General features: G+C 37.9%; 55 protein-coding genes, 1 CRISPR repeat array and 1 riboswitch (1 of these 57 running past the window's edge). Of the genes, 40 read left to right on the top strand and 15 right to left on the bottom strand.

Going from position 1 to position 57,671, the window contains the following annotated elements:
* Positions 1-1,453, bottom strand: partial view of a ferrous iron transport protein B gene (feoB, locus tag R8923_RS12385; protein ID WP_485873064.1) — the 5' portion only. 536 nt of this gene lie to the left of the window's left edge; the window shows 1,453 of its 1,989 coding nt (coding positions 1-1,453); it begins with the start codon at positions 1,451-1,453; its stop codon lies beyond the left edge, outside the window.
* Positions 1,446-1,676 carry a FeoA family protein gene (locus tag R8923_RS12380; protein WP_485873063.1) on the bottom strand — a complete coding sequence of 77 codons (231 nt, stop codon included), beginning with the start codon at positions 1,674-1,676 and terminating at the stop codon, positions 1,446-1,448. The genes feoB and R8923_RS12380 overlap by 8 nt, the downstream gene beginning before the upstream one ends.
* A gap of 428 nt (positions 1,677-2,104) precedes the next feature.
* Here R8923_RS12380 and pta point away from each other — a divergent pair, with 428 nt between their 5' ends.
* Positions 2,105-3,082, top strand: coding sequence for a phosphate acetyltransferase (gene pta, locus R8923_RS12375; protein WP_485873062.1), 978 nt, complete (start codon positions 2,105-2,107; stop codon positions 3,080-3,082).
* A 71-nt stretch (positions 3,083-3,153) separates the two neighbouring features.
* On the opposite strand, the gene R8923_RS12370 is transcribed toward pta, so the two are convergent.
* On the bottom strand, positions 3,154-4,629 hold the full coding sequence (locus R8923_RS12370; RefSeq protein WP_485873061.1) for an LM6179_1298 family efflux MFS transporter: 1,476 nt from the start codon (positions 4,627-4,629) through the stop codon (positions 3,154-3,156).
* Positions 4,630-4,758: 129 nt separating this feature from the next.
* Between R8923_RS12370 and R8923_RS12365 the strand changes: the two genes are divergently transcribed.
* From R8923_RS12365 to R8923_RS12325, 9 genes are all read left to right on the top strand, one after another.
* Positions 4,759-5,811, top strand: coding sequence for a M42 family metallopeptidase (locus R8923_RS12365; RefSeq protein ID WP_485873082.1), 1,053 nt, complete (start codon positions 4,759-4,761; stop codon positions 5,809-5,811).
* Between the two features lie 17 nt (positions 5,812-5,828).
* Complete coding sequence (locus tag R8923_RS12360) at positions 5,829-6,302, top strand: glutathione peroxidase (protein ID WP_485873060.1); 474 nt, start codon at positions 5,829-5,831, stop codon at positions 6,300-6,302.
* 210 nt (positions 6,303-6,512) lie between these two features.
* Positions 6,513-6,983, top strand: coding sequence for a hypothetical protein (locus R8923_RS12355; RefSeq protein ID WP_485873059.1), 471 nt, complete (start codon positions 6,513-6,515; stop codon positions 6,981-6,983).
* A gap of 2 nt (positions 6,984-6,985) precedes the next feature.
* Positions 6,986-7,306, top strand: a complete 321-nt coding sequence (locus R8923_RS12350; RefSeq protein ID WP_485873058.1) for a hypothetical protein — start codon at positions 6,986-6,988, stop codon at positions 7,304-7,306.
* Between the two features lie 5 nt (positions 7,307-7,311).
* A complete protein-coding gene (locus R8923_RS12345) occupies positions 7,312-7,566 on the top strand; it encodes a hypothetical protein (protein ID WP_485873057.1) in 255 nt (84 codons plus the stop codon).
* A gap of 146 nt (positions 7,567-7,712) precedes the next feature.
* Complete coding sequence (locus tag R8923_RS12340; protein WP_485873056.1) at positions 7,713-9,281, top strand: peptide chain release factor 3; 1,569 nt, start codon at positions 7,713-7,715, stop codon at positions 9,279-9,281.
* A 170-nt stretch (positions 9,282-9,451) separates the two neighbouring features.
* Positions 9,452-9,547, top strand: a riboswitch (yybP-ykoY riboswitch).
* Between the two features lie 86 nt (positions 9,548-9,633).
* A complete protein-coding gene (locus R8923_RS12335) occupies positions 9,634-10,401 on the top strand; it encodes a TerC family protein (protein ID WP_485873055.1) in 768 nt (255 codons plus the stop codon).
* 99 nt (positions 10,402-10,500) lie between these two features.
* Positions 10,501-11,280 carry a TerC family protein gene (locus tag R8923_RS12330; protein ID WP_485873054.1) on the top strand — a complete coding sequence of 260 codons (780 nt, stop codon included), beginning with the start codon at positions 10,501-10,503 and terminating at the stop codon, positions 11,278-11,280.
* A gap of 43 nt (positions 11,281-11,323) precedes the next feature.
* On the top strand, positions 11,324-12,649 hold the full coding sequence (locus R8923_RS12325; protein WP_485873081.1) for a TrkH family potassium uptake protein: 1,326 nt from the start codon (positions 11,324-11,326) through the stop codon (positions 12,647-12,649).
* Between the two features lie 115 nt (positions 12,650-12,764).
* On the opposite strand, the gene R8923_RS12320 is transcribed toward R8923_RS12325, so the two are convergent.
* Entirely contained in the window at positions 12,765-13,934 is a 1,170-nt protein-coding gene (locus R8923_RS12320) for an AIPR family protein (RefSeq protein WP_485873053.1), read from the bottom strand.
* Positions 13,935-14,052: 118 nt separating this feature from the next.
* Between R8923_RS12320 and R8923_RS12315 the strand changes: the two genes are divergently transcribed.
* Complete coding sequence (locus tag R8923_RS12315; RefSeq protein ID WP_485873052.1) at positions 14,053-14,328, top strand: hypothetical protein; 276 nt, start codon at positions 14,053-14,055, stop codon at positions 14,326-14,328.
* A gap of 59 nt (positions 14,329-14,387) precedes the next feature.
* Here R8923_RS12315 and R8923_RS12310 read toward each other — a convergent pair whose 3' ends face one another.
* The 3 genes from R8923_RS12310 to R8923_RS12300 all read right to left on the bottom strand — a co-directional run bounded on the left by R8923_RS12310 (position 14,388) and on the right by R8923_RS12300 (position 17,072).
* Entirely contained in the window at positions 14,388-15,533 is a 1,146-nt protein-coding gene (locus R8923_RS12310) for a VanZ family protein (RefSeq protein ID WP_485873051.1), read from the bottom strand.
* 86 nt (positions 15,534-15,619) lie between these two features.
* Positions 15,620-15,994 (bottom strand): DUF4064 domain-containing protein, encoded by a 375-nt coding sequence (locus R8923_RS12305; RefSeq protein WP_485873050.1) that lies wholly within the window; start codon positions 15,992-15,994, stop codon positions 15,620-15,622.
* Positions 15,995-16,022: 28 nt separating this feature from the next.
* Complete coding sequence (locus R8923_RS12300) at positions 16,023-17,072, bottom strand: acyltransferase family protein (RefSeq protein WP_485873049.1); 1,050 nt, start codon at positions 17,070-17,072, stop codon at positions 16,023-16,025.
* A gap of 123 nt (positions 17,073-17,195) precedes the next feature.
* On the opposite strand from R8923_RS12300, the gene R8923_RS12295 reads away from it, so the two are divergent.
* Entirely contained in the window at positions 17,196-17,678 is a 483-nt protein-coding gene (locus tag R8923_RS12295; protein WP_485873048.1) for a methylated-DNA--[protein]-cysteine S-methyltransferase, read from the top strand.
* Positions 17,679-17,724: 46 nt separating this feature from the next.
* Here the strand turns inward: R8923_RS12295 and R8923_RS12290 are convergent, their stop codons facing one another.
* Positions 17,725-19,878: an ATP-dependent Clp protease ATP-binding subunit gene (locus tag R8923_RS12290; protein ID WP_485873047.1), complete on the bottom strand. Its 2,154-nt coding sequence runs from the start codon at positions 19,876-19,878 to the stop codon at positions 17,725-17,727.
* A gap of 435 nt (positions 19,879-20,313) precedes the next feature.
* Positions 20,314-20,925, bottom strand: a complete 612-nt coding sequence (locus tag R8923_RS12285; protein ID WP_485873046.1) for a CPBP family intramembrane glutamic endopeptidase — start codon at positions 20,923-20,925, stop codon at positions 20,314-20,316.
* Between the two features lie 152 nt (positions 20,926-21,077).
* On the opposite strand from R8923_RS12285, the gene R8923_RS12280 reads away from it, so the two are divergent.
* Positions 21,078-21,875, top strand: coding sequence for a DUF422 domain-containing protein (locus R8923_RS12280; RefSeq protein ID WP_485873045.1), 798 nt, complete (start codon positions 21,078-21,080; stop codon positions 21,873-21,875).
* 2 nt (positions 21,876-21,877) lie between these two features.
* Here the strand turns inward: R8923_RS12280 and R8923_RS12275 are convergent, their stop codons facing one another.
* Both R8923_RS12275 and R8923_RS12270 read right to left on the bottom strand, forming a co-directional pair.
* Positions 21,878-23,356, bottom strand: coding sequence for a phytoene desaturase family protein (locus R8923_RS12275; protein WP_485873044.1), 1,479 nt, complete (start codon positions 23,354-23,356; stop codon positions 21,878-21,880).
* A gap of 75 nt (positions 23,357-23,431) precedes the next feature.
* Complete coding sequence (locus tag R8923_RS12270) at positions 23,432-23,638, bottom strand: YkvS family protein (protein ID WP_485873080.1); 207 nt, start codon at positions 23,636-23,638, stop codon at positions 23,432-23,434.
* A gap of 377 nt (positions 23,639-24,015) precedes the next feature.
* Between R8923_RS12270 and R8923_RS12265 the strand changes: the two genes are divergently transcribed.
* From R8923_RS12265 to R8923_RS12255, 3 genes are all read left to right on the top strand, one after another.
* Entirely contained in the window at positions 24,016-24,282 is a 267-nt protein-coding gene (locus R8923_RS12265; RefSeq protein WP_007472257.1) for a phosphocarrier protein HPr, read from the top strand.
* On the top strand, positions 24,282-26,000 hold the full coding sequence (gene ptsP / locus R8923_RS12260; RefSeq protein ID WP_485873043.1) for a phosphoenolpyruvate--protein phosphotransferase: 1,719 nt from the start codon (positions 24,282-24,284) through the stop codon (positions 25,998-26,000). The genes R8923_RS12265 and ptsP overlap by 1 nt, the downstream gene beginning before the upstream one ends.
* Positions 26,001-26,087: 87 nt before the next feature.
* Entirely contained in the window at positions 26,088-26,894 is an 807-nt protein-coding gene (locus R8923_RS12255; RefSeq protein WP_485873042.1) for a sunset domain-containing protein, read from the top strand.
* 460 nt (positions 26,895-27,354) lie between these two features.
* On the opposite strand, the gene R8923_RS12250 is transcribed toward R8923_RS12255, so the two are convergent.
* Complete coding sequence (locus R8923_RS12250; protein ID WP_485873041.1) at positions 27,355-28,062, bottom strand: DNA alkylation repair protein; 708 nt, start codon at positions 28,060-28,062, stop codon at positions 27,355-27,357.
* Positions 28,063-28,208: 146 nt separating this feature from the next.
* Here R8923_RS12250 and R8923_RS12245 point away from each other — a divergent pair, with 146 nt between their 5' ends.
* The 10 genes from R8923_RS12245 (at position 28,209) to R8923_RS12200 (ending at position 41,470) form a co-directional block, all read left to right on the top strand.
* Entirely contained in the window at positions 28,209-29,240 is a 1,032-nt protein-coding gene (locus R8923_RS12245; RefSeq protein ID WP_485873040.1) for a YdcF family protein, read from the top strand.
* A gap of 525 nt (positions 29,241-29,765) precedes the next feature.
* A complete protein-coding gene (cas6, locus tag R8923_RS12240) occupies positions 29,766-30,485 on the top strand; it encodes a CRISPR-associated endoribonuclease Cas6 (protein ID WP_485873039.1) in 720 nt (239 codons plus the stop codon).
* Between the two features lie 21 nt (positions 30,486-30,506).
* The gene (cas8a1, locus tag R8923_RS12235) at positions 30,507-32,177 is read left to right on the top strand and encodes a type I-B CRISPR-associated protein Cas8b1/Cst1 (RefSeq protein ID WP_485873038.1); all 1,671 of its coding nucleotides are present in this window, start codon (positions 30,507-30,509) and stop codon (positions 32,175-32,177) included.
* Positions 32,174-33,034, top strand: a complete 861-nt coding sequence (cas7i, locus tag R8923_RS12230; RefSeq protein WP_485873037.1) for a type I-B CRISPR-associated protein Cas7/Cst2/DevR — start codon at positions 32,174-32,176, stop codon at positions 33,032-33,034. Before cas8a1 ends, cas7i begins: the two co-directional genes overlap by 4 nt.
* Complete coding sequence (gene cas5 / locus R8923_RS12225; protein WP_485873036.1) at positions 33,021-33,767, top strand: CRISPR-associated protein Cas5; 747 nt, start codon at positions 33,021-33,023, stop codon at positions 33,765-33,767. Before cas7i ends, cas5 begins: the two co-directional genes overlap by 14 nt.
* Before the next feature lie 52 nt (positions 33,768-33,819).
* Complete coding sequence (cas3, locus tag R8923_RS12220) at positions 33,820-35,976, top strand: CRISPR-associated helicase Cas3' (RefSeq protein ID WP_485873035.1); 2,157 nt, start codon at positions 33,820-33,822, stop codon at positions 35,974-35,976.
* A 9-nt stretch (positions 35,977-35,985) separates the two neighbouring features.
* Positions 35,986-36,474 carry a CRISPR-associated protein Cas4 gene (gene cas4 / locus R8923_RS12215; protein ID WP_485873034.1) on the top strand — a complete coding sequence of 163 codons (489 nt, stop codon included), beginning with the start codon at positions 35,986-35,988 and terminating at the stop codon, positions 36,472-36,474.
* Between the two features lie 8 nt (positions 36,475-36,482).
* Entirely contained in the window at positions 36,483-37,472 is a 990-nt protein-coding gene (gene cas1b, locus R8923_RS12210) for a type I-B CRISPR-associated endonuclease Cas1b (protein WP_485873033.1), read from the top strand.
* Positions 37,473-37,475: 3 nt separating this feature from the next.
* Entirely contained in the window at positions 37,476-37,754 is a 279-nt protein-coding gene (gene cas2, locus R8923_RS12205; protein ID WP_485873032.1) for a CRISPR-associated endonuclease Cas2, read from the top strand.
* Positions 37,755-37,943: 189 nt separating this feature from the next.
* Positions 37,944-39,678: a CRISPR direct-repeat array (repeat unit 30 nt; unit sequence GTTTTAATCTATGTATTATGAAATGTAAAT).
* 928 nt (positions 39,679-40,606) lie between these two features.
* Positions 40,607-41,470: an NAD(P)-dependent oxidoreductase gene (locus R8923_RS12200; protein ID WP_485873031.1), complete on the top strand. Its 864-nt coding sequence runs from the start codon at positions 40,607-40,609 to the stop codon at positions 41,468-41,470.
* A 54-nt stretch (positions 41,471-41,524) separates the two neighbouring features.
* Here the strand turns inward: R8923_RS12200 and R8923_RS12195 are convergent, their stop codons facing one another.
* The gene (locus tag R8923_RS12195; protein ID WP_485873030.1) at positions 41,525-42,682 is read right to left on the bottom strand and encodes an aminotransferase class I/II-fold pyridoxal phosphate-dependent enzyme; all 1,158 of its coding nucleotides are present in this window, start codon (positions 42,680-42,682) and stop codon (positions 41,525-41,527) included.
* Positions 42,683-42,720: 38 nt separating this feature from the next.
* Positions 42,721-43,131, bottom strand: a complete 411-nt coding sequence (locus R8923_RS12190; RefSeq protein WP_485873029.1) for a YkyB family protein — start codon at positions 43,129-43,131, stop codon at positions 42,721-42,723.
* Positions 43,132-43,340: 209 nt separating this feature from the next.
* On the opposite strand from R8923_RS12190, the gene R8923_RS12185 reads away from it, so the two are divergent.
* The 11 genes from R8923_RS12185 (at position 43,341) to R8923_RS12135 (ending at position 52,737) form a co-directional block, all read left to right on the top strand.
* Positions 43,341-43,562, top strand: coding sequence for a hypothetical protein (locus tag R8923_RS12185; RefSeq protein WP_485873028.1), 222 nt, complete (start codon positions 43,341-43,343; stop codon positions 43,560-43,562).
* Positions 43,563-43,788: 226 nt separating this feature from the next.
* Positions 43,789-44,019 (top strand): YkuJ family protein, encoded by a 231-nt coding sequence (locus R8923_RS12180; protein ID WP_088809490.1) that lies wholly within the window; start codon positions 43,789-43,791, stop codon positions 44,017-44,019.
* 396 nt (positions 44,020-44,415) lie between these two features.
* Positions 44,416-44,868 (top strand): cyclic-di-AMP-binding protein CbpB, encoded by a 453-nt coding sequence (gene cbpB, locus R8923_RS12175; RefSeq protein ID WP_485873027.1) that lies wholly within the window; start codon positions 44,416-44,418, stop codon positions 44,866-44,868.
* Positions 44,865-45,746 carry a transcriptional regulator CcpC gene (ccpC, locus tag R8923_RS12170; RefSeq protein ID WP_485873026.1) on the top strand — a complete coding sequence of 294 codons (882 nt, stop codon included), beginning with the start codon at positions 44,865-44,867 and terminating at the stop codon, positions 45,744-45,746. Before cbpB ends, ccpC begins: the two co-directional genes overlap by 4 nt.
* 38 nt (positions 45,747-45,784) lie before the next feature.
* Positions 45,785-46,495, top strand: a complete 711-nt coding sequence (dapD, locus tag R8923_RS12165) for a 2,3,4,5-tetrahydropyridine-2,6-dicarboxylate N-acetyltransferase (protein ID WP_485873025.1) — start codon at positions 45,785-45,787, stop codon at positions 46,493-46,495.
* Between the two features lie 5 nt (positions 46,496-46,500).
* Positions 46,501-47,673, top strand: coding sequence for an N-acetyldiaminopimelate deacetylase (locus R8923_RS12160; protein ID WP_485873024.1), 1,173 nt, complete (start codon positions 46,501-46,503; stop codon positions 47,671-47,673).
* A gap of 12 nt (positions 47,674-47,685) precedes the next feature.
* Entirely contained in the window at positions 47,686-48,333 is a 648-nt protein-coding gene (locus tag R8923_RS12155) for a response regulator (RefSeq protein WP_485873023.1), read from the top strand.
* Positions 48,330-49,448, top strand: coding sequence for a sensor histidine kinase (locus R8923_RS12150; protein WP_485873022.1), 1,119 nt, complete (start codon positions 48,330-48,332; stop codon positions 49,446-49,448). The genes R8923_RS12155 and R8923_RS12150 overlap by 4 nt, the downstream gene beginning before the upstream one ends.
* A gap of 82 nt (positions 49,449-49,530) precedes the next feature.
* On the top strand, positions 49,531-50,469 hold the full coding sequence (locus tag R8923_RS12145) for an ABC transporter ATP-binding protein (protein WP_485873021.1): 939 nt from the start codon (positions 49,531-49,533) through the stop codon (positions 50,467-50,469).
* A gap of 14 nt (positions 50,470-50,483) precedes the next feature.
* Positions 50,484-51,590 carry an ABC transporter permease gene (locus R8923_RS12140; protein WP_485873020.1) on the top strand — a complete coding sequence of 369 codons (1,107 nt, stop codon included), beginning with the start codon at positions 50,484-50,486 and terminating at the stop codon, positions 51,588-51,590.
* Position 51,591: 1 nt separating this feature from the next.
* Positions 51,592-52,737 (top strand): ABC transporter permease, encoded by a 1,146-nt coding sequence (locus tag R8923_RS12135; protein ID WP_485873019.1) that lies wholly within the window; start codon positions 51,592-51,594, stop codon positions 52,735-52,737.
* A gap of 743 nt (positions 52,738-53,480) precedes the next feature.
* Here R8923_RS12135 and R8923_RS12130 read toward each other — a convergent pair.
* Positions 53,481-55,193: an Rqc2 family fibronectin-binding protein gene (locus tag R8923_RS12130; RefSeq protein WP_485873018.1), complete on the bottom strand. Its 1,713-nt coding sequence runs from the start codon at positions 55,191-55,193 to the stop codon at positions 53,481-53,483.
* 123 nt (positions 55,194-55,316) lie between these two features.
* On the opposite strand from R8923_RS12130, the gene R8923_RS12125 reads away from it, so the two are divergent.
* The 3 genes from R8923_RS12125 to rpoZ are packed head-to-tail and all read left to right on the top strand — an operon-like array spanning position 55,317 to position 57,037.
* Positions 55,317-56,192 carry a YicC/YloC family endoribonuclease gene (locus R8923_RS12125; protein WP_485873017.1) on the top strand — a complete coding sequence of 292 codons (876 nt, stop codon included), beginning with the start codon at positions 55,317-55,319 and terminating at the stop codon, positions 56,190-56,192.
* Between the two features lie 21 nt (positions 56,193-56,213).
* Positions 56,214-56,828: a guanylate kinase gene (gene gmk, locus R8923_RS12120; RefSeq protein WP_485873016.1), complete on the top strand. Its 615-nt coding sequence runs from the start codon at positions 56,214-56,216 to the stop codon at positions 56,826-56,828.
* A gap of 5 nt (positions 56,829-56,833) precedes the next feature.
* Positions 56,834-57,037 (top strand): DNA-directed RNA polymerase subunit omega, encoded by a 204-nt coding sequence (gene rpoZ / locus R8923_RS12115; protein ID WP_485873079.1) that lies wholly within the window; start codon positions 56,834-56,836, stop codon positions 57,035-57,037.
* Positions 57,038-57,671 lie beyond the last annotated feature (634 nt).

Below are 57,671 nucleotides of genomic sequence, written 5' to 3'. Positions count from 1 at the left end.
CGACGACAAAAACAGAATTATCATTTTTAAGCAGTGTTTTGGATAAAATTTTAGTAGCAAGAAGTGCCATCACAATTCCAATAATATAGAGTGATAAAACGACAAGTGCTTGGTACTTTGCAAAGAAGACACCAACAAATAGCGCATAGACAGGGAGTCTTGCAGAACATGACATAAAAGGTGTAATCAAAATGGTCAGTGTCCGTTCTTTGGATTCTTCAATAGAACGAGCAGCCATAATGCCCGGAACATTACAACCAAATCCAATAATCATGGGGATAAATGCTTTACCGTTTAAACCAAACATTTCCATAATCCGGTCCATCACAACCGCAATCCGCGCCATATAACCGGAGTCTTCAAGCAGAGAAATAAAGAAGAAAATCACTAAAATTTGTGGAACAAACACTAATACGCCACCAACGCCCGCAATTATTCCATTTGTGATTAAATCAATTAAAAAATGACTTGTGCCAAGAGAAACTAAAATTTGTGTCGTGAAATTTGTTAGCGGTCCACTAAAAAATGCATCAAGTAAATCAGAAAGCGGCACACCAACCCAAGTAAATGTAATTTGGAAAATCAGCCACATGATGCCAAGAAAAATAGGAATTCCAAAAAAGCGATGGGTCACAATTTGGTCAAGTTTATCTGAGAGGGGGATGTCATTTTTTGTATAGCTGACGGTTTCGATACAAATATCTTGGATGAAAGCCCGCCTAGTTTCGTGTATTTCACTTTCAATGCTGCGTGTAAGCTCTAACGATGCCTCCTCACGAATCTTCACTGCCGCAGAATAAAATGGTTCATTTTGTATGTATTCTTCGGTCACAGGATTGGCACTTAGAAATTGAAGCGCAAAAAAGCGCAAGTGCTTACGTGGTACCATGTTTTCCAAAAGACCAGAAAGCGCCAGAACTGCTTTTTCAATTGGATTGGAGTAAGGGAGTTTTAAAGGGCGATTTCGCGTCGTTTTTTCATCAGTGAGTGTGGCAAGGACTTCCTCAGTCCCTTTCCCAGCGCGTGCTATGACGGGTAAAACGGGTATTTTAAGCGCTCGAGTTAATTTTGCAATGTCAATTTTGATCCCACGACCGAGTGCTACATCGACCATATTCAGCCCCATTACAACAGGTGCACCAAATTCAAGCAATTCAATGGTCAAATTTAAATTTCGTTCAATTTGTGCGGCATCTACAATATTTAACATTGAATCAAATTTTTCCTCTAATAAAAAACGCGTTACAACAGTTTCGTCACGCGAAATAGGATTAACATCATATATTCCTGGTAAATCAATAAGTTTTCCCTTTTCTGCCTTTAATGTACCAACTTTCTTTTCAACGGTCACGCCGCTCCAATTGCCAACGTATTCATAGGAGCCCGTCAGCGCATTAAAAAGCGACGTTTTACCAGTATTAGGGTTTCCAAGTAAACAATATGTATTAGTCATTTTGCTCCACCACAATCTTACAAGCATCAGAACAACGAATGCTAATATATTGACCTCTTGTTTCAATTGTACATGGCCCACCTAGAAAGCCTTTTTGCTTCATACAAAGTTCGCAACCTTCTGCGCAACCAAGAGCCATTAGACGTCTTTTGAGCATAGAATTTGAAATATTTAAAGCAGAAATTTTACCACGTTCACCCGCTGCAAGTTCATTTAGTTGCATCTATTGTTCCTCCCATATTTTAAAATGAGTTTGAGAATCATTATCAATTAAGTTCATTTTATCACAATATCTCAAAAAGTAAATAATTATTTATGTTAAATATGAAGAAATATTTATAATGACAAAAATAGCCAAACACTCATACAGTTTTTAAATAGATATAGTACAGTTTCGCTTTAAGAGAAACAGTTGTCCGCATCATTTGATTCACCGCCTTAATACATAATAACACCTAGAATATCAGGCTAAACAGTCGCCAAATTCACATGGAATATATTTAGTTTTACAGTTATTTAAAAATTTTTGGTAGTTAGATTGAAAAGGTGTAATAGAGGATTTTTCTAACACTTTTCTTGTTAACTACTTTCATTTTATAGTATGATAGAAGCGGACGATGAATTTGTTTGAAATTGGAGGAATAAGAGTCAATGAGTGATTTATTTACAAATATTAAAAAGCAAGTAGCCGGAAAAAAAGTTCGTATTGTTTTACCCGAGGGTGGAGATGAACGGATTGCTGGTGCCGCAGCACGCCTAGCTGAAGAAGGGGCTGTAACGCCCATTTTGTTAGGGACAGTGGAAGAAATTAAAGCTGCTGCACAAAAAGCAGGAGTTTCAATTGAGGGAATCGAAGTGAAGACGCCTGAAACCGATCCATTGTTTGATGAACTTGTCGCTAAATTTGTTGAACGTCGTAAAGGGAAAGCAACAGAGGAAGACGCACGTAAATTGCTAAAAGATCCTAATTATTTTGGGACAATGCTTGTTTATACTGGAAAAGCAGATGGTTTAGTAAGTGGTGCAGTTCACTCTACAGGTGACACAGTTCGCCCAGCGTTACAAATCATTAAAACGAAACCTGGTTTTTCAAAAGTAGCCGGTGCTATGATTATGGTTCGTGGCGATGAGCGCTATGTTTTCAGTGATGTAGCGATTAATATTGCCCCAGATGCGTCTGATTTGGCAGAGAATGCAATTGCTAGTGCAGAAACTGCTCGTATCTTTGGTATCGAACCGCGTGTTGCCATGCTTAGTTTTTCAACAAAAGGTTCTGCAAAATCTGTTGAAACCGAAAAAGTCATGGAAGCAACGCAATTAGCAAAAGAGCGAGCACCAGAATTGATAATTGACGGAGAATTCCAATTTGACGCAGCTTTCGTACCATCAGTTGCGGCGCAAAAAGCACCCAATTCTTCTATCAAAGGGGATGCAAATGTTTTTATCTTCCCAACGTTAGAAGCTGGAAACATTGGCTATAAAATTGCGCAACGCTTAGGTAACATCGAAGCAGTTGGCCCAGTTTTACAAGGTTTAAATGCACCTGTTAACGATTTATCCCGTGGCTGTAACACACAAGATGTTTATAATCTTGCACTTATTACAGCGGCTCAAGCAGTAAGTGAATAAGAAAATTTTATACTTTGTTCTATCGTTAACGGCAAAGAAATTTTTATTTCTTTGCCGTTTTTGTGTGGGATTTAATTTTCACCAGAAACATGCTTTTTCGGTAAAATAAAATGAAGGAAAAAGCTAATCACAGCAAGTGCAAACATGGCCCAAAAGACAATGTGGAGTCCTTCATATAAGATGGTGCGAAGGGGGTCAATTAAGGTGGCGTCAACTTGACCAGATGTTTTAGGGCTGATTAGAAGATTTAAATGTTTTCTATCTACGCCAGCAGTTGTATTTGCAGCAAACTGAGAGGCGAGGACCGAATTGAAAATGGTTCCAAAGATAGCTACACCAATTGTTTGCCCCACTGTTCGGAATAAAGTGTTGGAAGCTGTGGCGATGCCCGTTTGATAGCGGGGCACTGCGTCTTGAACGGTGACCATCGTTGTTGTGAAAATAATTCCAAAACCTAAGCCCATTAAAGCGCTATTTAAATAAAAGTAAATATCAAGCGTGTTTGCCGGAAAAATGGCTAAGATTAAGCCACTTAAAACGGTGATTAGAATACCGATGCCCACAGTATGGCGGTTACCCATTTTCATGAGCAGTTTCCCGCCGAGAAATGACCCGATAATCCAAGTAATGGAAAGTGGGGCAATCATTAAGCCCGCAATTGTTGCACCGTGCCCTAGCATTCCTTGCGCCCACATAGGAATGTAAACATTTATACCAATTAAAAAGGCGCTAATGAAAAAGCCAATTAAATTGCCGATTATAACAACCGGATTTTTAAACAGAACAAAAGGCATGATAGGGTCTTTCGCACGTTTTTCAGCGTAATAGAAGCAAATAAACAATATAGTTGCCAGCCCAAGCAAAACTAAAACGAGTGGCTCACTCCAGTTGAGCGTTTCCCCAGCGCGCTGTAAGGCGAACAAAAGCGCAAGCAGTGCCACCGTAAAAAGAGAAATACCGAGGAAATCAATAGGTAAGTTTTCATTTGCAACATTTTCTTTTAAATAAAGAAAGACTAAAACAATCGTTAAAATTCCTACAGGAACATTGATAAAGAAAATCCAGTGCCATGATAATTGATCCACTAGAAAACCTCCAAGAAGTGGACCAAAAACGCCAGCGATTCCCCATGCGGAACCCATAAAGCCTAATACTCTGGCGCGCTTTTCAAAAGGATAAATGTCGGCAATAATGGTCATGGTTAGTGGCAAAATCCCGCCAGCACCAATTCCTTGAATCGCGCGGAAAATAATGAGCTGTTCCATATTTGTTGCAAATCCGCAAAGTGTGGAACCAATTAAAAAAATAAGAGTTGCGACAATAAAAATAACTTTTCTTCCATATAAGTCCGATAATTTCCCATAAATTGGGACTGTGACGGCAGAAGTTAATAAATAAATTGAAAAAATCCAGTTCATAAGTTCGATACCATCAAGTTGGCTCACGATTGTCGGTATAGCTGTACTGACAATCGTCCCCTCAATTGCTGCCATAAAAGTAGCTACAAAAACAGCGATGGTGACGGCTTTCACTTTTGTTTCTTCCACAAGACTTACCTCCCTTTCGTGTCAAGCTGAATTATAGCATAGTTAAATGTCTTTTTGTAAGTGAATTCGTCATTTGTGCCTTTTTCTTTCGAAAGCGCTATAATGAAAAGGAGTAAAGGAGGAATGAAATTGACTTACGAGCCTAATACAACGAAAACAATGTTAAAAATAAAAGAATTGACTGAAATTGCGAGCCCAACTGGAAATACAAGCGAAATTATCGCAAAAATTGGTGCAGATTTAACAAAATTAAATGTGAACTACCGTTTAAATCATAAGGGTGGTTTAATCGTTACACTACCTGGTGAGCAAACGGGTAAACATCGTATGTTGACAGCACATGTTGATACGCTTGGCGCGATGGTGAAGGAAGTAAAGGCAGATGGACGCTTACTTCTTTCTTTAATTGGCGGTTTTCGTTTTAATGCCATTGAAGGGGAATATTGTTCAATCGAAACCTCTAGTGGGAAAAAATTTAGCGGAACAATTTTGATGCACCAAACATCCGTACACGTTTATAAGGATGCTGGCACGGCGGAGCGTAATGAGCGCAATATGGAAGTGCGTGTTGATGCACGTGTAAGTTCAAAAGAAGAAGTATACGAACTTGGCATTGGCGTGGGTGATTTTGTTTCGTTTGATTCGCGTACCGAAATTATAAACGATGAATTTATTAAGTCGCGCCATTTAGATGATAAGGCAAGTGTTGCTATGCTGCTTCGTCTCGTTGAATATCTTCAGGAAAATGGGGTTAAATTGCCGTATACGACCCATATTTTAATCTCAAATAATGAAGAAATTGGTTACGGGGGTAATTCGAATATTCCAGCTGAGGTTGTGGAATATTTGGCGGTCGATATGGGGGCGCTCGGGGACGGGCAAGCTTCTGATGAATATACAGCCTCGATTTGCGCGAAAGATGGCAGTGGTCCTTACCACTACGGTTTACGGAAAAATTTGGTGGAACTTGCTAAAAAGCATGATATTCTTTATAAAGTGGATATTTATCCTTATTATGCGTCGGATGCGAGTGCGGCAATTCATGCTGGAAATGACATTGTGCACGGATTAATCGGTGCTGGAATCGATTCTAGTCATGCTTATGAGCGGACGCACCGCGATTCACTTTATCACACGGAAAAATTGCTTTATCACTATCTTTTAAGCGAGATGGTGGAGTAAATTCGGAGGTGGAAACAATGAACGTACACGATTTTGCAGAAGTTGCAATGAACGGAGAGAAAATTCCTTTATCTGCTTATGAAGGAAAAACACTGTTAATTGTGAATACAGCGAGTAAGTGTGGTTTGACACCGCAATTAGAAGGACTTGAATCCTTATATAAAACCTACCAAAAAGACGGGTTTGAAATTTTAGGTTTTCCGTGCAATCAATTTTTACGCCAAGATCCTGGCACGAATGAAGAAATTATGGAATTTTGTCAGCTGAATTACGGTGTGACGTTTCAAATGTTTGAAAAAATAAAAGTCAAAGGTCGCGATGCCAATCCGCTTTATAAATACCTCGTTTCAGAAACAGGTGGAAAGAAAATCGAATGGAATTTCGCGAAGTTTCTAATTGACGGAAACGGCAATATTATTGAGCGTTTTTCTTCCAAAACAAAACCAGAAAGCATTGAAGAAAATATTCGCGCGGCTTTGGGGAAACCGTAGAGTGATTGCACGCTTAGCCATCCTTAATGGGTGGCTTTTGTCATATAGTTTATAGATGGTCTTTCTAGATTTTTTATGTCTGTTCCCTTTTGCATAGATGTACAAAATTATTACAGAGCGAATAGCAAAGAATTTAATAAGTAATTTGATGGCTTTTAAATTGTATGTTATGATAATTGTGAAACAATACACAATAAGAGGGAGACACATATGAAAAAATCAATCAAAAAGACTGTTTTAACTAGCATTATTGTGGGAGTCATTTGTTTAACACCTGTAAATTCATTAATTTCTAAGGTTGCGAGTGCGGAAGAATATAATGAAATGGGTGTCCGAATAAGTGAGCAAAGTTTAAAAGGAAACACACAAAAAGTAACTTTAGAAGTTGAAGAGGAAGAGGTCAAGATAGAGTACACAGAGATGAAAAATGCTTTTCTATTAGAAACAGAAACTGAGGACGGAGAACAACATATTGTTACATATAATCAAGAAGATGATTATATGATTATGGATGGAGAGAAGGTACCAATTGAAATTGAAAGTTATGTTGAAGAGGAGATTGGCTATCAAAAAATAACCTCTACAAAAACATTATTAAAAGCATCTGCGTGGACCCCCAAATATATTTCTACTGGTAAAGTAAAGGTGAGTAAAGTTGTAAATCTATTGGAGCCATTGTAACATTGATAAGTGCTGTTTTAGGTGTTGCTGGGCTGGCAGGTGTTGCAATTACAAAAACAGCAATTGCAAGCGTCATCAATAATTGGGCTGGTATCATTGGAGGCCTTTCATTTGGAGCAGGGGCTTTATTTAATGGGAATATTACTTTCAAACAATATCGAACTTCACAACCAGTACCAACTGGTTATGGTAAAACTCTATATAAATTTAGATATCAAGATATTCGTATTGTTGCGACTGTGAAAAACAAAAAAATAGATAGACAACTAAAAGTGTGGGTGAATGGTTTTTTAATTCGAAACCATACTAAACATAGAGGATGAGGCACATGAATAAAACTTTGAAAAAAATGATGGGAGGCGTATTTTTACTTGTATATGCCGTCTGGTATATTTACCTTATGGTTATCGTTTTATCTACAAAAGTGACATTAGGCTTCCCGCTCTGGTTAGAAATTTTATTAGTACTTTCTGTAGGGATTTTAATAGCTTATCATATAAAGGGTAGACGATTTTGGTTTGCCGCTATTATGTGTAGCATTCTTATATTTTTACTTATTACGCTCATGTTTAGCATCATTTAATTTTCCCGAGTCCTATATTTCTGATAGGGCTCATTTTTTTTCGATTATGTCAGTAAAGTTGGTTGATTGCGGTTTAGCAGGTATTTTTTTTGGAATTCCTATGATATACTATAAAAATGTGAAGAAGTCGAGGAGGAAATGAAAACATGAATCAGGATTTACAAAAAGAAGTAGCAACGCGTAAAACATTTGCGATTATTTCCCATCCAGATGCGGGGAAAACAACGATTACAGAGCAGTTACTTCTTTTCGGCGGAGCCATTCGTTCTGCGGGAACCGTTAAGGGGAAAAAAACAGGGAAATATGCCACAAGTGACTGGATGGAAATTGAAAAGCAACGTGGAATTTCTGTCACAAGTTCCGTGATGCAATTTGATTATAATGATTGTCGCATCAATATTTTAGATACACCAGGCCACTCCGATTTTAGTGAAGATACGTACCGGACACTTATGGCAGTTGATGCTGCTGTGATGGTTGTTGATTCTGCTAAAGGGATTGAAGCCCAAACCATCAAATTATTTAAAGTATGCCGAATGCGCGGGATTCCGATTTTTACCTTTATGAATAAGATGGACCGAGAAGGAAAAATGCCACTTGAGCTATTATCTGAACTAGAAGAAGTGCTCGGCATTGAATCTTACCCGATGAACTGGCCAATCGGCATGGGGAAAGAACTTATGGGACTATACGACCGTTATCATAACGTTATAGAGCGTTACCGCGCAAATGATGATGAGACCTTTTTGCCTCTAAACGATGAAGGTGACTTAAAAGAAGAACACGACATTCAAAAATCAAGTTACTACACCCAAGCTTTGGAAGAAATTATGCTTTTAGATGAGGCTGGAAACGAATTTAATCGCGACAAAATTGCAAAAGGTGAACTAACGCCAGTTTTCTTCGGAAGTGCTTTAACGAACTTTGGGGTGGAAACGTTCTTAAAAACGTTTGTTGAATTTGCCCCGTCACCGAGTGCTCACGAAACGAATGAAGGAGAAATCGCTGCAGAAGATAAGTTCTTTACAGGCTTTATCTTTAAAATTCAAGCCAATATGAATCCCGCTCACCGCGACCGCATCGCATTTGTGCGAATTTGTTCAGGCGAATTTGAGCGTGGCATTGGCGTCACCTTAACACGAACAGGCAAGCAAATGAAACTTGCGAACTCTACACAATTTATGGCTGATGACCGTGAAAATGTTTCACGCGCTGTAGCTGGCGATATTATCGGTTTATATGATACGGGAAATTATCAAATTGGTGACACTATTTCAAGTGGCAGCAGAACCATTGAGTTTCCAAAGCTACCGCAATTTACACCGGAGTTATTTATGCGTGTTTCCGCGAAAAATGTGATGAAGCAAAAACATTTCCACAAAGGTGTTGAACAGCTTGTTCAAGAAGGTGCCATCCAATTGTTTAAAACGTGGCGTATGGAAGACTATATAATTGGCGCTGTTGGTCAACTTCAATTTGAAGTGTTTGAACACCGGATGCGTAATGAATATAACTCGGAAATTATTATGGAACCTATCGGGAAGAAAATTGCCCGCTGGATTCGCGAGGAAGATGTGGATGAGAAACTTTCAACTGCGCGTAGTATGCTCGTAAAAGATCGTTTTGATGCACCACTTTTCCTTTTCGAAAATGAATTTGCGATCAATTGGTTTAAGGATAAAAATCCAGAAATTGAGCTTACATCACTTCTTTAAAATAGATTTAGCTCATAGAAAAAATTTAACGTTTACGTAAGAAAAAACGTCCCACGCGAAATCAGACTGCTGACGAGTAGTGAGATTGGCGTTTATCTGTAATCAGGATTGACTTTATTTTTATAAATATGGTATAGTCAATTAGTAGAGTTCAATTATATATCTTTTTGACTATAGTCAAAGGGGAGTAGCACTGGTTTTCAACCGGGATAAAATCGTCATTACATGGACTAATGTCCATCGGTTTTATTAACATGTCACATGTCAGCGAGACCTTTGCCCACAGCGGGCGAGGTCTCGTTTTTTATTTACTCGGCTTTGTCAAAAGAACAAAATCGAAGGAGGAATTTTATTGGATACTGCAATGCTTTTAGAATACGGCTGGGTACTGCTCGTATTAATCGGATTAGAAGGGATTCTAGCCGCAGATAATGCTGTTGTCATGGCGGTTATGGTGAAACATTTACCAGAAAAACAACAAAAAAGGGCGCTATTTTATGGACTAATGGGAGCTTTCGTCTTTCGTTTTGCTGCCCTCTTCCTAATTTCTTTTCTTGCAAATGTTTGGCAAGTGCAAGCACTCGGGGCACTTTACCTTCTCTATATTGCCATTAGCCATATTGTAAAGCATATAAGAGGAAATGATCATAATGAAAAAGAAGCAAAAAAATCAGGTTCTGGTTTCTGGATGACCGTACTTAAAGTCGAGATTGCGGATATTGCTTTTGCAATTGACTCAATGCTTGCCGCTGTAGCCCTTGCGATTACACTTCCTAAAACTGGCTGGGGTCAAATTGGCGGAATTGATACTGGGCAATTTACTGTCATGTTCTTAGGTGGGTTAGTTGGTTTAATCATTATTCGCTTCGCTGCCACACAATTTGTGAAGCTACTTAAAAATTATCCTTCACTTGAAACGGCTGCTTTCCTCATTGTTGGTTGGGTGGGGATAAAATTAGTTGTGTATACACTAGCACATCCAAGTCTTGGGATTATCCCACATGAGTTTCCAGAGTCAACCACTTGGAAATTAATTTTCTGGGGCGTGATGATTTTAATTATCATTTGGGGCTGGCTCATTTCAATCAAACAAAAGAAAAAAATGCAAACAGAAGAATAAAACGCTTAACAATTTTTGAATAAGGGTATAAAATGAGAAGGTATGTACGTTATGTGTGCAGCCTTCTTGTGTGTACATAGAAAAAAATGGGGTGAAGGAATGGATGTTTCAATTTTAGCAGAATATGTATGGGTGTTTTTTGTACTTGTAGCACTGGAAGGAATACTTTCTGCAGACAATGCCGTAGTGATGGCAGTTATCGTACAAAAATTACCCCATGATAAACAACGAAAAGCCCTGTTTTACGGCTTAGTTGGTGCCTTTGTTTTTCGTTTTATTGCGCTTTTCTTAATTTCTTTTTTAGTTAAAGTATGGGAAATACAAGCAATTGGCGCTATTTATTTATTATACTTAGCAATTAAACATATGATAGACTTAAAACGCGGTAAAGATGGCAAAAATAACAAAAAAGAAGATGATGATGGCAAACCAGTATCATTTTGGGGTGTTGTCATGCGTGTTGAATTAACGGATATCGCTTTTGCGCTTGATTCGATGCTTGCTGCGGCCGCACTTGCGATGACTCTACCAGATTTAGGCGATTTTACGATTGGTGGTATGAACGGCGGGCAATTCATTGTAATGTTCCTCGGTGGACTAGCTGGCTTAATTGTAATTCGTTTTGCTGCCACACAAGTCGTCAAATTGCTAGAACGCTATCCAACACTAGAAACAGCAGCCTTTTTAATTGTCGGTTGGGTGGGCGTTAAGTTAGGTGTGTATACACTAGCACACCCTTCCGTTGGTATTTTGCCAGAGGATTTTCCAGAGTCAACTGCATGGAAGCTGACATTTTGGTCAGTTATGCTAATAATTGGTATAGGTGGTTATATCATTGCTAGAAAAAAAGAAAAACAACAAAAGAAAACTCTATCTTGAAAATCAGACAATCAAAAATAAAATAAGAATTATCTTATCGCGCATGACGCCTGTTCAAATTATTATCACGTATTATTTTTTCGCGGTGACAATTTCGACGTTTCTTCTCAGTCTCCCTTTTACTCAAAAACCGGGTGTGCATGTGTCTTTTCTCGATACACTTTTTCTTGCGGCAAGCTCGGTTAGCGTGACGGGGCTCGCAACAGTTGATGTTGGTGCTTCTTATAGCACGGCAGGAATCTGGGTGCTTATGGGGATTTTCCAACTCGGCGGGCTCGGCGTGATGATGCTTAGCACTTTTTTCTACTTGATTCTGCGGCGGAAAATCGGGCTTAAACAACGGCAACTCATTATGACGGATACAAACCAATACACGATGAGCGGTATGGTTCGGATGCTTCGTGAAATTTTATTCCTCATCTTCGGGATTGAAATTATCGGTGCCGTCATTTTAGGGCTTTATTTCATCCCGTTTTATCCTACAATTGGAGAGGCGATGTTTCAAGGGATTTATAATTCAGTGTCGCTTGTTACGAATGCGGGTGTCGATATAACGGGGTCTTCTTTAATTCCATTCGTGAATGATTATTTCGTGCAGTTTATCGCCATCTTATTGATTGTCGCAGGAGGAATTGGTTTCCCTGTACTGCTTGAGACGCGACGTTTTTTATTCGAAAAAAATACGCTTTATCCGTTTCGCTTTTCGCTGTTTGTAAAGGTTACTACGGTGACGTATTTGGTGCTTTTAATTGGCGGAGGGTTACTGATTTGGGGCATGGAAGCAGGGCATTTATTTAAAGATGCTAGCTGGAGTGAAGGTTTCTTTAATTCGATGTTCTTATCTGCAACATCGCGTAGTGCGGGCTTACAAACGATTGATAATGGTGCGCTTACGATTCCAACATTATTGTTTGTTTCCTTCTTAATGTTTATCGGAGCATCGCCAAGTTCTGTTGGTGGTGGTATTCGAACGACAACGTTTGCGGTGACAATTTTATTCCTATATTCGGTTATTCGTGGGCGTAATCATATTTATGTGTTCGGACGCGAATTGCATCAGGAAGATGTTAGAAAATCACTTGCTGTCATTATTTTCGCAAGTATTTTATGTTTAACGGCCATCATTATTTTGGCACAGACTGAAAGTGCTACACTTATTGAAATTATTTTTGAAGTCTTTTCGGCATTCGGAACGTGCGGTCTTTCGCTTGGCTTGACGCCAAATTTAAGTGTCGCTGGGAAAATCATTATTATTTTGCTTATGTTTATTGGCCGCGTTGGGATTATGTATTCGATGCTTAGTTTACGTAAAAAAAGCGAACCTAAAAATGCGATTCGTTTGCCAAAAGAGAAAATTATTACTGGTTGATTTAAAAAAGTCTAGAATAAAATTAAAAAAGAACCAAAAATCTTAAGGAGTATACTCCCAAGGGTAGACTTATTAGATGATTTTTGGTTCTATTATTTGATTGGCATTTTTTATATTAGTTTATTGGACGACTAGTTTTAGCAAGCATTTGACGAAACATCTCATTTTCAACTTTTGAATAATTATTTGACCAAATAGAGGCATTTTTTCCTGCATCCTGTGGATTGTTTCGTGAGCTGTCAAAAGTGTTTTTTATTAAGTCAGAACCTATCCTATCCCACATTTCAAATGGATCAATAACCCAAGTTAGTTTATTAGTGTCAATTAATACGCGAAATGCTCCAAACACTGGTAAAATGTAGCCAGACGCAACCTTATATTCGGCATCGTTTTCTAGGAAAAGTGTTTTAAATGGAGTTTTTCCTTCTCTTACTTTTTCTATTCCACGAACGGCTCCGAATTTTCCAGAAGGATTATATTCAAGATATTTATTTCTGAAATCCAATTCAATATGATCATACAGATTTACTAAGTCAGGCAATAATTTAGAGAGATTGAAGTAATGGTTAGTATTTTCATCTAGGTCACGCTTTATATCCTTAAAAACTGCAGCCTTACTAGAATAGGCTTGAGTAGGTGTTTCTTTAGAGCTTACAAATCGATATATGTTGTATGCAAATAATAATTTTAATAACTCTATAATTTGTAACCGTTCTTTTGAATTATCTTTGATAGCTATGTCTTTGGCATAAGGTTCATGTTTTATAGCATCTTTAATAAATTCAAATTTGTCATCAAGTTCATATAATGCAATATCTGTAACTGAAGCAGAAGTATTTCTAGCATCAGCAATTCGAGATACGGTTAAATCTGTACCAACAATTATCTCGAGTTTAACAAACTTATCCATGTTATCAGATAAATTTTCGCGATTTTCAATGATAGCTGTGTATGTATGACCTCCATCTAAAATACCAAAACTTTGCGGATCTTTATCAAGATCAAGTGTTACAGTCCCTTCATTTGTGTTAAATTTAAAACTTTTTGCTACTATCACAATACCTCTATTGTTTATATCAAAATCAGTATCGGGAGAATTTACAGCATCAATTAAAGCTTTAGCAACAGCGGTATTCATTTTTGGCTTACGTGGATTCACATCAAGAGAAAAATTATTTGGTAAATCCCGAAAATTAACATAAGCAAAGTAAGTAGTTACTCCTTTCATCGATGGTGAGTTGATTGTTCGAACAGCATTTGACTTAAAAGTAATTGTGGAAGTCATTCGGCATTCCTCCTAAAATTCTATTTAGTTTGATTGAAATTTAACACATATTAAATATATCATATTTATTTACTTTAAAAAAGGAACCTAAGTTCTTTTTTATGGTATAATCTTAAGCATGACTAATAGAAAAGTAGAAAATCAGAATAAAGAAATAGGATATTTAATAAAAAAATATAGGAAACAACTTTCGGATATTCCGAGATCGCGCCAAAGATTTATTGATGATAGGAGTGAGAAATACTTCGATAATAAGGAATGGATAAGTGAGAAGACACTGATGAATTATGAAACTGGTAAAAATGTTCCTTCTATACAAAATATAAAAAAACTTGCGATTGCTTTAGAAATGGATGCGCTTAAATTAATAGAAGAAATACTGGAATTACTTTAAGAGAAAATCATTACAGGTTGATTTAAAAAAAGTCGTTTTGCAATGTGCAAAACGACTTTTTAAATTGGCTTCGGTCGGTAAGTGCTGACTTCCGTTGTACGGCTCATTTTTTCATAGAATAAGCGCTTATCTTTGGCAAAAAAGTTAGCACTAATATGAATAGCGAATAAAAGAGTGGTTGTAGCAGAAATAGCGAATAAAACGAGTGTAAGCTCAGGTGTGGTGATTTTTGGAATTTGCTCGTTAAGTGGAATTAGAATAAGTCCGCCAACTACATAATAAAGTAGTCCGTACCTAACGAGAAGGTGCTTTAACTTAACACGGCTTTCACCGATGCGCACAATGCGAATATGTACAATCCATTTTCCAACTGTCAAGCCGTTTGTTAAACTTGGCAAAACGATGAAATAGAGGAAAATAAGAAGGATTTGCCACATTATTTTTTTGTAATAGTCGGCACCTGAAGAGCTGATTTCAGAAAAAGGTAACAAGTGTAGCCACGTTAAAAGCCCTGTCGTAACATTTAAAAGGAACCAGTCAATAAAGGTAGCCAAAAACCTTCTAACGAAACTGACGCGTTCACTACGCGCACTACTTTTTTGGTCCATTTTTTCCCGAGAAGGTAAAAAGAACGTAAAGAGTGGGGCGAGAGCATAGCCGATGAGTCCTCCGAGTGTATTCAAGAGGAGATCGTCCACATCAAACAGGCGGTAAGCGTGTGGGTAAAGGAAAAATAGGCCGGTTAATTGAGTGATCTCAAAAAAGAAGGAGAGGAGAAAGGCAATTAGTGTCGTTTTACCAATTGAAAACCGAAAATAATAGCGCAAATAGACGCCAAGCGGTAGAAGTAGGAAAACGTTAAATAAAGGTTGAAGAAATACGTCTTGCGTTAGTGCTGGCAAATAAGTAGACGGGTTGGTGATAGAAAGCACCGTTTGATTTATGAAATCGACAATAAAGTGAAACGGAATGAGTTGCGGCGTAGGTGCTTTCGAATTTGCGACTTCTGCCATATCTGGAAGTGGTAAGATGGTCATGAAAAAAGCGGCCATGAGATAGAAAATAAATGTAAATAAGACAAAAATACGCATAAATGTAATACTGCCAAATTTTCGGTAAGAATAAATGGCGAATGGTATAGTTAGGAACACACTTAAAAATGGAAAAAGGATAAGTGCAACTTTAACTGGAAATAAATATGTCATGACGGCTTCCCCTTTAAAATGTTAAAACAGGCGAAGAACAAACGATATTTCGTCGTTTATCTTCCGCCTGTGATAGATAGATTTTATTATTTAGCATTCCAAGATTTTGGCACTGGGCGTCTGAACATACCCATGAGTCCCGTCAACATGAGTAAAATACCAGATACTACCCAAGATGTTCCAATGACGAAAAATAAAGCTAAACCAATCAGGAAAATAATGACGCCCCAACTTCTAGGCGCTTTTCCAATAAATAATGTTCCAATAAGTGCAACAGCAGAAGCGATTAATGTAATCCAACCAAGTTGTGCAACACTATCTCCAAGTGTACCAGATAAATACGTAAATGTTTGAATATAAGCTGTAATTTCTTCTCCGTAGTTAATAATCCAAATACCGACCCCTAATCCGATAATTGACCCAATAAGACCAAGAATAAATTCAGGTTTGCGATTTGCCATGTCTATTCCTCCTTAGACGTTCCAATTGTTAATACCCCTCACTAGGCAATATTTTTTCTTTTAATCTAAAAAAAGCGGTTTTGAGTCGATTCATTCGAAGTTCAATAATCGGTTGAACGAACGTGGTGACAATGTTGCTCGATAGAATAACAGTTAAGCCGAATGAGATGGCCAACAAGAGGACAAATGTTTTTAACGTGTAGCTCGAATCTGGTAAGCTTCCTTCCCGAAATGATTTGATAAAGAAGCCATGCAGAAGGTACACGTATAAAGTATTTTTACCCCATTTTGTAAAGAATAATCGCTTTTTAGGAACAAAAGTAAGGAACGCGGCAATAGAAAGAAAACTAATACCGTAAATCGCGCATCTAATGAGGAGTCCAAACGTTTTAACGTCAACAAAACTAGCATAAGGCTTGGAACCTAAAAACCAGTTTTCATTCAGCTCTGGGTTAGAAATAATGAAAGCTAGGATGCTCACAATAATAAAACTGCTGATAATGCGTGCAGAGCGTGTTTGTAGCTTTTGAAAATGTTCTTTTTGTAGGAAAAAACCGACTAAAAAGAACGGGAAGAAGACAAATGTACGCGATAAGCTTAAATAACCATCAATCATGTCAAAATAGCCGGCAATAAGGCCGATTAAAATGGCTAAAGTGATGCTTATGTTTGGTTTTAATTTTGTAAAGCCATATAAAAATATGTTCCAAAAAAATAAACTAAGCAAAAACCAAAGTGACCATTCAGGGTCAAGCAAAGTGAGCGAGATACTGTCTTGACCAAGCAAATAATAGTAAAAAATGGAATAAATAAGTTGGAAAAAGACGTAAGGCAAAATAAGTTTTTTCATCGTTTTCATGAAATATCCTGGTTTTTTAAAGCCTTTTGCAAAATAACCTGATATTAAAATAAAGGCTGGCATATGAAAAGTGTAAATAAAGATGTATAATACACGTACACTTGCATATTCAGCAACAAAAGTTTGTAAGAGGTGACCAAAAACAACAAGAAAAATTAAAATGAATTTGGCGTTGTCGAAATAATAATCCCGTGGTTTACTTTTTTTTATAGTATCCATAAATTTCATCACGCGGTCCTTTCTACATAAAAAGTCTATTGCTATTTTCCCATACTGCTGTAACAATAAACCGACAAAATACTAACAAATTATTGTTTTGATATTACAAAGGAGGGCGGATTTATGGAAAAAAGTATTTTTAAAGCACCAATTGGATTATTATATTTAACCGCTAAAGATAGCCATGTGATTAAGATTTCTTACGATGAAAAAGTTCAAGCTGAAAGTGGCACTAAAGAGGAAAAACGCGTGATGCAGCAGCTAGAAACAGAACTCACGGATTATTTTTCAGGAAAGTTACAACGATTTCAAGTAAACGTTAAATTAAGCGGCACAGCGTTTGAACAGTCTGTTTATAAAGCGCTCACTGAAATTCCGTATGGTGATTTTTGGTCGTATAAAGAAGTAGCACGTCGCATCCAAAATGAATCTTCTGTGCGCGCAGTTGGGCAGGCTAACCGGAAAAATCCACTTCCAATTATTATTCCTTGTCACCGCGTCGTACAAGAAGGCGGGCAACTTGGTGGATATAATGGTGCGGATTATGCAAAAAAAATTTGGCTGTTAGAGTTTGAGATGAACCATAAACCTGATTTTTGGGCATAAAAAAGGAAATCCCACCTTCACGTAAAGGGGGATTTCCTTTTTTGCGCTAAGCTGTTACTTTTGTTCCAATTGTGATAGCACCATTTTCATCAAGTGCGGCAACGAGTTCAGATCCACTCGGCTGATCGATAAGCACATCAGCAATTGGGTCTTCAAGGTGTTCTTGGATAGTTCTTCTTAGTGGACGAGCACCAAATTTTGCATCGTACCCAAGGTCGATTAATTTTGCTTTCACTTCGTCCGGTACGCTAATTTGCATGTTTTGTGTTTGCAACATATCATTTAAATCTTGCAACATTAGGCTAACAATTTGCATGAGGTCATCTTTTGTAAGGCTATTAAATTCGATTACATTATCGAGTCGGTTTAGGAATTCTGGTTTGAAATAATAGCCAAGACGATCTAAAAGGTCGCTACCTTTTTCGAGTTTATCACTCGCATGGTTAAATCCAACAGCAGCTTCTTTCGTACCACTACCTGCATTACTTGTCATGATGATGACTGTATCTTTAAAGCTCACAGTTCTTCCTTGTGAGTCCGTCAAGCGGCCATCTTCTAAAATTTGAAGGAACATATGCTGAACATCAGGATGCGCTTTTTCCATTTCATCAAGAAGTAAAATGCTATACGGATTGCGACGGATTTTTTCAGTGAGCTGACCAGCTTCCTCATGACCAACGTAGCCTGGAGGCGAACCGATAAGTTTTGAAACGCTGTGTTTTTCCATGAATTCGGACATGTCGAGACGAATCATCGCATCCTCTGAACCGAAAAGTTCATTTGCAAGCGAACGTCCGAGCTCGGTTTTGCCGACCCCAGTCGGGCCAACAAATAAGAAAGAACCAATTGGGCGATTTTTTTGCTTCAACCCAACCCGGCCACGACGAATCGCTTTCGTTATTTTCTTCACTGCATCTTGTTGACCGATTACTTTTTTGTTTAAATGAGCTTCCAAGTCTTTCAACTTCGACTTCTCGTCATGTTCGAGACGACCGACTGGAATGCCTGTTTTTTCTTCAATCAGCGCCTGAATATCTGATGCCTGAATAACAGGCCGTTCTGAAATACCAACTTGCATTTTATTTTCTGAAAGTCGCATAATTTCATCACGAATTTTAGCGGCTTCTTCGTAGTCTTCTTTTTGTAAAGCTGCATCTTTTTTTGCTTCAAGACGATTAAGTCGTTCTGTTACTGTTTTCTCGTCTAATTTTTCAATCGTTAAATTGTATCTCGAGCCTACTTCATCCATTAAGTCGATAGCCTTATCCGGCAAGTGCCGGTCTTGGATATAGCGCGCGCTAAGCGTTACTGCCGCTTCTAAGCTTTCATCCGAATAAACGACTTCATGAAAGTTTTCGTAGTTTTCTCTTAAGCCTTCCAAAATGGTGAGTGTTGCGCTTGTGCTTGGCTCATCCACCGTCACGGGTTGAAATCTCCGTTCAAGTGCGGCGTCTTTTTCAATTTTACGATATTCGTTTAGCGTTGTCGCACCAATCATTTGAAGTTCACCACGAGCAAGAGCTGGTTTTAAAATGTTGCCAGCATCCATCGAGCCCTCAGCAGAACCCGCGCCAACTATGGTGTGCACTTCGTCAATAAATAAAATTGTGTTTTTACGCGCAGAAAGCTCTGCGATAAGTTGTTTCATGCGTTCCTCAAACTGTCCGCGAATGCCCGTACCAGAAACGAGCGAAGCCACATCAAGTAAGATTACTTCTTTGTCTAAAAGTTTGTTTGGGACAGCGCCTTTCGCTATCGCTCTTGCAAGTCCTTCTACAACAGCCGTTTTACCAACGCCTGGTTCACCAATTAAAACAGGGTTATTTTTATTGCGGCGGTTTAAAATTTCAATTGTCCGTTTGATTTCCTCGTCACGACCAATCACTGGATCTAATTTCCCGTCTTTTGCCATTTGCGAAAGGTTTGTCCCAAATTCATCCAGTAAGCCTGATCCGCCCTGCCTAGTTTCTGTTTGAACTTGACTTTCTCTTTGGGCATTTGCCCCGTTTTGATTCATATTTCCGCTAATTTGACGGAAAAAGTCATCGAACGGCGAAGCCCCATTTTGCATGAGGTTTGTTTGATTATTTTTAAGAGTGGCATAACAAGAATCGCAAAGTGGCATTGTCACGCGCTTTCCATTTACATTCATATAAAGTTGAATTCGTGCATCATTTTGATTACAATTTTGACATAACATAAATTGATTTCCTCCTTTTAACAATAAGAATCAATTCAGGTCAACTGACTTTGACTATATTTGACCTTATGTTCATAGTATACACTGACTAATTTTGACTTTCAAGCTTTTTGCTTATATTTTTTATTATTTGCTAATAAAAAGTTAGCAGGAGATAAAATAAAAAGCACCCTGAGGGGATGCTTATAGCTTGAAGAAAAACTTAAAGTTACACAAAACAAAACGACTCACGGAAAATCAGACTGCTGACAAATGGTGAGATTCTAGGCAAAGCTGAGTACCGAAGTGGAGCGTACTCGAGTACGTGATGACTGAAAACAGGGAAGGCGTAGTTTGCCTGACCATGTGAGAAGTTATGCGGAGCGCATCGGAACGGAGGCTTTAACGACGAAGATTGCCGTTTGTCAGCAGTCTGAAAGCACCCTGAGGGGATGCTTAGTAGATAGGGAGTGCAGCGAGTAGTAAAAAAGCAAACAGTAGATGCGACATGTATAACATGAGTAAACTTGGACGCCAAATATATAGTGCACCCCAAAAAAGGGAGGCAACGAAAATGGCAATTACCATGGCAATATTACCGCTAAAAGTGACAAAGAGTGCTGGTAAAATTGCTGAAATGAGTAAGGCGAACCAAGTCGCATAAGAGTCTAGTAATCGTTTTAAAACGAAACCGCGCCAAAATATTTCTTCGCCGGGGACGATGGCGATAACGAGTAAAATCCAAATAAGCCAATTATCTGTTGCGTATTTATTAAACGCACTATGTACGGCAGCATTTAAACCAAAAGGTAAAAATTTAAAAATAAATGCGCCAATGTAAAAAATAAGATATAAAAGAATAGCTGAGAAAACAGCGGGTAAAATCCCTTTAAATATGGAAAATTGTTTTCTTAAATCAACATTGAAAATACAAAAGCTAAGTAGAAATAACATGCTTGCTCCGTACATATACCAGAAACTTTTTGTGAATTGGTATGTAATGAAAATCAGGATAGCTGAAAGCAGAAGCCCGATAATTAGTTTGAAATCTATTCTGTTGCTTCTCAATACAAAAACACCTCTTAAAAATTCTTTTCTATACCATACTTTAATCGAAAAAGACTTATTTCGCAACAAAACATATTTTAAACGGCTTTTATCTGCAATTTTTGTTATAATAAAACAAAGATTTTGTTTTTTAGCAATAGAGGAGTGTTAATGTGTTAGAAAAAAACTATAAATTTCTATTGTGGCTATATATTTTCTGGTTTTTAGGAAGCATTTTACTCATTTCATTAGGTGTCTTACCTTCAAAAATAACGGGTGTACATTCCATCTTTCTCATATTTACTGGGATTTTTGCGATGGTATTTTTAATCGTTCAGTACGGGAAAGGGCTCGGTACAGCCATTACTATTTTGATTTTTGCAGTTACAACATGTATTGAATGGATGCAACTAAGTTTTGCGGATGATGTGTATGCCTTTAATTATGGCTTTATGATAAAAGGGATACCTGTTACATTTGGCTTCGTTTGGATAGGATTAATTGTGGGGACTCATGTTATCGCACGTGAAATCACGCTGAAAGTCAATATTGATTGGCTTCGTGGCGGCATGTATGCTGTGATTGCGGCTACAATGGTGATGGTTTTTGAAGTGATTGTCGAGCCAATTTCCACACAGGTCAAACAATTGCCTTTTCTTGGAAATGGTTTAACAATTTTACAATTGTCGGACATTACGGATTGGTTTTTGCTAGGATTAATTTTACATTTGATGATTTACTTTATTTTAAGCTTGACGAATCGGTGGGAAAATTTGAAATACCCTGATTTGAAATCAGAAATGGTTGTCGTCTATTGGATTATTTTAGCTTTCTTCATTTTTTTGTCACTATATGCGGATCTTTGGGCGACGATAACGGTAGGATTAATTGCCAATGTGATTTTTACTGTTTGCTATTACTTGAGCTTGGAAACAAAACCAGATTTCACATCAAAAAAAACGAAAACGTGATTTTATCGCGTTTTCGTTTTTTTGATTTGTCCGGTAACAAAATTGGCGCTTTCAATAATATAAGGTAGAGTCGTTCCAGGATGTGCGCTTGTGCCGACGACGAATAAATTGGGAAACCTTTTTTGCAGGCGATGTGCGGGGTGCCGCAAGCCAGTCTGACTAAAATTCCGGACTAGACCGTGAATCGCACCTTGATAAAGATGAAAATCTTTTTCCCATTCTTTTGGCGTGAGCACTTTCTTTTCGACAATATGCTCCTCTAATTCAGGAATATTAAGCCGTTTTTTAACAACGGAAAACACTTTTTGTTCGAAAGCGGAGCGTTCCTTCTCCCAATTGATGTGGCTTTCATTATTTGGAACGAGAACCATAATTCGAAGAGCCGTGTGTCCAATTGGTGCCATCGTTGTGTCAGAAACGGAAGGATTCACGACATAGACGACAAAATCCTCTGATAAAGTTTTTAAATGGACTAGTTCATTTTCATATTGCTTATAATTTTCGGGAAAAATAACGGATTGATGCGCCAAAGGGAAAGTTTTATCAAGTCCCAAGTAAATCATAAATGCGCTTGTAGAAGACTTTTTCTTTTTGAGATTTTTAGGTGGTGCCACGTCATGCATGAGTTCAGTCATCGTATAGGCGTAGTCGGTATTGATAATATATTTATCCGCTTGAATGTGTTCACCGTTTTTAAGTGTAAAACCATCAATTTGTTTTTTTTGAAATGAAAAATGGTCCACTTCCGCATTTAAATGGATACGTCCACCATATTCGGTAATGACATCTGAAATGGCTTTAAAAAGTTGGCTGTGTCCGCCGACTGGGTGATAGAGACCATAATAAAATTCGGAGAACGGGATGATGCTATACATGCCTGGTGTTGTAGATGGGCTCATGCCCATATTGCGAACTTGGAATGAGAAGGCGAGTCGCAAATTTTCATCATTGAAAAAACGCGAAGTTTCATCCGCCAAATTGCGTCCTAAAGAAAGGCTTGGTAGTGCGCGTATCATAGTTGGCTTAAAGTAGTCCCAAAGTGAGGCAAGGCTTGACATCATTAGCGGTGCGAGATACAGTGACTTTTTCGCATTTTCATTCATGTAGTGAATATAGTTTTCTTCATTATTAGGAAAGTTTTTATTTAATTCTTCAATGGTTTGAACTTGGTTGTGAAAGGGTGAGAATGTTTGATTGTTGCTGAAGAAAAGCTTATATAATGGGTCAATTGGAATGAGTGTGACATAATCTTCTAAATTACGACCAGCTTCCATAAAGAGGGCGGTCAAGGTGTGGGGCATTGTAATGGCCGAGGGGCCGATATCAAATTTATAATCACCTAATGTAAGTCGACTAGTTCGTCCGCCAATAAAAGCATTCTTTTCATAAATATCGACTTCGTAGCCAGCGGAAGAGAGGCGCATGCCAGCTGCTAATCCGCCTGGTCCGGCACCTATGATGGCAATTTTTTCTTTTTTCATAGTTTGTCAGCTCCAGTTTTATTTTTGGCATTAAAAAAGCGCCAACCGAGAATCCGGTTTTAATGCGCCACTTTTTTAATCTTCTTTAGACGAGTGAATAATTTTGTAATTTTTGTGATTGACAACGGTTTTTTCTTCGATGCCGAGGTCGTTAAAGTTTTCCATATAGGTTAAATCAACAATAACTGAGTTCTCATTGATTTTCTCTACAATTCCTGTGAGTCCATCTTTAAACTCAATAATATCGCCAACATTTACTTTAGCCATCTTTATCACTCCCATGCGTTTGAGGTGCAAACAAGTTCTTCACTTATTAAATTAACTTTAAGTTTGCACTAAATTCACAATAATTGCAAATAATACGGTTTCTCGGACTATTTTTTAAAATTGAATAGTTGAAAAAACCGCATTACGAGGTCTAAAAAGAGAGTTGTGCGGTATCCCAATTGAATAGCAAGAACTACTGGAAAATTGCGTTTCAAGAGGAATTCAGCTAAAATAAAAGGGTAGCGATTTTTTTACGCCAAAAATATCAAGAAATGGTTGTAACCGATGCAAAAACATGGTACTCTTTTTAATTGAGGGATAGCCTTTTTTGCTGAGAAATCATTTTGGTGAAAAAGGTCACAATAAATTTCTTTACAAAGGAGAATGTAATTATGGAACAAGCAAGTTTTGTAGTAATTGATGAGACAGGAATTCACGCACGTCCAGCAACTTTGTTGGTGCAAGCTGCAAGTAAATACAGCTCTGATATTCAAATTGAATATACAGGCAAAAAAGTAAACCTTAAATCTATCATGGGTGTTATGTCTTTAGGTATCGGAAAAGGTGCTGATATTACTATCCATGCAGAAGGTAGCGACGAAAAAGAAGCTATCGAAGGTTTAACTGAGGTACTTAAGAAAGAAGGCTTGGCTGAATAATGGTAAAAGAGTTGAAAGGGATCGCAGCATCTGATGGGATTGCCATTGCGAAAGCTTATCTGCTCGTTGAACCGGATCTTTCTTTCGAGAAATCTGAAGTGGCTGACGCAGAAAGCGAAGTTAAACGTTTTCAAAGCGCAGTAGATGTTTCTAAATCTGAACTTTCAAAAATTCGTGAGCAAGCGGCGAAAAGTTTAGGTGAAGATAAAGCTCAAATTTTTGATGCACATCTACTTGTTCTTAATGACCCAGAACTTGTTGGGCCAATTGAAGAAAGTATTAAATCTACAAAAACAAATGCTGAGGCAGCACTTCAAGAAACTACGGATATGTTCATTACGATGTTTGAATCGATGGATAATGAATATATGCGTGAACGTGCGGCAGATATTCGTGACGTTAGAAAACGTGTCTTGTCGCACTTATTAGGCGTGACGATTCCAAACCCTGCTTTAATCGATGAAGAAGTGGTTGTCGTAGCAAGTGATTTAACGCCTTCTGATACGGCTCAATTAGACCGTAACTTTGTTAAAGGCTTTGTCACTGATATTGGCGGTCGTACTTCTCACTCTGCAATTATGGCGCGTTCTCTTGAAATTCCAGCTGTTGTTGGAACAAAAGAAGTTACGGCTGATACTGCTGAAGGTGAGTTAATCATCATTGATGGTTTAGAAGGAAATGTAATTGTGAATCCGACTGAAGAACAAGTTGCTCATTATAAAAAAGTTCAATCTGACTTTGCAGCTCAAAAAGCAGAGTGGGAGAAACTTAAAAATGAAGAAACGATTTCTAAAGATGGTAAACATGTGGAACTAGCTGCCAATATTGGAACGCCTAATGATTTAGAGGGCGTTGTAGCAAATGGCGGCGAAGCAGTAGGCTTATACCGTACAGAATTTCTTTACATGGGTCGTGATAACTTCCCAACTGAAGAAGAACAGTATGAAGCTTATAAAGCGGTTCTTGAAGGTATGGAAGGGAAATCTGTTGTTGTTCGTACACTGGACATTGGCGGAGATAAAACACTTCCATATTTAGAATTACCTGAGGAGATGAATCCATTCTTAGGTTTCCGTGCTATTCGTCTTTGTTTTGCAAATGAAGATTTGTTCCGTACGCAACTTCGCGCGTTACTTCGTGCAAGCGTACACGGTAAACTGAAAATCATGTTCCCAATGATTGCAACAGTTGGCGAGTTCCGTCAAGCAAAAGCGATTTTACTTGATGAAAAACAAAAACTAGTAGCGGCTGGAACTGATGTGAATGAAAACATTGAATTAGGTATTATGATTGAAATTCCAGCGGCAGCAGTCATTGCGGATCAATTTGCTAAGGAAGTTGATTTCTTCTCCATTGGTACAAATGATTTAATTCAGTACACGATGGCGGCAGACCGTATGAACGAACGCGTTTCTTATTTATACCAACCCTATAATCCATCTATCTTACGTTTAGTTAAAAACGTGATCGATGCTTCTCATAAAGAAGGCAAATGGACTGGTATGTGCGGAGAAATGGCTGGGGATCAAACAGCAATTCCATTATTACTTGGCTTAGGACTTGATGAGTTCTCAATGAGTGCTTCAAGTATCTTGAAATCTCGTTCTCTTATCAAACGTCTTGACCAAACTGAAATGGTGAAACTTGCTGATGAGGCACTAAACAAAGCAACAGCCGAAGAAGTTGTTGAGCTAGTTGAAAAATATACAGCTGAATAAGCGGATCGAAGAAACTAGAAGCGAGGATGCTTCTAGTTTCTTTTTATGGTATATTTAAAGGGACAACATAAAAAGGGAGAGGAAAATATGCAGAAATTACTAAATTCTAAAGCAAAAAGTCTGTTTTTTATCCTAATGGCGTTCTTTTTAATCATTTCGCCTGTTGGAAATTTGGCCCACGCGGCTTCTGAAAAGCTATATGTTGGTGCGTTAGCGGTGAGTGAGGTTGAGAATGATACAATCAAATTGCATGCGCAAACGAATTTACCAAAGAAAATGAAATTTTTTGTTAAGATTACTGGGTCAGATGATTTTGAAAAAAAGGTGAAGTTAAAGGTTAAAAAAGATGGGAAATTAAAAAAGAAAGTAAATGATTTGCCAAATGGGACGTATACGGTTCTTTACCAGTCCTATCAACCGAAGAAGCAGTCTGGAAAGATGAAGAAAATTATCGGTGAAAAAGGGGACAACTTAAAAGGTGATTTAGTTAACAAGAAAAAGGTTGTGAAATTCACTGAAACGATTAAGGTTACAAATTCTTCTGTAAAGAGTAAAGCTGTTCTTCAGGCGGAAGAAAAAGCGGCTGAGGAAGCGAGAATAGCAAAAGAAGAAAAGGAAGCCGCAGAGAAAAAAGCAGCGGCTGAAGCGGAACAGCGAAAGAAAGATGCGCAGGCAAAATTAGAGCGTGACCGGGAAGCGGCGAAAAGAGCTGCGGAGAAACAAGAGCCAGCGCAATCACAACCTGAACAAAGTCAGGGGCAGATTAAAGGAAGTTATAGTGGGATTTATCATGTGCCAGGGAGTACATATTATGATAGAACGAAAAATGTAAAAGAGTGGTTTAATACGGTTCAGGAAGCGGAGGCTGCAGGATACCGGGCGCCGAAGCGATAATGACGTGCGAGTAACTAAATCTTTATTTGTTAATAAATCTAGGTTATGGCATCATGCAAAATCAGTACTGTCTAAAAAAGCAAAAATCATTTGAGCGCACGGATTTTATTGTGCTTGATTTTTGCTTGTAAGTATGTGTTTGCAAGTGGTTGCATCTGCAATTAGCTGGCTTAGACAAATGGGTAATACTTATTGTTTTTTCTATTATTCACACTTGCTTTGTACAAAATGAACAAAAAAAGGGACTATTTTTAGTCGATTGTTCAAAAAATGTCTACAGAAAATGGCGCTGAATTCTGTTAAGCTATTAATTGTGATGAGGAAAATACTGTATGCCTCATCATAGTATTCCTTTAATTACAAAACGAGCTGTTCAACCTTTTGACCTAGCCATCTTATCTTGGCTAGGTTCTCTTTTTTCTTTGACTTGAGTGCATTTAAAGCACTCTTTTTTTTTTGCTTAACAAATGGCACGTTTGCGCTTTTTACCAACACGTTCCATTTGGACGACTTTTTGAATGTAAGTAGATGCCACGGGAACTTTGCACGCGGTGTCGCCCATATCCACATAGACGGTGCCGATATTTTTAGCGACAGATTCTGCTTTTTGTAGAAGAGGCGGGTAGTAGGTTCCGGTGCAGATGACAAAATTATTCATGGTGTATTTGACGTTGTTTTTTGCGTTGTGAACTGTTTTTTCGACTTTTTCTAACAAATGAAGCACTTCGGTTTGATTAATTTCTTCGTCTGGTGTGATAGACAGGTAGTTTGCGTAGCAGCTCCAGCCAGTGCTTTCGAGTTCCTCGCGTGCTTCACTAAGCCAGTAGTTTGCAAGTTCTGTTGCATGCGGCGTTTCTGCTGCTAAACTTGCGACAATCGCTTCACGGATGCTTTTGCAATTTGCAATATCAGCCCAGTGCAGTAAATCTTCTTTTGTAAGCTGCTTAGGATCACACGTTAGCCCTGCTAAATACTGCGCATCATAATTTCCAGTTTCAAAAAGGGCATAGGACAAATTTGCCGCCTTCACCTTTTTCACGAGCTGTTTTTTCATATCCCCAATTTTAACGCCAAATAATGGCTCAGACACATCATGGCGAAGCAAAGTTTTTTTCGTCTGCTCACTCCCAAGTGCCGAAAGCTCGTTCATTACCGACTCAAGATTCATGACCTTCCTCCTTTAACAGTTGATAAAATAAGTATAACGAAGGTTTTTTAGAAAAGCGAGTGCGGTGACATAAAAAGAAGTTTAGTGTAGCGAAATAAAGCTTGAAAAGTTATAATGAATGGGAACGATAAAAAGGGGATGAAACGATGTTTTTTGCATTCTTTGCAGCTGTTTTTTTAATTATTTTTGTTGCGCTTTATATTTGGGATAGGCGTAGAATTAGTAACGGAATATTTTTGACCATTGGCTTGTTTTTCTTGCTATTGTGGATTCTTTATCTTGTTTTAACGGTTTCAGACCGGCTTGATCTCGTTCGAGTTTTGGTGACGGGGCTTGCGATTATTCTTATTTTGCTCATCCCGTTTTTTTTCTTTGGTCTAATTTTTGGGCTTATTATGAATGGTCGAACAATGATGAAAAAAGAAGGAAGACGGCTTGCAAATTTATTGCCGATGTTTGCTGGGCTTGGGCTTTTGGCACTATTTATTTGGGGGATTGCTCAAGGGTCGGTCATATCGGTCCCGCAACTTGGGGCGCTTTACGCAGCTATCATCGCGATTTTGACGTACTTCACGTTTTTCTTTGTGACATTTTTAATTTCTTGTTTCGTATATCAATTCAACTTTCCACGCTACAACCAAGATTTTATCATTGTGCTCGGAAGCGGCTTGATTGGTGATAAGGTGCCACCATTACTTGCGAGCAGGCTAGACAAAGCGATTTCTTTTTCCAAAAAGCAGCTTGAAAAAAAGGGAAAACAGGCGACGATTATCGTATCTGGTGGGCAAGGCGAGAACGAGCTGACATCTGAGGCGAATGCGATGCGGTTATATTTGCTCGGTAAAGGGTTTCCTGAGGATTATATTATTATGGAGGATGAATCGGTGAATACGCTGCAAAATATGCGCTTTTCAAAGGCAAAAATGGATGCGATTTTACCGAAATATAACAGTATTTTCGCAACGAATAATTTTCACTTATTTCGAGCAGGGCTTTATGCGAAAAAAGCAGGTTTAAAAAGTGAGGGAATTGGTTCGAAGACCGCCTTCTATTACATGCCAAGCGCTCTAATGCGAGAATTTATAGCGATTGTGATGATGCATAAAAAACTAAATTTAATGATTGTGGGCTTTATTTTACTTATGTTCTTAGGACTGTTCTTGATTTCATTTTTATGAGGAGGGGTTTTGATGGAAAAATACGAACGGAAAGCATAAATCTTAATTTGTTGCAGTTGGAACAGATAAAACATCGAGTTAGGTATTATGATTAAAATTCCAGTAGCAGTAATTGCGAATTAATTTGTTAAGGAAGTTGATATTTAGCACACGATGGCGGCAAAGCGCATAAACGGACGCGTTTCTCTAATTATCCATAAAGAAATTAAATGGACAGGAATAAAACAGCCATTTTATTGTTACTTGCCTTAGGACTTGATAATTTCTAAGAGCGTTTCAATCATTTTGAAATCTTATTTTCTTGGCCAAATTGAAATGGTTAAACTTGCTAACGAAGTACTTGATAAAGCAACAGCTGAATAAAACTTAAAAGGTCTGGAAGTGTTTTCTAGTCTTTTTTTGTGTTATACTAATAGTATCCAAAATCTATAGATAATTGGTGTAGCTTGTGTGAAATAATGAACTTTTATTCTATAGAGAAAAAGAAGTCCATGAGATGTCACATATATTGAGGAGGGCAAATAAATGAGATTAAAAATAAATTTTCAATTTACAGAAGATAGTATTCCACTAGATTATCGGCGAAAGTTTTTGAGCATTATGAAGCTTGGATTAGAAAGGGTAAATCCACAACTTTTTGACGAACTTTTTCTTTCAAATAAACAAAAAGACTATACGTTTGCCGTTTTTCTAAGAAATCCAATTTTTAAGAAGGATAAGATTGAACTAGGTTCAAATGAGGGAGTGCTAAATTTTTCAACAGGAAATGCAGAATTGGGAGTTAACTTTTACAATGCTTTTTGCGAGATTCGTAATGAAAATTTGAATTTTCATAAAAACAATCAGATTATCTTGAAAGATATACATATATCGTCTGTGCCAGATATAAGAAATGAGCAAGTTTATTTTAAATTACTCTCACCACTTATTATTAAATCACATAATCGCGAAACATATAAAGATAGATTCTATTATTTTGCTGATGTCGAATTTGAACAAACATTGAAGAATAATCTTTTTACGAAATTGCGGAAGAAATACGGAGACTATGTTGAAAATGATATTCAGTTAATACAACTTGATACAAAACAAATGAAAAAAACAGTTGTCGATGTTTATGGGATGAAGGTGGTATGTTCAGTTGGGATTTTGGGTGTTTCAGGAAAGCCATATTTATTAAATGAGATGTTACAGAACGGCATTGGATCAAATTCTGGAAGCGGTTTCGGTTTTGTAGAGGTCTAAATTACGGGAGGTGAGAAAAACATGTTAGAGTTTGAAATATCAGATTGGGGCTATAACGCATCTCTAGCTGGTTTTTTAAACATTATTGGTGAAGAAAATGTAACCTATATAGATCACCAGCGTGTAGAGGTTAAAGAAGAGGTGCTAGAAAATTTTGCGGCCAAGTATTTCAATTATTTTATCGATACATATGAGAAAGTTTTACCTTGGTATCGGATTGTATCATATAAGGATTCGATGGAAGCGACTTTGGAGAGCAAGTTTGATAATTTTTCGGAAAAAGATTTAAAAGAAATGAATTATTATGTTAAAAATGTACTGAAATATTATTTTATGAGTAACAGCTACAAAGCAGCGTATCCACTTATTGATGCAGATTTTAACCCGGAAATAGAAGTCAAAAAGCTAAAGACAATTAATTTGAAAAAAAAGGATGATTTTAATGAGATTAAAGCAGAGCTTATTTCTCAGGTAAAAGAAAACTTTGAAATTATTGCGAAGCTGATTGATTATGCCAAATCTGAAAATGGACGAAAATATTTAGCTGGAAAAAATGTGGTTTATAATATGATTAAAAATAGTTGGGAAGGTGTGTCCTTTTTAAATCGAAATACAAAAGAAAAGGATTTTTATATTGATTTTGAAACACATTTTGTAACACCTGCAAAGGAGTATTTAGCAGCCGATAAATCGAAATTCAAGTATCACTGCACAAATTGCGAGCGGGCAATAAAAGATTTGGAACTGGATTATTCATTCTTAACAAATACAGGTTTTGATACTAAAAGAAAAGCCTCACATGTTTGGAATAATGATAACGACTTGGCGATGTGTCCAATTTGTCGACTTGTTTATGCGTGTATGCCAGCTGGATTTACTTTTATCCAGCGTGAAGGGATTTTTATTAATAGCAATGCGAATATTCAAGAAATGGTACGAATCAATCAGGCGATGAAAAATGATTTGAGTCGTAAAATTGATGACCAAAATAAATCAGTTTATAGGGTGCTTGTCAAAATGGCACAAGAGTCTGATGTTGAAAAACATCGGTATGAATTGGCTGATATCCAAGTCGTTCGCTATGAAAATGAAAGTTACCGTTTCAACTTGCTAGCAAAGCCAGTTCTTACATTGATGAATCGTTTTAAAAAAGAACTGAAAAGCCTCATTGGAGCTAATTTCAAAGAAGGTAATGAAAAGCTATATATTTTCCAAGAAGTTGTGAAAAATATACTTAATAATCAAAATATGTTTTTACTAGTTCATAAACTGATATATTATAAAATTGCAGGTTATGGGCAAACGTATTATAGCAGTTATCAGATTATGAATACACTTAAAATTAATAATTATTTCACGGGAGGAGCAGGAGAGATGACACAAATGATAACGCTTGAAGAACTTGAAAAAGTACGTGCGAATGCTTACTATTTTAAAGAAGAACTGAGAAGCCGTAAACGTGAGCAAAAAATACAAGGGATTGCTCATCAATTGCTTAATGCGGTTAAAACAATAAATCGTGGCTTATTTATGGATATTTTGCTTAAAAATTATTCGGGTATAGATAAGCAAGTTCCGAAAATTTTACTTCGGATTTTTGATAATGATGATAATTTTAGAACAATTGCTTATGCGTATCTAACTGGTCTAATTGGTGACACTAAAGAGGACAATAAGGAGAGTGCAAAATGAAAATTAAAGGATTAACAGCAACGGTCATTTTTCAAGCAGAAAGTGCGAATTACGGTGAATCGATTGGAAACGTATCGTCACTTAAAAAAATTTCACGTGACAATGGTGACTTATATACATATATTTCGCGCCAAGCATTACGCTACAATATGATTGAACAACTTGCTGAGGAAACAGCACCTGTTCAGGCAGAAGGCAGTGGGGACAAAAAAGTTATTCAGTTTGATGCCAATGCGCAAATTGATAAATATCCAGAAATCGATTTTTTCGGATATATGAAAACAGAAAAAGGAACAAGTGGGCAGAAACGTAATGCGAAAGTACGGCTTTCTAACGCAATTTCTATGGAAACATATAAAGGCGATTTAGACTTTTTAACAAATAAAGGTCAAGCAGATAAAATTGGGGAGCATATGAATATTGCGCAGTCGGAAATTCACCGCTCATTTTATCGTTATACGATTACAATGGATTTGGATCAAATTGGAATTGATGGGGAGATCCAAATTGATAATGTGGAAAAGGCGCGTCGTGTGAATAAATTGCTCGATACAATTCAATTTTTATACCGTGATATTCGCGGTCGGCGTGAGGATTTGAAACCGTTATTTATTATCGGCGGGGTTTATGATATTAAAAATCCAATTTTCCAAAATGAAGTCAGTGTGAAGGAAAATAAAATTGCGGTTTCGGATGATTTTTTACCAGATGAAATGCGTCAAGAAACGCTTTCGGGGATTGTGAAGGGGATTTTTGAAAATGAAACGGAAATTCGCCAAAACTGGCAAGCGACAGCGGTACCACACTTTTTTGAAGCTTTAAAATCGAAAGTAAGTGCGTACTATGAAAGCAATTAGGATGAAGCTTTGGCAGGATTTTGTGAATTATAAGAAGCCGACGAGTTTCCAGTTGAAGGAAACGTATCCACTTCCGCCGTTTTCAACGGTGATTGGGATGGTGCATGTGCTAGCTGGTTTTGAGTCCTATCATGAGATGGATATTAGTGTGCAAGGAAAACATTTTTCTAAGGTAAACGATTTATATACGCGTTATGAATTTAAATCGGGTATGAATTTTGAGAAAGGTCGGCATCAAATTGATGTGAATGGGCTAGGCGTTGGTCGTGGAATTGCGACAGCGGAGCTACTGGTTGATGTTGAACTATTACTTCATATTTTACCCAAAAATGAAGAAGATTTTGCGGTGATTTTAGATGCGCTTAATCGTCCGAAAGAGTATCCGTCACTTGGTCGGCGTGAGGATATTGCAACGATTTTGGAGGCGAAGGAAGTGGAAGTTGACCTTAAGACACTTTCCAAGCAAGTGAGTTTACCGGAAAATTATGGGGCTTATGTTCCAGTCGCAAGTGGGGCAGATATTAAACGGACAGAATTCTATGATTTGCAGGAAGTAGGAACACGTTTTCGTTTAAATAAAGATTATGTGCTAGAAAACTATGGAACTGAGAAGAAGCCAAAAATATTTCGTAAGTGGAATAAAAAAGATGTTTTCTATTTATCCGAATTTAGAGGGATGAGAAAGCGTGATTTTTGGGTAGATTCAGATGGACATTTAGCATTTTTTGTATAGAAATGAAACGGAGGATAAGGAATTCTCCGTTTTTCTAATTAGGAGGAGCTACATGAAAATATTTTATGCGAAATCAAATCCGAAAGAGACGATTCAAGAGCACACAGACGAATTGCTGCGTAATTATGATATTTTAAAAGAACTATATCCAAAGATTGCAGTAGATTGGTTTTTGCTACGATATGTTTGTTTGCTGCACGATTTTGGGAAAATGAATGATTTATTTCAAACTAAATTATTTTCTAGGAAAAATAAAGTTGAAGGAGAAATTCCTCATGGATATTTGAGCTTAGCATTTATTGATTTCGAATATTTGGAAGAGATTGGTTACAGTTTGGATGATATAAAAATTGTTTTCCAGACAATTGCATACCATCATGAGCGAAATTATCACGGGAAAACGAAAGATATTGAGGCAGGTTTTAAAGGGCTTAAAGAGGTTGCCAAAGATTTTGATTATGAAAAGTGGAAAAACCCAATTGAACCTGCTGACGAAATTGAAACAGAACTTTTTGCCGTTGGTGAACATACTTTCGAAAATGACTACGAAAATTTTAAAAAATATGTTCTTTTAAAAGGACTGCTTAACCGAATTGATTACGCGGCGAGTGCATCGGTTCCAGTGGAATGGGAAAATGGCTTTTTGGAGCGGGATTTGGCGGTTTGGAAAGAGAATAAAGGAATTTCAGATTGGAATACGTTACAGCAATTTATGAAGGCACACCAAAATGAAAATGTGGTTGTAGTAGCGCAGACTGGAATGGGGAAAACAGAGGCGGGGCTTTTATGGCTCGGCGATGCAAAAGGCTTTTTCACTTTACCACTAAAAACGGCAATTAACAGTATTTATGAGCGCGTGAAAGATGATATTTTGACAGAGAAAGTCGATACACAAGTCGGTTTGCTTCACTCTGACATTTTTTCGAGATATTTATTAGATGAAAAAGAGTATGATATTGCTGAATATATGACACGGACGAAACAGTTGTCCCTGCCGCTTACAATTTGCACTTTGGATCAAATTTTTGACTTTGTTTATCGTTACCCAGGTTTTGAGCATAAACTCGCGACTTTGTCCTATAGTAAAGTCATTTTAGACGAAGTTCAAATGTATTCACCAGATTTGCTTGCTTATGTGATAGTCGGGCTCAAATATATTCAAACTTTTGGCGGGAAATTTGCGATTTTAACCGCAACACTCCCTGGAATTGTCACTCATTATATGAAAGAGGAAAAACTCGAGTTTACAATGCCAGAAAAACCATTTATTACTGATGTTTTCCGCCATTCAGTTTGCGTTAAACACCGCGAACTTGATGTTCAAGATATTTTAGAGCACGCTAATGGAAAACGAGTTTTAGTCATCTGCAATACGGTGAACAAGGCCAAAGAAATATTTTCTGCCCTACAAATTGCCGGCGCGAACACCAAACTTTTCCACAGCCAATTTATTCGCGCAGATAGGCGCCAAAAAGAGCAAGAAATCTTCCAAGATGGTCAGGTGGGGTCCGAATTTGAAGGTGTGTGGGTCACCACACAAGTCGTGGAAGCCTCGCTAGATATTGACTTCGATTTGTTGTTCACGGAGCTTTCCGACATAAATGGTTTGTTCCAAAGGATGGGACGCTGTTACCGAAAACGTGAAAACCCGGATGGAAACAATGTTTTTGTGTATGACGGTGGTGAAAGAAAGTGTAGTGGTGTTGGATTTGTTGTAGATACAGAGATTTTTGCGTTTTCGAAAGAAGCACTTTCTGAGCTGGATGGGAAGATTCTAGAGAGCGCGAAGATGAAGTTGATTGAGGAAGTTTATTCGTATGAAAATCTATTGGAAACCGCCTATAATACAGAACTTCAAAATAATATTAAATATTTAAAGGATATGAGCGCTTACGAATTGGATAAAACGACAGCAAAAAAAAGATTTCGCAATATCCAATCTGTTTCTGTGCTTCCAAAAGTGATTTTTGAAGAAAATGAAGGGCTTATGGAGCTTTATAAAGATGAAATGGACAAGTTGGAAAAGCAAAAAATATGGGAAAAAATTAAAGATTTGCAAGTTGATGTGCCGGCTTATTTATTTGAAAAATCGGAGAAACAGACGGTGGAGTTAACTAAATATAAACAACTTAATATTTTGGATTGCTTGTATGACTATGAATCTGGTGTCACAAGAAAGGAAAGGACGAAAGAAAATCAATTTTTCTAGGGGGAAAAGATGCGGATTACGGGAATGATGGTTTATTACTATTTTGTTTGTAAGCGGAAACTTTGGTATTTCACAAATGATATTCAAATGGAAAATACAAGTGAGGCGGTTAAACTTGGAAAAATGATTGATGAGACAAGTTATGACAGAGAAGAAAAGCATATTTTAATCGATGATACAATCCAAATTGATTTTTTACAAAGTTTTGAAATTCTTCACGAAGTAAAAAAATCTCGAGCAGTTGAAGAAGCCTCGATTTGGCAAGTGAAGTATTACTTGTATTTTCTTGAAGAGCGTGGAATTCATATTGAATATGGGGTACTAGATTATCCCAAAATTAAGCAACGTGAAAAAGTGTTCTTGGAAGAAGGCGACGAAAGTCGAATGGTGGAAATTTTAGCAGGAATTAGGCAAATTTGTAGGCAGAAGAAACCTCCCGTTTTAGAAGAAAAAGGGATTTGTAAGAAATGTGCCTATTATGAATTTTGTTTTATTTGAGGTGAGATATGGAAAGTTATTTTTTATTTAGTAGTGGCGAATTGAAACGAAAAGATAATGTGGTGCGGATGGTTGCGAAAGATGGGAACTTCAAGGATTTGAAAATCGAACTAACACGTGATATTTATTTGTTTGGTGAAGTGACAACGAATACAAAGTGTCTAAATTACTTAGCAGAAAAGAAAATCCCTGTGCATATTTTTAATTACTACGGTTTTTATACGGGCACTTATTATCCAAAGGAACGCAATGTTTCTGGGAAGCTTTTAATTGAGCAAGTTAGTGCATATACGAATGAAAAGAAGCGTCTTTATTTCGCTCAAGAAATTGTTGAGAGTGCGAGTTTTAATATTTTACGAAACTTGCGTTACTATAAAGGACGCGGAAAAATGGTTGAAGCAGAAATGGGACAAATTAAGCAGTTAAGAAAACGAATTCAGCAAACGAAAGATATCGAAGAATTGATGGGGATTGAAGGAAATATTCGTAAAGAATACTATAAGTCATGGAACACGATAGTCAATCAAGAAATCGATTTTACAACAAGGGTGAAAAGACCGCCAGATAATATGATTAACACCCTTATTTCTTATATTAACTCTTTAATCTACTCAACCTGTTTATCCGAAGTTTATGTGACGCAGCTAAATCCAACCATCAGTTTTTTGCATAGCGCAGGGGAACGCCGATTTTCTTTGTGTCTAGATGTTTCTGAGATTTTCAAGCCATTAATTGGTGATAGACTTATTTTTTCATTGCTTAACAAAAATAGCATTACTGAAGATGATTTTGAAGAAAAGGCTAATTTTTATTACATGAAGCCAAGTGGTCAAAGAAAGGTACTCGCGGCTTATGATGAAAGATTAAAAGAGACACTGCGTCATCGGGATTTAAAAAGGAATGTTTCCTACAGGCGACTGATTCGACTGGAGTGCTACAAAATTGTGAAATGCTTAATGGAAGATGAGCCTTATCAAGGCTTTAAAATGTGGTGGTGAATGATGTATATCATCTTAATTTATGATATTCCGAATGGTGAAGGAAGTGCTAAAGTTTCACGCCGGATTTTTAAAACGTGTAAAAAATATCTAACACATATTCAAAAGTCTGTTTTTGAAGGTGAAATTACACCAGCGCTTTTCATGCAATTAAAACTAGAACTAGGTCAACATATTCGTAAAGATACAGACTCCGTCATCATTTTTAACGGTCGTAGTCAAAAATGGTTAGAAAAAGAATTCCTAGGTGTTGAGGATGACAAGACATCCAATTTCTTCTAATCTGTCGATGTGAGATAGCGTAAAATTCCTAGAGGGTCGACAGAAATGCGGAATTCATTCGAGGAGAATGGATTTCGCGTTTTTTTTGATTTCTAAGATATATAAATTCATGAATTTTGACAAAAAATTTAGAGGTCGACAGAAATGCCCTTTTGAGGTAAGATGGGAGTAAGGTTCATAAGGGCACCTGTTTTAATCTATGTATTATGAAATGTAAATTTTCATTTTTAGGCAAGTTCAGTTGTTCAATAGCGTTTTAATCTATGTATTATGAAATGTAAATCAAAGCTGCTTCAACTCGCTTGGTTAGCGCTGTTTTGTTTTAATCTATGTATTATGAAATGTAAATTTCGCAAACACATAAATACTTTTCTTTTTAGATTGGTTTTAATCTATGTATTATGAAATGTAAATTCGAACGTTCTTTGCGTTTCGCTAAAGAAGAGTCTAGTTTTAATCTATGTATTATGAAATGTAAATAGCAAGTAACCACCATTTAAGATGATTACAGCAATCGTTTTAATCTATGTATTATGAAATGTAAATTTATTTTATAATCCGTGCAAAAACCGAGTGACAAGTTTTAATCTATGTATTATGAAATGTAAATTTTTTTCTATACAAAATCGGGTAACTTGCACTTACAGTTTTAATCTATGTATTATGAAATGTAAATGACTTCTAATGCGTTCTTCTTGGTTCTTTAGCTCTTGTTTTAATCTATGTATTATGAAATGTAAATGTTTTTGGCATGATTTTTGTCACGATATTTGGTTTCGGTTTTAATCTATGTATTATGAAATGTAAATGAAACCCCTGTTGAAATAGCATAATTTACGCCAAGTTTTAATCTATGTATTATGAAATGTAAATCTGTGATAGCGGTTTGCATATCGATAGACAAAATCCGTTTTAATCTATGTATTATGAAATGTAAATTCCTTCAAAGCGGCTTTATCGCTTCTAGCAAGTGCGGTTTTAATCTATGTATTATGAAATGTAAATTTATCCTTAATATCCGCATGCGTTGCTACTTCTTGTTTTAATCTATGTATTATGAAATGTAAATAATCAAGAGTTGCTTTATAATACTCGAGAATCAATGTTTTAATCTATGTATTATGAAATGTAAATTCTTTCGGTTGCGGTTCATTGCTTGATTTATCGTTTGTTTTAATCTATGTATTATGAAATGTAAATAAAGTTATGTATTTAGTGGCTGATTCAGTAACATTGTTTTAATCTATGTATTATGAAATGTAAATGGTTTGTCAAACCAGAAAGCTAAAAATGATAAAACCGTTTTAATCTATGTATTATGAAATGTAAATGTTAGTTCGTCCTGCCATAAAAGTGGGTCATTGAGCGTTTTAATCTATGTATTATGAAATGTAAATTATTCGACACTGTCCGGACCTTTTTTCGCTCCGTCGTTTTAATCTATGTATTATGAAATGTAAATTTATCATCTATTCCCTGAAGCGCGTTAAAGTAGCTAGTTTTAATCTATGTATTATGAAATGTAAATTTTGTTTATTTCGCTTTAGCAAGGGTTCACCTTTTGCGTTTTAATCTATGTATTATGAAATGTAAATCTTATGGTTGATGGCAAAAAAGTACAAGCGCGTACAGTTTTAATCTATGTATTATGAAATGTAAATATAAAATTATATCCCTTGCCGTTAAAGTGGACGGAGTTTTAATCTATGTATTATGAAATGTAAATTTTGAGAAAAGACGCTTTTATCGTATACATACTGTTGTTTTAATCTATGTATTATGAAATGTAAATGTTTTTGGCATAATCTTATGAATCGTTTGTTTGACGGTTTTAATCTATGTATTATGAAATGTAAATATGTAAAATTCGCGCGGATTTTTCCGCTTTCCCAATGTTTTAATCTATGTATTATAAATTATAAATCGATATGGAACGAATAACAGCGTGAAGCAAAGTAATACTTTAATTCATGTGCTCTCCCCCAAAAAAACTCCCAAATCTCTCAAACAAGCTGTTTTGAGTGTTTTTTGGTATGCAAAAACATAGTTTCTTTGACTTTTAAAACGAATAAGAAAGTAAGGTTAACAAATTGCGCGTTTGTATTTTTTCTGACACGACCCGTTCGAATCGCTTTTTAATGTAATGTAGTGGGAAAATAATTTGCATTGTAGCTCCAGCCACTGTACTTGAGCTCCGCGTTTGATTTATGTATCCAAAATTAGTGCTAGGCTTTCGAAAATAGCTTCGCAAATCGTTTTTGAATTCGCAATTTCGAGTAGCTCATTCTTGGTGATTTTTTTCAGCTTAGAAACAAAGCACGCTAAATATTGCGCATCATAGTTCAGCTCCAATAGTTTATTCGCAAGTTTATGGCTTTCGCTTCCTTCACAAGCTGCTTTTTCATATCACCAATTCTTACTCTAAGAAGCAGCTCGTTTGAACCATGACGTAGCAACATTTTTTCTTTTTTTTGAAAGCTAGTTTTTCATCATAAAAAACAGCTGGATGTAGCGAAATGAAGTTTGAAAAGTTATAATGAATTTGGATTAATAGAAAGAGGTTGAAACCATTTTTTGCTGGACTTATTTGTGGGATGAACATAATACTGTATGTGTGATAATTACGGGGCTCACTAGTATTCTTTTTCCCGTGAGCAGCTTAGATAAAGCGATTTGTTTTTATAGAAAGTAGCTTAAGGTAGACCGCCTTCTATTACATGCCAAGCGCTCTAATGCGAGAATTTATAGCGATTGTGATGATGCATAAAAAACTAAATTTAATGATTGTGAGCTTTATTTTACTTATGTTCTTAGGACTGTTCTTGATTTCATTTTTATAAGGAGGGGTTTTGATGGAAAAAATTGGTTTTATTGGTACAGGTGTAATGGGGAGAAGTATGGTTCGAAATTTGATGAAAGCTGGTTTTGACTTACATATTTATACGCGAACGAAATCGAAAGCGGATGAGCTGTTAGAAGAGGGCGCAACTTGGCATGAAAATCCAGCTGAGTTAGCGGCAATTGTGGATACTTTAATTACGATGGTGGGCTATCCTAGTGATGTTGAAGAATTGTACTTATCTGAAGGCGGCTTTTTAGAAACAATGCGCCCTGGCACGTTAGCGATTGATATGACCACTTCCTCGCCAGGCTTAGCTGCACAAATTGCGATGGAAGGGACTTCTACAAGTATTGAAGTTCTAGATGCGCCCGTTTCAGGCGGCGACATTGGTGCGAAAAATGGAACGCTTAGCATTATGGTTGGTGGGAGTGAGGCGGCATTTTTGCGTGCCAAACCGATTTTTGAAGTACTTGGCGAAAGCATCATTTTGCAAGGAGATGCCGGTTCTGGTCAGCATACAAAGATGGTCAATCAAATTGCCATTGCTTCCAATATGATTGGGGTAACAGAAGCCATTTTTTATGCGGAAAAAGCAGGACTGGACCCTGAACGCGTCTTGAAATCTATCGCCGGCGGGGCGGCAGGTAGTTGGTCGCTCAGCAATTTAATCCCGCGCGTCTTAAAAGATGATTTCACACCGGGCTTTTTCATTAAGCACTTCATCAAGGATATGCGAATCGCGCTTGATGAGGCGAAAAAAATGGATCTCGACTTGCCCGGACTTGCTTTAGCTGAAAAGATGTATCAAACACTCGCTGAACGCGGTTTGAGCGAAGCGGGAACGCAGGCGCTTATTGCGTATTACCGCTCATAATAAATAAAACCCACTTGGCAAAGTGCCAAGTGGGTTTTATTTATGAGCCATATGTTAAGCTGTATAGTGTTGGGCCATAAATTGGGCCATATTGTCTGTGGCTTGTGCTAGTGTGTCAAGTGAAGCGGCGTAGGATAAACGGAAATAACGGTCGCCTTTTTCGGAAAAAGCATCGCCTGGAACGACTGCTACTTTGGCAGTTTGGGCGAGTTTTAGGGCGAAATCATACGCGCTTTCAGTGACAAAATCGGGTAGCTTGACGAAGAAATAAAATGCGCCGTCTGGGGGGATGACTGTAAAGCCCATGCTAACAAGGCGATCTTGTACGAATCCCGCGCGGACTTTGTATTCTGAGCGCATCAGTAAAGCATCATTTTCCCCTTTTGTCACCGCTTGAAACGCAGCTTTTTGACTAATAGAAGAAGCGCAAGTCACGGTGTATTGATGGATTTTGAGCATTTCTGTAAGTAGCGGTTTTGGCGCCATTAAAAAGCCGATACGAAAGCCTATCATCGCATGTGACTTGGAGAGTCCGTTTATGACGATGGTTTGCTCTTCAAGCATAGGCCGGATGGAGGTGTGCGGCTTATCGTATGTAAGTTCACTATATATTTCATCGGCAACAACGTAGATACCCGTTCCCGTTAAAACATCTGCAAGTTCACGAAGTTCAGCCTCAGATAGCGTTACACCAGTTGGATTTGAAGGGTAGGGCAAAATAAGAGCTTTTGTTTTTTTGGAAAGCGCATTTTTCAACTGCGCAGGGGTTAGCTTAAACGCCGATTCGGTTGTATCAACTTTCACAGGGACGGCGCCCATCAAATGAATAAGCGGTTCATATCCTGGATAAATAGGATCTGGCAAAATGACTTCATCGCCAGGCTCTATAATCGTCTCAAGCGCAATTGCAATGGCCTCCGTTGCGCCAATTGTGACGATGACTTCTTCTTTTGTGAACCCGAGATTATATTTTTTGTTAAAAAAATCAGCAGCGGCAGAAACAAGTTCTTTGGTGCCAGCGTTATTTGTGTAGTTTGTAAAATTATCCTGAATAGCATTTATAGCAGCTTGTTTAATATGCTCTGGCGTATCAAAATCTGGTTCACCGAGCGTTAATTTTATAATTCCATCAATGTTTGCAATTTCATTGTTAAAACGACGAATTCCGCTAATTTGAATTGCAGCCAGTTCGGGGCGGATATTTTTAGGCATAAGCTCACCCTTTCTTTTTCTCTCCATCATATCATATTTTAACGGAAATAGGGGCTACTGTTTTGAAAAATAGCAGCCCGAGTTGCCGTGTCAGGCTTTATGTCTGTGTAGGCTTCAAGGCAATTTTTGGCGCGCTTTAATGACAGCGTTATTTTGTGTGTATGTTTTAACGGGATTTGTTTGCCGAGGTGACGAAGCTCTTTAAAATCGCTTTTTGCAGGCGGGATGTGAAAAAGGAAATCGCCACATTTGACTAGTACGAGGGTATGTTGCCGGCAGTTTTTTGGATTCTTAGAATATTGCAAACCGATTTTTTCGGCATGACCATCAGTCAGTAACTTCGCGATGGCGGCTTGTTTTAATTTGTATAAATAGGTTGGATCGGTGGCGGCTTTGCTATGTCTATTGACGATAAAAAGGGCTTCTGCAATTTGTTTCGTTTGGTTCAAATGAAAACCTCCTTTTTATTTTAATCAGAAAATTTCAATTGAGTAGAATACTTTAATTATAGCGGAACGAAAAGATAACTCAAATGAAAAGTTGAAAAAATCTGATAATATTTCCATTTTGTTATTGCACTTTTTGTTTTTTTACCGTAAAATGGTTTTAATAATGATAATCATTTTCAATTAAAGAAGGTTTGAGAGGGGAAGCGCACATGACAAAAGCTGGGAAATATGAGGCGTTCTTTTTTCCAACGAAAGATGGTCTCTTAAAAATACATGCGTATGGTTTTAACCCAACTGGTTCGTGGGGGGAAGTTTATGCCACTTTAAATGACGAAACAATCTGTGTAAAGGGCTTTAATCGCCATAAGACAATCATGCGCGCAGTTCGGACGAAACTGGATATGACGGAAAATCAAAATCATGATTTATAAACCTGGTTGCTTTTGGCGCTAGGTTTTATTTTGATTAAAGCGCTCTAGCGCGAATAAAATGTAGAAAGCTAGATGTGGCAAATTTTACCTAAAGAAAATTGCTTTTTCTGAATTTTTCCAGATGACTTGCTTAATAGGTGCGATATGCGCTAAAATTTGATAGTATTAATTTAGTGGTCTTGCGATTTTGTTTCGTATAGGTGGATTTTTGAGAGGAGAATAAGTGATGTCTCAGTTATTAGGAATTATTCAACGTTTAAACGCGATGCAGGAGGATGAAGCTTCTGAAACGCAAGCGCGTCGTTTTGAAAAAGACGGTAAGGTCATTTGCGAAGTGAAATATTTTCGAGCGTCTAATTCGTTTGAAGTCGAAATTTATGAATTAAACAGTAAATATCAATTTGATGATATTGATATGACAGCTATTGAGATTTTTGAAGCTTTACAAGAAAATTAATTTGTAAAATTGTAGCTAGGACGGTTAACCTGTTCTAGTTATTTTTTTGTGTAACAATAGAGGAAATTCTTGTTTTTCTATGCTAAAATAAGAGGTGGACAGTAAAGAGACATACATTAAAAAAATAAATGCTAGTTTGTAGAAAATCTAAAAAGTATTCGCGAGATAAAATATTCCACGTAAAATCAGACTACTGACAAATGGTGAGATTCTAAGCAAAGCTTGGTACCGAAGTGGAGCATACTCGAGTACATGATGACTGAAAACAGGAAAGGCGTAGTTTCCTGACCATGTGAGAAGTGATGCGGGGCACATCGGAGAAGGCGCAAGTGACGAAGATTGCCGTTTACTAGCAATATGACAATGATTTACTATAATTTGAGAAGAGGGTTCCACGTGATTTCAAATAGATTAGGTTATTTTTTTAAGGATAAACTTGAAGAAAGTATGATTTCTGCTGAGAAGGTTGCCCATGTGCAGTTAGGTAATAATTTGGAGCATGCGCTTTTAGTACTTACAAAATGTGGTTATTCGGTTATTCCAGTTCTTGATTTTGAATTTAAACTTCACGGACTAATTAGCGCTGCTAGAATTACGGATTCCATTTTGGGACTTGAGCGTATTGAATATGAAAAGCTTGAAACATTAAAAGTAGAAGATGCGATGCAAACGGAATTTCCTGTTATTAAGGGAGAGATTAATCCTGAACGTGTCGTAAGCTTGCTTGTAGATAATCCATTTTTATGTGTGGTGAATGAGGAAAATGAATTCCAAGGGATTATTACACGAAGAATTATTTTAAAACAGGTGAATCGCTTTATTCACACACCGTTGGAGGACGAAAAATGATTGTGACAGAATACGAATTGCTTGTCTGTCTAGCAGATGAACTAAATATGCGGCGGAGTGCGGAAAAACTTTTTTTGAGTCAACCTGCTTTATCGCAACGTTTACAAACAATTGAAAGCAGATGGAATACAAAGATTTTTATTCGGACGCAAAAAGGTTTACTGCTAACGCCTGAAGGAGAAGCAATCGTCAAACATGCCGCAAGTGTAATTGCTCGGGAACATGAGATTCAGGAGCGGCTTCTGGCGCTTAAAGGCGTTGTGCGCGGTACGCTTCGTATTGCTTGTGCAAGTGTTGTGGCGCAAATGTGGTTGCCACGCGTTTTAAAAAGGTTCACGAAGAAATATCCTGATGTGGCGATTTCACTTCAAACGGGTTGGAGTAGCGATGTTCATGAGTTGCTTGCCTCTGGTTCGGTACATATAGGAATTGTTCGCGGTGGTACATCTTGGAAAAGTGTGAAGCGCCATTTATTTACGGACCGCTTGATTTTAGTAGATCAAGAAATTGAACGTATTGAAGACGTTTTTGAGACGAACCGGCCATTCATTCAGTTTCGAAGCGATTCAAACTACTATCAAGTCATTCAAGACTACTGGCAGAGAAATTTTTCGAAACTACCAAAACAAGTTATGTTAATGGATCAAATTGAAACATCCAGGCAGATGGCGATAAACGGAATTGGTTTTGCGATTTTGCCTGAAGTGACACTCAGCCAAAACATAGATGCGGTCGTAAATCGTATTCCACTAACTGAAAAAGACGGGACAGAGCTCGGACGGGATACGAATTTGCTTACATATGAACAATCACTTGAATTGCCGCAAGTGGCTGCTTTTTTAGAAGTGATAAATCAATTTCTTGAAACAAATCGCTAGCTATGGCAAACTAAAAAATAAAAAAGGGGCGTTTAAATATGGAACAAATGGATGCACATCAAATTATTTCTTTTATTCAAAACAGTAAAAAATCAACACCGGTCAAAGTTTATTTGAAAGGTGATTTAGAGAAGATAGCTTTCCCAAATGATATTAAAACATTTATTACAGGAAATGCAGGTACGATTTTTGGTGAATGGGCTGATATTATGCCACTACTAGCTGAAAATGAAGCGCATATTGCAGATTATGTAGTTGAAAATGATCGCCGCAATTCAGCGATTCCAATGCTTGATTTAAAAAATATTAATGCACGTATTGAACCAGGTGCGGTGATTCGCGATCAAGTTACGATTGGCGATAATGCCGTGATTATGATGGGGGCAAGCATTAATATTGGCTCTGTCATTGGTGATGGCACGATGATTGATATGAATGTAGTACTTGGTGGACGTGCGACAGTTGGGAAAAACTGCCATATTGGAGCAGGTTCCGTATTAGCAGGCGTTGTGGAGCCACCATCTGCAACACCCGTTATTGTGGAGGACGATGTTGTCATTGGGGCAAATGTCGTTGTACTTGAAGGCGTACGAATTGGCAAAGGCGCAGTAGTTGCGGCTGGTGCGATTGTGACAAAAGATGTTGCACCAGGAACGGTGGTAGCGGGCATTCCGGCACGCGTTTTAAAAGAACTCGATGCAAAAACAGCATCTAAAACGGAAATTATGCAAGGCTTACGACAACTTTAAATCAAATGAAGAGAGGGGCGTGTTCATTTGGCACGTCTCTTTCTTTTCAAAAAGGAGGATTTTTCGTGAATCGTTTTATTGAAATTAGACGGGACCTACACCAGATTCCAGAAATTGGTTTTAAGGAGCACAAAACGCAGAAATACTTGCTTGATTATATTGCGGGACTGAACCAAGAGTTTCTTGAGGTACAAACTTGGCGTACGGGGATTTTTGTTCGCATAACAGGCAGTGTAGGTGCGAAAACAATTGGGTACCGGACGGATATGGATGCGCTACCGCTTACTGAAAAAACGGGTCTGCCGTTTGCTTCGAAACACGAAGGGGCCATGCATGCATGCGGTCATGATGTTCATATGAGTATTGCGCTAGGGTGTTTGACGCACTTTGCTATGACTCAGCCTAAACAAAATTTGGTGTTTATTTTTCAACCCGCAGAGGAAGGTCCTGGCGGGGCTTTGCCCATTTTAGAAAGTGAGGAATTTAAAGCTTTTTGGCCAGATGAAATTTATGCTCTACATATCGCACCAGAGTATAAAGTGGGGCAAATTGCAACACGAGAAGGGTTGCTTTTTGCGAACACATCCGAACTGTTTATTTCGTTTAAAGGACGCGCTGGGCATGCGGCGTATCCGCATCTTGCGAATGATATGGTCGTTTGTGCAAGTCATTTTGTGACGCAAATGCAAACGATTGTAAGCAGGAACATTGACCCGATGGATGCGGCTGTTGTGACTGTTGGGAAAATTTCTGGCGGGGATGCGCAAAATATTATCGCTGAAACGGCAAGTTTAGACGGGACAATTCGGACGGCGAAGAAGGAAACGATGGAAGTCATTTGGACACGTTTAAAACAGCTTGCGCGCGGTATGGAAGAAGCTTTTCAATGTGAGATTACGTTTACACCGGGATCAGATTACTGCCAAGTTTACAATCATGCGGAAGAAACAAAACAATTTATTTCCTTTTTAAATCGTGAATTTACGTCTGCTTTTATTGAGGCGCCGGCAGCCATGACTGGAGAGGACTTTGGATATTTCTTGGAAGAAATACCTGGTTGTATGTTTTGGCTTGGGGTGGATTCTCCTTACGGCTTGCACCACGCACAATTAAATCCACAAGAAGATGCGATTCCGTTCGCGATTTCTGTTTTAACGAAGTTTTTAGCCGAAAAATAAGGGGTTTTGCTTATGATACGTGTACTTTTAGCGGACGATAATTCGTTTATTACGGGCGGTTTAGAGATTATTTTGAATACGGAGGAAAATTTGGAGGTTGTAGGCACGGTTGAAAACGGGGAAGAGGCTTATCAGTTTTGTCTGAAACATGCGGTTGATGTGGCACTTGTTGATATTCGCATGCCTGTTATGGACGGCGTTCTTGCAACGAAAAAAATTGTGCGAGATACGAATACGAAAGTGATTATTTTAACGACCTTTGATGATGATGCGTTTATTTTGGAGGCGATTCAAAACGGGGCAAAGGGCTACTTGTTAAAAAATAATGACCCAAAGAAAATTATCAACGCAATTTATAGTGTGATGCAGGAGCAGAGCATTATTCAGGCGGAAATTTGGGACAAATTGCGTGCTGTCAATCAGACGAAAAAGGCTGCATATGCGGATCTTGATGCGCTGGGGCTGTCTGAACGCGAGAAGGATATTGTGAAGGCGGTAGCCAAAGGTCTATCAAACCGGGAAATTGCAAAACACCTTTTTATTTCAGAGGGAACGGTTGCAAACAACATTTCGGCATTACTTGGGAAGTTGGGGCTTTCGCACCGAACGCAAATTGCGATTTTATATTTCACGGGTAGCGGGAATGGGGATGCGGAATGAATACCTATAAAATTCAAATAGACGTAGTTTTTTCGCTTTTCTTGCTGTTATTTGTGTTAACACAGCACTTGTCCGCTTTTTTTAATGCGAGCTATTTACTAGCTGTGTTGTTATATTTATCGTTCACTTTGCTAAGTTTTATCACAGTTCGTGCGCGAATTTCGCTACTTGTATTACTTTCTGGCGGTATTTTGCTTTTTGGCTTTCTCGCCATGCCCTATTTACTTTTTTTATTCCCGTTTTCGCTTTTTTCACTTTTTTTACGAGGGGAAAAAGGGAGTTTATCAGTCTACGCATTATACGCTGTGATTGCGATGCTACCCTTATTCGCCTTTCGTGATTTTCAAATAAGCGCGCTTTATTTATGGCTTATGACATTTGCATTCATTTTTTATATGATTTTGAATAAACAGGCGTATACGTTGATGTGGAAAGAAGAGACGAATGAGACACAACGTATTCAGCTGGAAAATATGCGGATAAAGATGGATCAACTTGAAACGCGAATAATGGAAGAGACGAGCCTTGCAAAATTGGAGGAGCGAAACGCACTCTCCCACCGCATTCATGATGAATTGGGGCATTCACTTTCTGGTGGACTTATTCAGCTAGAAGCTTGTAAGGCGATTCTTCATAAAGATGCTCACCAGGCGGCACAGTTGCTAGATAATGCGATTCAAATTAGCCAGGCGGGCATTGAAGAAATTCGAAAAACTTTGAAAGAAACAAAGCCTGCGCAGGAAAGCTTAGGTGTCACGCGTATTAAAAGTGAGTTGTCACAGTTTGAAAGTAAGTATAAATGCCAAACGCTTTTTTATGCGAAAGGTCCACTAGCTAAAATTAGTCAACCAATGTGGTATGTGTTTTTACAAAACTTAACGGAGGCGCTAACCAATTCATTAAAGTATAGTGAGGCAACGCGAATTGAAGCGGAGCTCATCGTTTTAAACAAGGTCGCACGTTTTGAAATACGCGATAACGGAATTGGTACGACAACTATTCTTAAAAATCTAGGTTTATTAGGTATGGAAGAAAGAACGGCGAAACTAGGCGGTAACGTCATTTTTCAAGGGGAGGACGGTTTCTCGGTCATTACTTTAATCCCGATTTCGTGAAAATCTCATGTGAAGAAGTGAGGAATTGCACTAGGCAAAGTCCTTGCTTCTTTTTTATAATTAAGAAAAAAGGAGGTACGTGATGAAAATTGTTGAAATGAATGAAGTGACAAAAAAATTTGATAAAACAGTTGCAGTAGACCGACTCACGCTTTCAATTGAGCAGGGGCAAATTTTTGGCTTGTTAGGTCCAAACGGCGCTGGGAAAAGTACGACCATTAGTATTTTATGCGGTTTAATTAAGAAAACGAGTGGTGATATTGCGATTTTTGGTGGGGAAGAAGGACAAGATGGTTTGATGATTAAAAGTAAGATTGGTCTTGTCCCACAAGAAATTTCACTTTATAGTGAGCTTTCGGCACTTGAAAATGTTAAATTTTTCGCAGGACTATATGGTTTACGCGGCAAGGAACTTGATGCGGCTGCAAATGAAGCGCTTCGTTTTGTCGGCTTATCTGATAAAGCGAAAGGTAGACCAGAAACGTTCTCAGGTGGGATGAAACGTCGCTTGAATATTGCTTGTGCGATTGCGCATCGCCCAGAACTTATCATTATGGATGAACCGACAGTTGGTATTGACCCGCAGTCGCGTAATTACATTTTACGTTCAATCAAAAAACTAAATGAAAACGGTGCGACAATAATTTATACGAGTCACTATATGGAAGAGGTCGAGGAAATTTGTGACTATATTGCGATTATTGACCACGGGAAAGTCATTGCAGAAGGCACAGAAGAGCAACTCATTAGTTTGGTGACGGACGTAAAAGAAATGGAAATTATCGTGGATCAAGACGCGAGCGTTGCGACAACAGATATTGAAGGGGTTTCGGGCGTTCAGGCGGTGACGTGGAATGGAACGAATTCGCTACACATTACGTCAAATAGTGAAGTGAACACGCTAAATGCGATTTTGGCCATCTTACTCAAGCATAAAATTGATATTTTGGAAATCAATCAAGAAAAACTCAACTTGGAAACCGTATTTTTAACCTTAACTGGGCGAAAATTGCGTGATTAAAAGGAGGCAAGAAAATGTTATTTCATATCATCAAAAAGCAAGTGAAACTCTCACTGCGCGATAAAACTTTTTTCATTTTCATGCTGATTTTTCCCGTGGCGCTCATTTTTGTGCTCGGTAGCATCCTTCAAAACGCGTTCACTGATGACACCGATTTAGGCAAGATGAACATCGTCTACACCTTGCAGGGAGACGCAAACATGAATACAGCATTTACAACATTTGCGGATGAAGCAAGTTCAAAGAGCGTGACTTTTAAACAAGTAGATGGGGTAAATTCTGGTGAGGAAAAGGTTAGAAACGGTGATGCGACAGCGTTTGTTTTGGTGAAGTCAAATGATTTACATGTTTTGACGAACAGCCCAGATACGATTGAAAAAGCGCGATTAGACGGGTATATCAATGCTTTCGCGTCCAACTATCAACTCGCTGTCACGGCTCAAAAAGTCAATCCTACGCAAATGAACGAGGTTTTAGCGACAAACGATATACCTAAAGATGCGATTTCAATCCAGAAACTAAAAACTAGTGAAAATGTGTCGTCCTTCCAGTACTATGCAATCGCGCTCATCGGCATGACAATGATGTTTGGCATGATGTCAGGCGTGAACGCATTTCGAATTGAAAAATTGAAACATACGGATATTCGACTGCTCATCGCCCCAGTCCGAAAAGAAGTGGCGATTACAGGGAATTTTATTGGTGAACTCGTCGTTCAAGCGATTTCTTTAGTGCTTTTGATGGTGGTGTCCCAGTTGTTCTTTGGCGTCAATTGGGGAAGCGCAGTCCTACTCATCGCGGTCGTTTATTTTAGTCTCGCCCTATTTTCCTTATCATTTGGGATGGCGATTGATGTTTTATCAAACGGAAACGCAGCAGGCGCCGCCGTATCGAGTATCATCGTTCAAATTTTTGCCTTCCTAGGCGGAGCTTACTTCCCGATGATTAGCCCAGCAATTCAAAAGCTCTCCCCAATTGGTTGGGCGAACATTGGCATTCGCGATGTCCTTTACAACGGGCAACTTTCAGCGGCCATTATGCCAATTGCCATTAATGTCTGCTTTGCCGTTCTATTTATCGCGCTCATTGCCATCATACAAAAACGAAAGGAAGTGTATTAAAATGGCGCAAATTGGTTGGATTTTCAAACATAATTGGGACGTCTTAAAAAAATCAAAAATCCGTATTTTTATGATTATAGGCCTCCCCATTTTGAGTATTTTAATTTACTTCTTTTCTTACGGCGCACAAATGAACGACACGAGTGTTTTAAAAATGGGTATCGTAAATGAGGACTCAGGCGTGTATACGAACCAATTGGTGACTTTTTTGAAAGAAGATAATCCTGGCATGAAAGAGACTTCCTATGAGAAAGGCAAGGCCAAACTAATTGGCGGGCAGCTAGATGCGCTTATTTTAATTGAAAAAGGCGCTAATAGTAGCTTAGCGAAACAAACAGCGAGTAATTTTAAAATTGAATCAATTCAAGGGGAAAATACAATAAATACCGCCAAAATGCTTCTCTCAAATGAGATTAATAAGCTTTTAAAATTGGAAAAACTAGGCGGTCAAGCTGATTTCAAGCAGACGGTCAAAACGTATGACGCCTCAAAATTACCGGTTGATGAAGTCGATTTAAAGGATCATTCGAATATCGAACAGATGATGTCAGCTCAAATTCTTGGCTTTTTATGCATGATGCTGCTTTATGCAGCGGGCAGTCTCGGGGAGCTCATTTTAAAAGAAAAAGAAGAAGGAACGTTCTACCGTCTAATGTCCACGCCACTGTCGAGTAAGAAATATTTGTTTGGTAACGCACTTTTCGCCTATGTAATTGTGCTGCTTGAGGTGTTAATTTGTCTGTTTGCCATGCGTTTTGCCTTTCGGATTAATCCAGGTGTCGCCTATGTTGATTTGTTCATTATTCTTGCAGTGTTCTCACTTATGGCAGTCGTGCTTTCGCTTGCATTTGGTTTTGTTGTTGGAAGTAGAAAAAGCATTTCCGCCATGCAAACGACGATTTTTACGATTTCAACATTACTTTCTGGCGCACTAATTCCAATTGCCATTATGCCTGACGTCATGCAAAAAATCGCAGCTTTCATGCCACAATACTGGGTCATGGACGCGGTCTCAAAACTTCAACAAAACGGCACACTTGCCGATTTAGGTTTAAACATCATCATTTTACTCGGTTACACACTCTTATTTTTCAGCATCGCAAGCTATAAATTTGCTAAAAACGAGGAACTGCGGTCGTTTGTTTAAAATGATAGTAAGCGAGCTTAAGACATAATGATATTTTGTTTAAAAAAAAGACAGTAAATAAGCAAAAATCCAGTAAACATGCCATTTTTCGAAATGAATTTTACTGGATTTTTGCTTGTTTTTTATTTATGTCCCGAACTTGTTATTTACCGGAAGGATTGACAAAAATAAAAATATTATTATAAAATTTTGAAAGAAGGTAAAAAATTTTCGAACATCTTGTGAAAAAAAACACAAAAGGAGTGGGATTATGAAGTTTAAAAGTATAGAATGGGGCTTAATCGTTATTCTCTTTGTAACACCTTTTTTAAACTGGTTTGTAGTTGAGACGAAAAAACAAACGGGATTTGAATGGTTGTCAGAAAATACTTTGTTTTTAGTTATTTTTTTCATTGTACTACTTATTATAATTATTTCTTTGTTCTTCAAGCGTTTAGATTTTAGTGTAGTCTTCTTTTCAGGACTACTCATGGTAATGATGTTTTTAATTCCCTTTCAAAGATTCAATTTTAAGTTATTTACAGAGCCCACATTTTTAAAAATTGTTTTAACCAAGTTTATTCAGTGGCCATTTTATGTTGCGTTTCTAGCGAGCATCGGGCTTTTTATTTTTACAATATTAGATTTAAAGGAGAAGAGACCCCGTGATAAAAAATAAAATTGCTGCACACTTCTATAGTGAATTCTAAAGTATCACATCATATAAGCAAAGAACCCCGATAGACAAAATACCGGGGCAAAATTCATTTATCTTTCAGCGCCTGAACTTTTTCTACATCAGGGGTTACAAAATAGGTTGTTTGATTATCGTAAATTACGTAGCCAGGCTTAGCGCCATTTGGTTTTTTCACATGTTTAATGAGCGTCGCATCAACTGGGACAGTGCTCGATAAACGTGCTTTTGAAAAATAGGCGGCAATCATGGCAGCTTCTTCGATAGCTGTTTCATCAGGGTTTGAGTCTTGGATCACAACATGCGAACCAGGCAAATCCTTGACGTGGAACCACAGTTCGTTGTTTTTTGCTAGTTTATTCGTCAAATATTCGTTTTGTTTGTTGTTTTTCCCGACTAAAATCGGTAGGCCACTTGTTGCGGTGTATTTTTCGAGTTTTGGGAGCGCGTTTTTTTGACGGCTGTTTTTTGGTTTCTTGTAACGAATGTAGCCTTGTTCAGCGAGTTCCTGCCGAATTTCCTCCACATCGCTTGGCCCAGCTGTCTCAAGTTGTGCCAGAACGCCGTCCAAGTAAGCGACTTCTTCCTGCGTCAGAGCGATTTGTTCCCGGACATAAGCAACAGCATTCCGCAGTTTTTGATAGCGCGTAAAATAACGCTGTGCGTTTTGTGAAGGCGTTAGGCGCGTATCAAGTGCGATAGTCACATCTTGTAACGCGTCATCATAAAAATTTTGCACCGTAATTTGCTCCGCACCCTTTTCCATTTGGTATAAATTGGCCGTAAGGAGTTCCCCTTTGATACGAAACTCATCCGCTTTCTCCGTTTCAAGTAGCGTATTTTCTAGTTTTTCAATCTTTAAAACATTGCGCGTTCGCTCATTCGCTAAGAGACGCTCCAAATCATGCCCCATTTGATGAACACGGTCACGCCGAGCTTTCCCACTATAAAACGCATCGAGCAGTTCACTCAAAGAATCATACCGCTTAGAAGAAGCCTCAAGCGCTAGCGGCATAAAATAATAATCCTCTTTTTCGTTATGCACGAAAGTATGTGGCACAGCTTTTTTGCCTAAAAATGTTGGAATCTCCTCTAAAACGCTAGAGAAGGCAGACTGTAACATTTTAGAGCTCGTGTCTTTAGCCCGGTGGACAATTTCCCAAGCGAGAAGTGGGCTGAAACCCGCGAAATGTTTCACGAGACTTTTGACCGGATTTTCCTCTGGCAAAATGAATGACTCAAAATCTGCGGTGGAAACCGTGAACGGATCGATTTTATTCGCCTTAGGAGGCAAAATATACTTAGCACCCGGAAGTAGTGTCCGGTAACTATTTTGTGCAGGGCTAATATGTTTAATGCAATCAATAATTGTCCCTTTTTGACGGTCCACAAGCGTTAAATTGCTATGACGCCCCATAATTTCGATATACAAATCTAAAAAACGATTTTCGCCAATATCATCTTTTCCGCGGAAAAAAAGTACGAGAATCCGCTCATTAGGCTCCTGCCGAATTTCCTCAATGATGGCGCCTTCTAAGTGCTTACGTAGCAACATACAAAACATTGGCGGGTTTGGTGGGTTTTCTGGAACATCATTTGTCCACTGCACACGCGCATAACTCGGATGCGCTGAAATGAGTAGCCGTCTATTTTCACGGTTCTTTCGGATATAAAGCAAAAGTTCGTGCGGAAACGGCTGATGAATCTTCATGATGCGCCCACTTTCCGCGCCTTCTTTAATTTCTTCGGTCATCGCTTTTAAAAACATTGCGTCAAATGCCATTTTCATTCTTCCTTTACTTGTTTGTTACATTCTATTGTATCACAATTTCAAGTTTAACTATGCAAGTAGCACGAGCTTTGCTATAATAATGAGATGAAACTAGTATAAGAGGTGGCGAATCTTATGGTGAAAAGCATGACAGGTTTCGGTCGGAAAACGAAAGAAAAAGATGATTTTAAAGTGACGGTTGAATTAAAGGCTGTTAATCATCGGTATTTTGAGGCGGTTTTTCGAATGCCTAGGCAATTCGCTTATCTCGAAACAAAACTGAAAAAAACGATGGCCGGGGTTTTAAAACGCGGGCGAGTGGAGTGCTTTATTTCGTTTGAAGGGGCACAAATTGCGAAGCATCATTTGGCGGTGGATTTTGAGCTTGCTGATGAATATTACCGGTTTCTAAAACAAGCAGAAGCGCGTTATGAGTTCTCGGAAAGCTTGACGATGCGAGACTTTTTAGCAGATCCTGTTTTTCTTGAAGTTCGTGAAAGTAGCGAGGCCAACTCGGCGCTTGAAGCACTTATTTTAGAAGGCGTTTATGGTGCGACAAAAAGGCTTGATGAGATGCGTAGTCTAGAAGGCGCTGAAATAGCGCTCTATTTCAAAACGCATTTAGAGGCATTCGAGTCGTGCATGTTTTCTGTGCGTCAGGCGATTCCAGAAATGGAAGCCACTTATAAAGCGCGTCTTACGGAACGGCTCACGAAACTAGCGGAAGCCGAATTTGATGAGCGCATGATGCTCACGGAACTCGGTTTATTCCTAGAAAAAGCCGATATTAATGAAGAAATCGAACGGCTAGATAGCCATTTGAAGCAATTTTATAGTATACTTACCGAAGAAGGTGCAATTGGACGAAAGCTCGATTTCCTTATTCAAGAGATGAACCGTGAAGTGAATACGATTGGGTCAAAAGCTATGTCGCTTACAGTTACGGAAAATGTTGTGGAAATGAAAACGACGCTTGAAAAAATTCGAGAACAAGTTCAAAATGTGGAATGACTTTAGAAATGAGGTAAAAAGATGGCGGAAAGAGGCCTGTTAATTGTTCTTTCAGGACCGAGTGGGGTTGGAAAAGGAACGGTAAGAGAAGCGGTCTTTCGGGACCCAGAAACGAAATTTGAATACTCAATTTCGATGACAACAAGAAAACCGCGTGAAGGTGAACAAGACGGTGTGGACTACTATTTTAGAAGTCGTGCGGAGTTTGAGCAGGCCATCGCCGACGGAAAAATGCTCGAATATGCCGAATACGTGGGCAACTACTACGGGACGCCGCTTGATTATGTCGAGGAAAAACTCGCAAAGGGCATTGATATTTTTTTAGAAATCGAGATTCAAGGCGCAATGCAAGTGAAAAAGAAAATGCCAGAAGGTGTTTTCATTTTCCTAACACCGCCAGACCTCGGTGAACTTAAAAACCGCCTAATCGGCCGCGGCACAGAAACACTCGAAGTAGTCGAAGCGCGAATGAAAACCGCTAAAGAAGAAATTGAAATGATGGCGTCATACGATTATGCGGTTGTAAATGATGTCGTCATTGACGCTGTCAAGAAAATTAAAGGCATTGTCGAAACAGAACATTTGAAAACAGAGCGTGTGATTCACCGCTATCAAAATATATTGGAGGAGATTTAATTATGATGTTATACCCATCGATTGATAATTTACTTTTAAAAATTGATTCAAAATACTCTTTAGTAACTGTGGCAGCCGCTCGCGCTCGTGCCATGCAAGCAGAAAACGACCGAGGCTCATTACCAACTTATGAATCTCATAAATATGTAGGAAAAGCGCTAGAAGAAGTTCTTGCTGGCCAATTAGTGATTGCAAAAGACGCTGAATAAAAAAAGCGTCTGGAATATAATGAAAAAAGAACCGAAAATTAGGCAACGTCCATTTTATTTTGACGAGGTTGTTTGATTTTCGGTTTTATTCATTTTCACACAACTATCTACTGGAAAAGCTGATTTTTTTCTCTAACTTTCGAACAAGCATAATGAAAACTATACAATTAAAAAGTAAGAGCTATAATTAGTGCTTATACTACTTGCTTCAGTTTGTTGAAACTAAAATGCCTCATGGATTGTTTAGCAGAGAAAGAGACTTCTAAAGCCATTGAGTTAGTTATTCTTCAAATTTTAATTAATGTTTAATAAGAAAATAAAGATTTGAAAGTAAATAGAATCATTACTCTTTCCTAATTTGACATAAAAATTACCCTAACCATAGAAAATAATAGTTATCAATTATGTGGTGAGGAAACAAGTTAACAAAAATTTCTAAACCATAGCAAAGAGATAAAAAATATTTTCTACTCCTTAAGTCATGGCCGAAAAAGTAAGTAAAGTGAAGTAGCTAGTAAAGCTGGAATCGAATGCTCTAATTTCTGGGTTTAAAAAGGTAACTTGGATTGAAATGATAGCAAATCTTTTAAGCGCAACATTTATTTAAGATAAAAGTATACACTGAATTAGATTT

Source organism: Listeria tempestatis, from assembly GCF_963575625.1.
Lineage (GTDB): Bacteria > Bacillota > Bacilli > Lactobacillales > Listeriaceae > Listeria > Listeria tempestatis.
This window is presented reverse-complemented; position numbering and strand designations above follow the sequence as displayed.

What these genes read in the sequence shown, in the direction of transcription:
- R8923_RS12380 (WP_485873063.1), bottom strand. Translation starts at nt 1,676, where the DNA reads ATGCAACTAAATGAACTTGCAGCGGGTGAACGTGGTAAAATTTCTGCT.
- pta (WP_485873062.1), top strand. Translation starts at nt 2,105, where the DNA reads ATGAGTGATTTATTTACAAATATTAAAAAGCAAGTAGCCGGAAAAAAA.
- R8923_RS12360 (WP_485873060.1), top strand. Translation starts at nt 5,829, where the DNA reads ATGAACGTACACGATTTTGCAGAAGTTGCAATGAACGGAGAGAAAATT.
- R8923_RS12355 (WP_485873059.1), top strand. Translation starts at nt 6,513, where the DNA reads ATGAAAAAATCAATCAAAAAGACTGTTTTAACTAGCATTATTGTGGGA.
- R8923_RS12345 (WP_485873057.1), top strand. Translation starts at nt 7,312, where the DNA reads ATGAATAAAACTTTGAAAAAAATGATGGGAGGCGTATTTTTACTTGTA.
- R8923_RS12340 (WP_485873056.1), top strand. Translation starts at nt 7,713, where the DNA reads ATGAATCAGGATTTACAAAAAGAAGTAGCAACGCGTAAAACATTTGCG.
- R8923_RS12330 (WP_485873054.1), top strand. Translation starts at nt 10,501, where the DNA reads ATGGATGTTTCAATTTTAGCAGAATATGTATGGGTGTTTTTTGTACTT.
- R8923_RS12325 (WP_485873081.1), top strand. Translation starts at nt 11,324, where the DNA reads ATGACGCCTGTTCAAATTATTATCACGTATTATTTTTTCGCGGTGACA.
- R8923_RS12320 (WP_485873053.1), bottom strand. Translation starts at nt 13,934, where the DNA reads ATGACTTCCACAATTACTTTTAAGTCAAATGCTGTTCGAACAATCAAC.
- R8923_RS12315 (WP_485873052.1), top strand. Translation starts at nt 14,053, where the DNA reads ATGACTAATAGAAAAGTAGAAAATCAGAATAAAGAAATAGGATATTTA.
- R8923_RS12310 (WP_485873051.1), bottom strand. Translation starts at nt 15,533, where the DNA reads ATGACATATTTATTTCCAGTTAAAGTTGCACTTATCCTTTTTCCATTT.
- R8923_RS12305 (WP_485873050.1), bottom strand. Translation starts at nt 15,994, where the DNA reads ATGGCAAATCGCAAACCTGAATTTATTCTTGGTCTTATTGGGTCAATT.
- R8923_RS12300 (WP_485873049.1), bottom strand. Translation starts at nt 17,072, where the DNA reads ATGGATACTATAAAAAAAAGTAAACCACGGGATTATTATTTCGACAAC.
- R8923_RS12295 (WP_485873048.1), top strand. Translation starts at nt 17,196, where the DNA reads ATGGAAAAAAGTATTTTTAAAGCACCAATTGGATTATTATATTTAACC.
- R8923_RS12290 (WP_485873047.1), bottom strand. Translation starts at nt 19,878, where the DNA reads ATGTTATGTCAAAATTGTAATCAAAATGATGCACGAATTCAACTTTAT.
- R8923_RS12275 (WP_485873044.1), bottom strand. Translation starts at nt 23,356, where the DNA reads ATGAAAAAAGAAAAAATTGCCATCATAGGTGCCGGACCAGGCGGATTA.
- R8923_RS12270 (WP_485873080.1), bottom strand. Translation starts at nt 23,638, where the DNA reads ATGGGAGTGATAAAGATGGCTAAAGTAAATGTTGGCGATATTATTGAG.
- R8923_RS12265 (WP_007472257.1), top strand. Translation starts at nt 24,016, where the DNA reads ATGGAACAAGCAAGTTTTGTAGTAATTGATGAGACAGGAATTCACGCA.
- ptsP (WP_485873043.1), top strand. Translation starts at nt 24,282, where the DNA reads ATGGTAAAAGAGTTGAAAGGGATCGCAGCATCTGATGGGATTGCCATT.
- R8923_RS12255 (WP_485873042.1), top strand. Translation starts at nt 26,088, where the DNA reads ATGCAGAAATTACTAAATTCTAAAGCAAAAAGTCTGTTTTTTATCCTA.
- R8923_RS12250 (WP_485873041.1), bottom strand. Translation starts at nt 28,062, where the DNA reads ATGAATCTTGAGTCGGTAATGAACGAGCTTTCGGCACTTGGGAGTGAG.
- R8923_RS12245 (WP_485873040.1), top strand. Translation starts at nt 28,209, where the DNA reads ATGTTTTTTGCATTCTTTGCAGCTGTTTTTTTAATTATTTTTGTTGCG.
- cas6 (WP_485873039.1), top strand. Translation starts at nt 29,766, where the DNA reads ATGAGATTAAAAATAAATTTTCAATTTACAGAAGATAGTATTCCACTA.
- cas8a1 (WP_485873038.1), top strand. Translation starts at nt 30,507, where the DNA reads ATGTTAGAGTTTGAAATATCAGATTGGGGCTATAACGCATCTCTAGCT.
- cas7i (WP_485873037.1), top strand. Translation starts at nt 32,174, where the DNA reads ATGAAAATTAAAGGATTAACAGCAACGGTCATTTTTCAAGCAGAAAGT.
- cas5 (WP_485873036.1), top strand. Translation starts at nt 33,021, where the DNA reads ATGAAAGCAATTAGGATGAAGCTTTGGCAGGATTTTGTGAATTATAAG.
- cas3 (WP_485873035.1), top strand. Translation starts at nt 33,820, where the DNA reads ATGAAAATATTTTATGCGAAATCAAATCCGAAAGAGACGATTCAAGAG.
- cas4 (WP_485873034.1), top strand. Translation starts at nt 35,986, where the DNA reads ATGCGGATTACGGGAATGATGGTTTATTACTATTTTGTTTGTAAGCGG.
- cas1b (WP_485873033.1), top strand. Translation starts at nt 36,483, where the DNA reads ATGGAAAGTTATTTTTTATTTAGTAGTGGCGAATTGAAACGAAAAGAT.
- cas2 (WP_485873032.1), top strand. Translation starts at nt 37,476, where the DNA reads ATGTATATCATCTTAATTTATGATATTCCGAATGGTGAAGGAAGTGCT.
- R8923_RS12200 (WP_485873031.1), top strand. Translation starts at nt 40,607, where the DNA reads ATGGAAAAAATTGGTTTTATTGGTACAGGTGTAATGGGGAGAAGTATG.
- R8923_RS12195 (WP_485873030.1), bottom strand. Translation starts at nt 42,682, where the DNA reads ATGCCTAAAAATATCCGCCCCGAACTGGCTGCAATTCAAATTAGCGGA.
- R8923_RS12185 (WP_485873028.1), top strand. Translation starts at nt 43,341, where the DNA reads ATGACAAAAGCTGGGAAATATGAGGCGTTCTTTTTTCCAACGAAAGAT.
- R8923_RS12180 (WP_088809490.1), top strand. Translation starts at nt 43,789, where the DNA reads ATGTCTCAGTTATTAGGAATTATTCAACGTTTAAACGCGATGCAGGAG.
- ccpC (WP_485873026.1), top strand. Translation starts at nt 44,865, where the DNA reads ATGATTGTGACAGAATACGAATTGCTTGTCTGTCTAGCAGATGAACTA.
- dapD (WP_485873025.1), top strand. Translation starts at nt 45,785, where the DNA reads ATGGAACAAATGGATGCACATCAAATTATTTCTTTTATTCAAAACAGT.
- R8923_RS12160 (WP_485873024.1), top strand. Translation starts at nt 46,501, where the DNA reads ATGAAGAGAGGGGCGTGTTCATTTGGCACGTCTCTTTCTTTTCAAAAA.
- R8923_RS12155 (WP_485873023.1), top strand. Translation starts at nt 47,686, where the DNA reads ATGATACGTGTACTTTTAGCGGACGATAATTCGTTTATTACGGGCGGT.
- R8923_RS12150 (WP_485873022.1), top strand. Translation starts at nt 48,330, where the DNA reads ATGAATACCTATAAAATTCAAATAGACGTAGTTTTTTCGCTTTTCTTG.
- R8923_RS12145 (WP_485873021.1), top strand. Translation starts at nt 49,531, where the DNA reads ATGAAAATTGTTGAAATGAATGAAGTGACAAAAAAATTTGATAAAACA.
- R8923_RS12140 (WP_485873020.1), top strand. Translation starts at nt 50,484, where the DNA reads ATGTTATTTCATATCATCAAAAAGCAAGTGAAACTCTCACTGCGCGAT.
- R8923_RS12135 (WP_485873019.1), top strand. Translation starts at nt 51,592, where the DNA reads ATGGCGCAAATTGGTTGGATTTTCAAACATAATTGGGACGTCTTAAAA.
- R8923_RS12130 (WP_485873018.1), bottom strand. Translation starts at nt 55,193, where the DNA reads ATGGCATTTGACGCAATGTTTTTAAAAGCGATGACCGAAGAAATTAAA.
- R8923_RS12125 (WP_485873017.1), top strand. Translation starts at nt 55,317, where the DNA reads ATGGTGAAAAGCATGACAGGTTTCGGTCGGAAAACGAAAGAAAAAGAT.
- gmk (WP_485873016.1), top strand. Translation starts at nt 56,214, where the DNA reads ATGGCGGAAAGAGGCCTGTTAATTGTTCTTTCAGGACCGAGTGGGGTT.
- rpoZ (WP_485873079.1), top strand. Translation starts at nt 56,834, where the DNA reads ATGTTATACCCATCGATTGATAATTTACTTTTAAAAATTGATTCAAAA.